At 70.6% G+C, this 46,182-nt stretch carries 35 protein-coding genes (1 of these 35 cut by a window edge); 25 read left to right on the forward strand and 10 right to left on the reverse strand.

Translation table 11 applies throughout. The features are described from left to right. On the reverse strand, positions 1 to 864 hold the 5' portion of the coding sequence (gene gabT / locus AB0I98_RS29205; protein ID WP_362947139.1) for a 4-aminobutyrate--2-oxoglutarate transaminase. Its footprint begins 471 nt before the window's first position; only the first 864 of its 1,335 coding nucleotides appear in the window; its start codon is at positions 862 to 864; the stop codon falls past the left edge of the window. Between the two features lie 125 nt (positions 865 to 989). Next, on the reverse strand, positions 990 to 1,259 hold the full coding sequence (locus AB0I98_RS29210) for a hypothetical protein (protein WP_362947142.1): 270 nt from the start codon (positions 1,257 to 1,259) through the stop codon (positions 990 to 992). 206 nt (positions 1,260 to 1,465) lie between these two features. Here AB0I98_RS29210 and AB0I98_RS29215 point away from each other — a divergent pair, with 206 nt between their 5' ends. The 3 genes from AB0I98_RS29215 (at position 1,466) to AB0I98_RS29225 (ending at position 7,277) form a co-directional block, all read left to right on the forward strand. Further along, positions 1,466 to 3,862: an ATP/GTP-binding protein gene (locus AB0I98_RS29215; protein WP_362947145.1), complete on the forward strand. Its 2,397-nt coding sequence runs from the start codon at positions 1,466 to 1,468 to the stop codon at positions 3,860 to 3,862. 118 nt (positions 3,863 to 3,980) lie between these two features. Further along, positions 3,981 to 5,558 carry a PucR family transcriptional regulator gene (locus AB0I98_RS29220; RefSeq protein ID WP_362947148.1) on the forward strand — a complete coding sequence of 526 codons (1,578 nt, stop codon included), beginning with the start codon at positions 3,981 to 3,983 and terminating at the stop codon, positions 5,556 to 5,558. 273 nt (positions 5,559 to 5,831) lie between these two features. Beyond that, positions 5,832 to 7,277 (forward strand): aldehyde dehydrogenase family protein, encoded by a 1,446-nt coding sequence (locus tag AB0I98_RS29225; protein WP_362947150.1) that lies wholly within the window; start codon positions 5,832 to 5,834, stop codon positions 7,275 to 7,277. A 97-nt stretch (positions 7,278 to 7,374) separates the two neighbouring features. On the opposite strand, the gene AB0I98_RS29230 is transcribed toward AB0I98_RS29225, so the two are convergent. Beyond that, the gene (locus AB0I98_RS29230) at positions 7,375 to 10,194 is read right to left on the reverse strand and encodes a glycoside hydrolase family 3 C-terminal domain-containing protein (RefSeq protein WP_362947153.1); all 2,820 of its coding nucleotides are present in this window, start codon (positions 10,192 to 10,194) and stop codon (positions 7,375 to 7,377) included. 288 nt (positions 10,195 to 10,482) lie between these two features. Here AB0I98_RS29230 and AB0I98_RS29235 point away from each other — a divergent pair, with 288 nt between their 5' ends. The 6 genes from AB0I98_RS29235 to AB0I98_RS29260 all read left to right on the forward strand — a co-directional run bounded on the left by AB0I98_RS29235 (position 10,483) and on the right by AB0I98_RS29260 (position 19,401). Next, positions 10,483 to 12,168, forward strand: a complete 1,686-nt coding sequence (locus AB0I98_RS29235) for an extracellular solute-binding protein (RefSeq protein WP_362947155.1) — start codon at positions 10,483 to 10,485, stop codon at positions 12,166 to 12,168. Positions 12,169 to 12,195: 27 nt separating this feature from the next. After that, positions 12,196 to 13,239, forward strand: coding sequence for an ABC transporter permease subunit (locus AB0I98_RS29240; RefSeq protein ID WP_362947158.1), 1,044 nt, complete (start codon positions 12,196 to 12,198; stop codon positions 13,237 to 13,239). Further along, entirely contained in the window at positions 13,236 to 14,171 is a 936-nt protein-coding gene (locus AB0I98_RS29245; RefSeq protein ID WP_362947159.1) for a carbohydrate ABC transporter permease, read from the forward strand. Before AB0I98_RS29240 ends, AB0I98_RS29245 begins: the two co-directional genes overlap by 4 nt. 151 nt (positions 14,172 to 14,322) lie before the next feature. Next, positions 14,323 to 16,287 carry a beta-galactosidase gene (locus AB0I98_RS29250; protein WP_362947162.1) on the forward strand — a complete coding sequence of 655 codons (1,965 nt, stop codon included), beginning with the start codon at positions 14,323 to 14,325 and terminating at the stop codon, positions 16,285 to 16,287. Beyond that, entirely contained in the window at positions 16,284 to 18,623 is a 2,340-nt protein-coding gene (locus tag AB0I98_RS29255; RefSeq protein WP_362947164.1) for a glycoside hydrolase N-terminal domain-containing protein, read from the forward strand. The genes AB0I98_RS29250 and AB0I98_RS29255 overlap by 4 nt, the downstream gene beginning before the upstream one ends. A gap of 58 nt (positions 18,624 to 18,681) precedes the next feature. Further along, positions 18,682 to 19,401: a hypothetical protein gene (locus AB0I98_RS29260; RefSeq protein ID WP_362947167.1), complete on the forward strand. Its 720-nt coding sequence runs from the start codon at positions 18,682 to 18,684 to the stop codon at positions 19,399 to 19,401. 30 nt (positions 19,402 to 19,431) lie between these two features. On the opposite strand, the gene AB0I98_RS29265 is transcribed toward AB0I98_RS29260, so the two are convergent. The 3 genes from AB0I98_RS29265 to AB0I98_RS29275 form a co-directional block, all read right to left on the reverse strand. Then, positions 19,432 to 20,619 carry a sulfotransferase gene (locus AB0I98_RS29265; RefSeq protein WP_362947170.1) on the reverse strand — a complete coding sequence of 396 codons (1,188 nt, stop codon included), beginning with the start codon at positions 20,617 to 20,619 and terminating at the stop codon, positions 19,432 to 19,434. Positions 20,620 to 20,764: 145 nt separating this feature from the next. Beyond that, positions 20,765 to 22,816, reverse strand: a complete 2,052-nt coding sequence (locus tag AB0I98_RS29270) for a TIM-barrel domain-containing protein (RefSeq protein WP_362947172.1) — start codon at positions 22,814 to 22,816, stop codon at positions 20,765 to 20,767. Positions 22,817 to 22,878: 62 nt separating this feature from the next. After that, positions 22,879 to 23,892, reverse strand: coding sequence for a LacI family DNA-binding transcriptional regulator (locus AB0I98_RS29275; RefSeq protein ID WP_362947175.1), 1,014 nt, complete (start codon positions 23,890 to 23,892; stop codon positions 22,879 to 22,881). A gap of 209 nt (positions 23,893 to 24,101) precedes the next feature. On the opposite strand from AB0I98_RS29275, the gene AB0I98_RS29280 reads away from it, so the two are divergent. The 8 genes from AB0I98_RS29280 to ispG all read left to right on the forward strand — a co-directional run bounded on the left by AB0I98_RS29280 (position 24,102) and on the right by ispG (position 35,230). Next, on the forward strand, positions 24,102 to 26,627 hold the full coding sequence (locus tag AB0I98_RS29280; protein ID WP_362947177.1) for a PQQ-binding-like beta-propeller repeat protein: 2,526 nt from the start codon (positions 24,102 to 24,104) through the stop codon (positions 26,625 to 26,627). A 5-nt stretch (positions 26,628 to 26,632) separates the two neighbouring features. After that, on the forward strand, positions 26,633 to 27,688 hold the full coding sequence (locus AB0I98_RS29285; RefSeq protein WP_362947180.1) for a serine/threonine-protein kinase: 1,056 nt from the start codon (positions 26,633 to 26,635) through the stop codon (positions 27,686 to 27,688). A 49-nt stretch (positions 27,689 to 27,737) separates the two neighbouring features. Beyond that, positions 27,738 to 28,808 (forward strand): PQQ-binding-like beta-propeller repeat protein, encoded by a 1,071-nt coding sequence (locus AB0I98_RS29290; protein WP_362947183.1) that lies wholly within the window; start codon positions 27,738 to 27,740, stop codon positions 28,806 to 28,808. 119 nt (positions 28,809 to 28,927) lie between these two features. Next, positions 28,928 to 30,895: an acyl-CoA dehydrogenase family protein gene (locus AB0I98_RS29295; protein WP_362947185.1), complete on the forward strand. Its 1,968-nt coding sequence runs from the start codon at positions 28,928 to 28,930 to the stop codon at positions 30,893 to 30,895. A 104-nt stretch (positions 30,896 to 30,999) separates the two neighbouring features. Then, a complete protein-coding gene (locus tag AB0I98_RS29300) occupies positions 31,000 to 31,236 on the forward strand; it encodes a helix-turn-helix transcriptional regulator (RefSeq protein ID WP_362947187.1) in 237 nt (78 codons plus the stop codon). Positions 31,237 to 31,346: 110 nt separating this feature from the next. Next, entirely contained in the window at positions 31,347 to 32,603 is a 1,257-nt protein-coding gene (gene dxr, locus AB0I98_RS29305; RefSeq protein WP_362947190.1) for a 1-deoxy-D-xylulose-5-phosphate reductoisomerase, read from the forward strand. An 8-nt stretch (positions 32,604 to 32,611) separates the two neighbouring features. Then, positions 32,612 to 33,904, forward strand: a complete 1,293-nt coding sequence (locus AB0I98_RS29310) for a site-2 protease family protein (protein WP_362947231.1) — start codon at positions 32,612 to 32,614, stop codon at positions 33,902 to 33,904. 168 nt (positions 33,905 to 34,072) lie between these two features. Then, positions 34,073 to 35,230, forward strand: coding sequence for a flavodoxin-dependent (E)-4-hydroxy-3-methylbut-2-enyl-diphosphate synthase (ispG, locus tag AB0I98_RS29315; RefSeq protein ID WP_328355757.1), 1,158 nt, complete (start codon positions 34,073 to 34,075; stop codon positions 35,228 to 35,230). 65 nt (positions 35,231 to 35,295) lie between these two features. Here ispG and AB0I98_RS29320 read toward each other — a convergent pair whose 3' ends face one another. Further along, positions 35,296 to 35,916: a TetR/AcrR family transcriptional regulator gene (locus AB0I98_RS29320; RefSeq protein WP_362947192.1), complete on the reverse strand. Its 621-nt coding sequence runs from the start codon at positions 35,914 to 35,916 to the stop codon at positions 35,296 to 35,298. 112 nt (positions 35,917 to 36,028) lie between these two features. Between AB0I98_RS29320 and AB0I98_RS29325 the strand changes: the two genes are divergently transcribed. The 4 genes from AB0I98_RS29325 to AB0I98_RS29340 all read left to right on the forward strand — a co-directional run bounded on the left by AB0I98_RS29325 (position 36,029) and on the right by AB0I98_RS29340 (position 41,521). Further along, a complete protein-coding gene (locus tag AB0I98_RS29325) occupies positions 36,029 to 38,185 on the forward strand; it encodes a 2Fe-2S iron-sulfur cluster-binding protein (protein WP_362947234.1) in 2,157 nt (718 codons plus the stop codon). Positions 38,186 to 38,293: 108 nt separating this feature from the next. Then, positions 38,294 to 39,142 carry a GNAT family N-acetyltransferase gene (locus tag AB0I98_RS29330; RefSeq protein WP_362947195.1) on the forward strand — a complete coding sequence of 283 codons (849 nt, stop codon included), beginning with the start codon at positions 38,294 to 38,296 and terminating at the stop codon, positions 39,140 to 39,142. Positions 39,143 to 39,178: 36 nt separating this feature from the next. Next, positions 39,179 to 39,745 carry a GNAT family N-acetyltransferase gene (locus AB0I98_RS29335; RefSeq protein WP_362947197.1) on the forward strand — a complete coding sequence of 189 codons (567 nt, stop codon included), beginning with the start codon at positions 39,179 to 39,181 and terminating at the stop codon, positions 39,743 to 39,745. 72 nt (positions 39,746 to 39,817) lie between these two features. Then, a complete protein-coding gene (locus AB0I98_RS29340; protein ID WP_362947200.1) occupies positions 39,818 to 41,521 on the forward strand; it encodes a proline--tRNA ligase in 1,704 nt (567 codons plus the stop codon). 183 nt (positions 41,522 to 41,704) lie between these two features. Here AB0I98_RS29340 and AB0I98_RS29345 read toward each other — a convergent pair whose 3' ends face one another. The 3 genes from AB0I98_RS29345 to AB0I98_RS29355 are packed head-to-tail and all read right to left on the reverse strand — an operon-like array spanning position 41,705 to position 43,592. Continuing rightward, a complete protein-coding gene (locus AB0I98_RS29345; protein ID WP_362947203.1) occupies positions 41,705 to 42,595 on the reverse strand; it encodes an aminoglycoside phosphotransferase family protein in 891 nt (296 codons plus the stop codon). A 29-nt stretch (positions 42,596 to 42,624) separates the two neighbouring features. Then, positions 42,625 to 43,086 carry a ferritin-like domain-containing protein gene (locus AB0I98_RS29350; protein ID WP_362947205.1) on the reverse strand — a complete coding sequence of 154 codons (462 nt, stop codon included), beginning with the start codon at positions 43,084 to 43,086 and terminating at the stop codon, positions 42,625 to 42,627. Continuing rightward, entirely contained in the window at positions 43,083 to 43,592 is a 510-nt protein-coding gene (locus tag AB0I98_RS29355) for a hypothetical protein (RefSeq protein WP_362947207.1), read from the reverse strand. The genes AB0I98_RS29350 and AB0I98_RS29355 overlap by 4 nt, the downstream gene beginning before the upstream one ends. 195 nt (positions 43,593 to 43,787) lie before the next feature. Between AB0I98_RS29355 and rimP the strand changes: the two genes are divergently transcribed. The 4 genes from rimP to AB0I98_RS29375 form a co-directional block, all read left to right on the forward strand. Further along, positions 43,788 to 44,297 (forward strand): ribosome maturation factor RimP, encoded by a 510-nt coding sequence (gene rimP, locus AB0I98_RS29360; RefSeq protein ID WP_362947210.1) that lies wholly within the window; start codon positions 43,788 to 43,790, stop codon positions 44,295 to 44,297. Positions 44,298 to 44,299: 2 nt separating this feature from the next. Beyond that, entirely contained in the window at positions 44,300 to 45,298 is a 999-nt protein-coding gene (gene nusA / locus AB0I98_RS29365; RefSeq protein WP_362947213.1) for a transcription termination factor NusA, read from the forward strand. Between the two features lie 101 nt (positions 45,299 to 45,399). Beyond that, a complete protein-coding gene (locus AB0I98_RS29370; protein ID WP_362947216.1) occupies positions 45,400 to 45,696 on the forward strand; it encodes a YlxR family protein in 297 nt (98 codons plus the stop codon). Between the two features lie 163 nt (positions 45,697 to 45,859). Then, positions 45,860 to 46,182, forward strand: a 323-nt coding sequence (locus AB0I98_RS29375) for a translation initiation factor IF-2 N-terminal domain-containing protein (protein ID WP_362947219.1), incomplete at its 3' end; no start/stop codon positions are given.

Consider the following 46,182-nt stretch of genomic DNA (forward strand, 5'->3'; position numbering starts at 1 on the left):
CTTCGCCGTCGTGATCAGGTCCGGAACGATGCCCTCGTCCTCGCAGGCGAACCACTGGCCGGTACGGCAGAAGCCGGACTGGATCTCGTCGGCGACGAAGACGATGCCGTTGTCGGCGGCGAACTTCCGAACGGCCGGCAGGAAGCCCTTCGCCGGCTCGATGAAGCCGCCCTCGCCGAGCACCGGCTCGATGATGATCGCGGCGATGTTCTCCGCGCCGACCTGCTTGGACATCTGGTCGATGGCCTGCGCGGCGGCCTCGGGGCCCGCGTTCTCCGGCCCGGTCGGCCAGCGGTAGCCGTACGCCACCGGCACCCGGTACACCTCGGGCGCGAACGGCCCGAAGCCGTGCTTGTACGGCATGTTCTTGGCGGTCAGCGCCATCGTGAGGTTCGTACGGCCGTGGTAGCCGTGGTCGAAGACGACGACGGCCTGCCGCTTGGTGTACGCACGGGCGATCTTGACGGCGTTCTCGACGGCCTCGGCGCCGCTGTTGAACAGCGCGGACTTCTTGGCGTGGTCGCCCGGCGTCAGCTCCGCCAGCGCCTCCGCGACCTCGACGTACCCCTCGTACGGCGTGACCATGAAACAGGTGTGGGTGAAGTCGGCGAGCTGCGCGGACGCCCGGCGTACGACGGCTTCGGCGGACGCGCCGACGGACGTCACGGCGATGCCCGACCCGAAGTCGATCAGCCGGTTGCCGTCGACGTCCTCGATGATCCCGCCGCCCGCCCGCGCGGTGAACACCGGCAGCACGGAGCCCACGCCCTGCGCGACCGCGGCGATTCGGCGGGCCTGCAGCTCCTGCGACTTCGGACCGGGGATGGCGGTGACGACGCGGCGCTCCTGCGGGATTGCGGTCATGAGGGGCTCCTGGGGTGGTGCGGACGGGGTGTTGCGGACGACGCTTTGGCGTTCTCTTCTTTTCTGGTCCTTTCTCGCAGGCTAGGACCGGGAGCGGGGGGCGGGCATGCTCCATGTGGGCGTTGTCAGGGGTTCCGGTTGTCCGCGGTGGACATAGCGACGCCGAGCGGACGGGCACCGCCGGGTACGGAGACGACGCGGCGGGGGTGCGGATCGCCCGCCATCCACAGTCTGGTGGCGGTCGAGTCGACGTACACCCGGAACGGGTCACCCGCTCGCGCACCGGGCTGCCGACGCCGGAGTACCAGACCCACCAGGCGGCGCAGCAGCCGACGAGCAGAAGGCTGCGCCCCACCTGCCACCGCCACGCCCGTCGCGTCGCGGGGTCGTCCCACGCGAAGTCCCCCTCGCCGACGGCCACTTGATCGGTCACCTGCGCCTCCCCGTTTCGCCCACCGCGTCCGATATGAAGGGACGACGATATCCGGAGCCCCTTGGTCCGCTCCGCGCGCCGGACGGCACTAGCGGTGAACTCCCGTTGTCGGGGCGTTAGATTGACTCGCGGACGGTGGAAGGAACGGCTGCTCAGGGGGCAAGCGCGATGGACAGCGACGGGACGCAGGACGCGCGGGGTACGCATGCGAATCCTGTACCGCGTCCGGCGGGACCGCCGGATGTGTCGAACGCGCCGCCGCGGCCGGCACAGACACCGGGCGCGTCCGTGGCCCACTGGCTCAACGAAGCCCGGCCCGAAGCCAGGCCTGGCATCTGGCGCTTCGGATACCGGATGCCGAAGGCCGGGCTGAACACGGAGCGGCTCAAACCGGTGACCGTCGCCGGCATGTTGATTCCGCTCGCCCTGGCGCTCGTGGTGTGGTCCTTCTGGCGGCGCGGCGCGATCCCGTACCAGTTCACGATCCTGCGGCTTTTCACCCCGGACGACTGGTGGTGGGGTGGCACGCTCGCCTCTCCCAAGCGGTTGGAGGGCCAGGCTCTGGAGTACCCGGGCGTCGAGGCCTTGGAGGTGTACAGCGGAGTCTTCTTCGCTGTACTCGTCTACACAGTGGGCCGGCTCGGCAGCTGGCCTGCTGTCGTCCGTCACTACGTGAGCCGCAAGCCCCAGCCCGCCCGCGCTCTGCTGGCTGCCCTGGGCGCCCTGGTCATCCTCAGCTTTGTCTTCCCGGACGCCTTCCCCGGCGTCGGCTGGGACGCCCTGCCCGTCGTGGACCCGTTGTTCTCCTTGATCGTGCTGATCAGCGGCGGGTACGAGGTCTTCGCTTCGTCGTGGCTCACCGACGTGCTCTACACACTCATCACCGTCCTCGTCCTGTGGCCCTTCGCCCGGATCGGTGCCTGGTGGCCTCTGGCCCGGACCTGGATCGCTGCCCGTGGCCGCGCCACGCAGGGGCAGGGCCCGGCGCCCGTCGCAGAGCAGCCCCGTGCCCGCTGGCCCGAGTTGCGGGAGGCGGGGCAGCATGAGGTCGCCGACGTGCTCACCGCTGAAGTGCTCGCCGGGCGGATGAACGACGTGGACTGCGCCCGTATCGAGAACGGCTGGATTCGTGCCCGAGGCCAGGGTCGGCCGGCCGCCTTCACGGATGCCGTGCTGCGTCAGGGCGCCGCCGCGCTCACCCACCCCTCCGGCGCCCGGGACCTGCCGGGCCGCGCGGCCCGGCACGACCTGCTCACTCGGCAGGTGCGCATCGGACAGTGGGCCACCGCCGAGCGCACCCCGAGGGCGTACGGGGGCACGAGCGCGGCCCTCGGGCCGGAGACGCTGGGCACCTCGCTGCTGGTCGTCGGGCCGTCGGGTGCCGGCAAGACTCGGCACGTGATCGCCCCGGTGGTCGAGTCCCTCACACTCCAGGCCCTCACCGGCAGTTGCGCCGTCGTCGTGGTGTGCGGCGCGGGCACGGCGCTCGGGGCGGACTCGGCGTACGACGTCGTGGTGCGTATCGGCGACCCCGCCTCCGTGCATGACCTCGACCCGTACGCAGACACCGATGACCCCGACGAGGCGGCCGGGTTCCTCGCCGAGGCACTGGCTGGGGACCTCGACAGCGTGGGCGCCGAGCGCGCGGCGATGGCACTCGCTCAGCTCCTCGGCCCCTACCGGGCCGCGTACGGTCGTTTCCCGGCCATGCCCGTCCTGCGGGAACTGCTGGAAGGGGACCCGGCGGCCCTCTCCGGCCTGCGCGAGCGGCTGGCCGGCGACGGGCACACGGCGATGTGCCGCGAACTCGATGCCCGCGCCCGGCAGACCGGCACATCCGGCGACCCCGGTCCCGCGCTCGCCGACCGGCTCGCCCTGCTGGACCGGCCCGCCTTCGCGGACTTCTTCGGCTCGGGTGGCGACAGTATCCGTCCGTTCTCGCTGCGCGCCGTCGCCCACCACCCCCTGCGCGTTCGCATCGACCTGCCCGACAGTGGCCACGAGGAGGCCTCGCGCCTGATCGCCCGGCTGGTGCTGGCCCAGTTCGCCGGGGTCGTACGGGAAGGCTCACGCGACCACTTCGTCAGCCTCGTCCTCGACGACGCCACCGGCACCATCACCTCAGAGTCGGTACGGCGGATCCAGCGGCTGCGCTCGCAGAACGCCGGTGTTGTGCTCACGCTGCGCACAGTGTCCGACGTCCCGGAGGCCCTGCACGGACCGTTGTTCGGGGCGGTCGGCTGCCGGATGGCCCTGTCCGGGGTGACAACCTGGGACGGCAGTCGCTTCGCCGACACTTGGGGCACGGAGTGGGTCGAGACCACGGAAGTCGCCCAGCACACCGTCTTCGCCGATCAGCCCATGACCCGGGTCATGCACGCCCTGCGCAAGCTGGTGACCGGCAAGGCGGTCACGACGGAAGCCGTCACCGTACGGCAGGTCGAGCGGGAGCGTTGGTCTGCGTCTGAGTTGGCGCATGGTGTGCCGGCGGGGCATGCGGTGTTGTCGTTGACGACTGTGCAGGGGGAGCATGCGCCGCCGTTGCTGGTGGATCTGCGGGAGTGACAGCCGGATAAGGGGGAGAGCGGGGACCGTACGGTGAGGCAGAATCGGCATAGGTCGTTCATACGTGGCGGCCAAAGGATCACAATGATCACGTAACCCTCACCGACCTGAAGGCTCCATGCCCCCCACGCTCGCCTCCCTCGTCCACCACTCCGCGCTCAAGCTCACCGTGCGCGCGGGCGAGGACCGGCTGGACGTGCCCGTCCGCTGGGCGCACGTCAGTGAGCTGGCCGATCCCGTGCCGTATATGGAGGGCGGGGAGTTGTTGCTGGTCACCGCGTTGAAGTTGGACGCGGAGGATCCGGAGGCGATGCGGCGGTATGTGAAGCGACTGGTGGGGGCGGGGGTCGTCGGGCTCGGTTTCGCCGTCGGGGTCAACTACGAGGAGACCCCCAAGGCCCTCGTCGACGCGGCCGAGGAAGCGGGCCTGCCGCTGCTGGAGGTGCCGCGCCGTACACCGTTTCTCGCCATCAGCAAGGCCGTCTCGGCGGCGATCGCGGCCGACCAGTACCGGGCGGTGACGGCGGGGTTCGCGGCACAACGCGAGCTGACCAAGCAGGCGTTGACGGACGGGCCCGAGGGGCTGCTCGGCTCGCTCGCCTCGCAGGTCGACGGGTGGGCGGCGCTGTACGACGCCTCGGGCGCCGTCGTCGCCACCGCACCGGAGTGGGCGAGCCGCCGGGCCGCCCGGCTGACGGCGGACGTGGAACGCCTGCGGGAGCGGCCCGCGCCGGCCTCCTCGGTCGTCGGCGGGCCCGAGAACGAGGACCGGGTCGAGCTGCACTCCCTGGGCACGGGCCGGCGGCCACGGGCGGCGCTCGCGGTGGGTACGGCGGCGGCGCTCGGGACGGCCGAGCGGTACGCCGTCCATTCGGCCATCGCCCTGCTGACACTGGCGACGGAACGGTCCCGGTCCCTGCATGCCGCCGAGCAGCGGCTCGGGGCGGCGGTGCTGCGGATGCTGCTCGCCGGGGAGCCGGACCATGCCCGTGCGGTGGCCGGGGATCTCTACGGCGGGCTCCTCGACGCGCCCTTCCGCGTGATCGTCGCCGAGCCTGCCGCCGCGGACGGGGAGGCGCTGGCCGGGCTTGCCGAGGTCATGGAGTCGGCGGGTGCGCGGGCGGGTGAAGTCGTACTGGTGGTGCCGGAGGGCGAGCGGCTGGTGGCGCTCGCCGCGGACGGCGGGGCCGCGGTGGCGGCGTGCGGGGAGTTCGCGGCGGCCTTGGAGGCGGCGCGGGGGGCGGGGGCGGAGCAGCCGTTGTCCGACGAGGACGAACTCGTCGTGGGTCTGTCGGCCCCCGTCGGGCCGATCGCCGCCGCGGCTGCCTACAAGCAGGCCGAGCAGGCGTTGTCCGTGGCTCGGCGGCGGGGGCGGGTGGCTGTTGAGCATGAGCAGTTGGCGGCGGGGTCTGTGGTGCCGTTGCTGGCGGATGATGCGGTGAAGGCGTTTGCGGACGGGTTGCTGCGGCCGTTGTACGAGCATGACGCGAAGGGGCGGGGGGATCTGGTCGCCTCGTTGCGGGCGTGGTTGTCGCGGCATGGGCAGTGGGATGCGGCGGCTGCTGATCTGGGGGTTCATCGGCATACGCTGCGGTATCGGATGCGGCGGGTGGAGGAGATCATCGGGCGGTCGCTGGATGATCCGGATGCGCGGATGGAGCTTTGGCTGGCGCTGAAGGCGACGTCGGCCGAGTAGGTCCGCGGGGTGGGTGTGGGCGGGGGTGGGTTGCGCAGCCGCCGCGCCGTCGTGGCTGGGGTGGGGTGGGTCGCGCAGCCCGGCGCTGACGGGGTGCCGCCTGCGCCCACCCGTGCCGCCCCAGGCGGCACGACTGCCCGCAGCTTGTGCCTGCCAATTCGGCGCACCTCAGCCCCCGACCACTACACCCCGGACAAACCCCAGCCCCCCTCTCCACGCCTACCGTGGACCCCGAACACCAAGAACCATCCCCCAACGCGGAAGGGCCGGGACATGACTTCCACCCACGCCTTCTGGCTTGCCGGCCGCCAGGTCACCGGCGAGGCCAGTTTTGATGTCACCTCGCCGTGGGACGGCCGGACCGTAGGCAAGGTTGGCGTGCCGAGTGACGCGCAGGTCGAGGAGGCCGTCGCTGCCGCGTATGCCGTGCGGGACGAGTTCGCCGCCACGCCCGCGCACGTGCGTGCCGCCGCCCTCGATCACGTCAGTCGGCGTCTCGTCGAGCGGACCGAGGAGATCGCGCGGCTGATCTCCGCGGAGAACGGCAAGCCGATCAAGTGGGCCCGGGGTGAGGTGGGCCGGGCGGTGTCGGTGTTCCGGTTCGCTGCTGAGGAGGCCCGGCGATTCAACGGCGGCGAGGCGCAGCGTCTCGACACCGACCTCGGCGGGCAGGGTCGGCTCGCCCTCACGCGCCGGTTCCCGAAGGGCGTCGTGCTGGGCATCGCGCCCTTCAACTTCCCGCTGAACCTCTGCGCCCACAAGATCGCCCCGGCGATCGCGGCGGGCGTGCCGATCATCCTGAAGCCGGCCCCGGCGACCCCGCTGTCCGGCCTGGTCATCGGCGATCTGCTCGCCGAGACGGAGCTGCCCGCCGGTTCCTGGTCGATCCTCCCGGTCTCCAACGACCGTATGCCCGCCCTCGTCCAGGACGAGCGGCTGCCGGTGATCTCCTTCACGGGTTCCGAGAAGGTCGGTTACGCGATCATGGACTCGGTGCCGCGCAAGCACTGCACGCTGGAGCTGGGCGGAAACGGTGCGGCCGTGGTGCTCGGTGACTACGCCTCCGACGCCGACCTCGACTGGGCGGCCACCCGTATCGCCACGTTCTCGAACTACCAGGGCGGCCAGTCCTGCATCTCCGTGCAGCGGGTCATCGCCGACGCGTCCGTCTACGACCGCCTGCTGCCGCGTATCGTCGCCGCCGTCGAGGCCCAGGTCACCGGCGACCCGAGCGACGACGCGACCGACGTCGGCCCGCTGGTCAGCGAGGATGCCGCCAAGCGGGTGGAGGCCTGGGTGCAGGAGGCCGTCGACGCCGGTGCCACGCTCCTCACCGGTGGCAAGCGCGACGGCGCCTCGTACGCGCCGACCGTCCTCACCGACGTACTGGCCGACACGACGATCTCCTGCGAGGAGGTCTTCGGGCCGGTCCTCACCGTGCAGAAGGTCGAGGGGGAGGCCGAGGCCTTCGCCGCCGCCAACGACTCCAAGTACGGCCTCCAGGCGGGCGTGTTTACCCATGACTTGCAGGTCGCCTTCCGGGCCCATCGCGCCCTGGAGGTCGGCGGTGTCGTCATCGGCGACGTGCCGTCCTACCGCGCCGACCAGATGCCGTACGGCGGAGCCAAGCAGTCCGGTGTGGGCCGTGAGGGCGTGAAGTTCGCGATGGACGACTACACCTACGAGCGGGTGCTGGTTCTCACGGGCCTCGCCCTCTAGCTCATGGGAACCATTTTCATATAGAGTTCTCGAAGGGGTCCGGCACCGATGCCTTCCGGTGCCGGGCCCCTTCTCTGTGCCGGCCTGTTCCGGACCCTCAACCGGAGAAGCCGACATGCGCGAGCCGCAGCGGGCCGCGCAGTCTGAGGTACACGTCGTGCACGCCTGAGGCGGTCAGGTCGGTGCCGAGGGTGGTGTAGTCGTACGGGTCCGATCCCGCGACCGATTCCAGGACCGCCAGTGCGGGGCCGCCGTCCAGTGACACCTCCACCGCGCCCACGCCCGCCACCGTCGCACTCACCTGCGTGACACCCGTCCCGAAGTCGCAGGCGCGGTAGACGAGTTCGGCCGCTGTGCTGCCCGCAGGCGTCACCGCGTCGCCCGCCACCTTCGTAAGGTCGACGATCATCGATCCGCTCTGCTCGTCGAAGTCGGCGGCGTCCAGGCCGCGTCGGGCGACCGGGCGGGGCGCGGCCGGCTCGCCGTCGAGGACGAGGGTCGTCCGCAGGCGGATGTCCTCGCTGGACGCGCCGACGAGTACGTCGTACGGGCCCGGCTCGTGCCGCCACTTCCCGTGCGCCACGTCCCAGAACTCGAAGGCGGGCAGCGGGAGTTCGAAGATCAGCTGCTCGGTGGACCCCGGGGTGAGCGTGATGCGGCGGTGGGCCACCAGCTCGCGGCGCGGGCGCGGGACCGACGGGTCCGCGGCGCGGGTGTAGAGCTGGGCGACCTCGTCGGCGGTCACATCACCGGTGTTGGTGACGCTGAAGGAGACGTGCAGTGTCTCGCCCTCCACCCGGACCGACAGATCGGCGTACGCGAAGGACGCGTACGACAGGCCGTGGCCGAAGGGGAACAGGGGTGTGCCCTCGAAGTAGAGGTAGGTCTGGCGGGTGCCGATGACGTCGTAGTCGAGCAGGTCGGGGAGGTCGGCGTCGTCGGCGTACCAGGTCTGCGGGAGGCGGCCCGCGGGGGAGACGTCGCCGGCGAGGACGCGGGCCAGGGCGGTGCCGGCCGCCTGGCCGCCGTGTGCGGTCCACAGCAGGGCGGGGAGGGCGGCCGTCTCCACCGCGTACGGGTAGGCGGAGACCAGCGTCAGCACCGTGGCGGGGTTCGCGGTACGGGCCGCGCGCAGCAGGCGCTCCTGGTGGTCGGGCAGGCGCAGCGTCGTACGGTCCTCGGTCTCGCGGCCGTTGATGTGCGGGTCGTTGCCCGCGACGACCAGGACCACGTCCGCCTGGGCGGCGACGCGCGCCACCGCGTCCTCGCCGCGCTCGACGATCTCCAGCTCGAAGATGCCCGGATTCTCCTCGGCAACCTTCACGCCGTCGGCGGCGACAGAGACGTGGCGACCCGTACCGACGTGCCTGAGGAGGTGTCCGTTCTCGTGCGGTTCCAGACGGAACGTCTCCTGGACGACCCAGCCTCCGGGCTGGTCGGCGGAGGCCCGTACGCAGCCGTCGTCGGCGACCGAGAGGTAGCGGCCGTCGGGAGCGCGCAGCGTCAAGAGGCCCTCGCCCCAGTCGACGAGGGCGAGTTCGGTGCCGGTGGCGTCGGTGGTGAGCGGCGGGAGGTCCGTACGGCCCGCGAGCAGTGCGGGGTCCAGCGCGCCCTCGGCGCCGCGGACTTCGTCGACGCCGTCCGCGGGGGGGACGTACAGGTAGGAGCCGTCGGACGTCCGCAGCCGTACGCGGTCCACCCCCTCCGCGAACTCCACCCGCTCGGCGCCGAACCGCTCGTAGAGGCCCTCCAGCGGTGTCGAGCGGTGCAGGAGCGTGCCGCTGTACCAGTCGAGCTTGCACTCGTCGGCGAGGAGGCCGACGACGGCGAGGCGGGTGTCGGGGGCGAGGGGGAGCAGGCCGTCGTTCTTGAGCAGGACGATCGCCTGCTCGGCCGCCTCCTGCGCGAGCGCCCGGTGCTCCGGGGTGTCGAAGGCGCCGGTCTCGTCGTACGAGTCGAACTCGCCGAGCCGGAAACGGACCGAGAGCTGGCGGCGGACCGCCGCGTCGAGGTCGGCCTCCGTCAACAGGCCCTGGTCCAGGGCGCCTTGGACGCGCGCGACGATCTGCGAGCTGTCCGTGCCGTGGTCGGTGAAGCTGTCGACGCCGGCGAGGAGCGCGGCGGCGGTCGCCTCCTCGTGGGTGTCGAAGTAGTGCTCGTGGTCGACCAGGTTGGAGGGTGCGCCCGCGTCCGAGCAGACGAACAGGTCGTCGTCGGTCCAGGCGCGCAGATGCTCGCGCAGGTACGGCGAGACGTGGTTCGGACGGCCGTTGACCAGGTTGTACGCCGGCATCACCCCGGCGACCGCGCCCGCCTCCACCGCTTCGCGGAAGGCGCGCAGGTCGTACTCGTGCAGGACGCGCGGGCGGACGGAGGACGAGGCGACGGCGCGGTCCGTCTCGTTGTTGTGGGCGAGCCAGTGCTTGAGGATCGGGGCCGTGCGCCAGTACGTCGGGTGGTCGCCGCGCAGGCCGTGCGTGTACGCGGTGGCGATGGCGGAGGTGAGCTTCGGGTCCTCGGAGTAGCCCTCCTCGTTGCGGCCCCACAGGGGGTGGCGGAGGAGATTGACGGTCGGGGACCAGACGTTCAGGCCCACGCGGTCGTCGCGGACGCGCATCGCCCGGATCTCCTTGGAGACGGCGTCGCCGACGCGTCGTACGAGATCCGGGTTCCAGGTCGCGCCCAGGCCCACCGCCTGCGGGAACACCGTCGCGGGGCCCATCCACGCCACGCCGTGCAGCGCCTCCTGGCCGGTGCGGAAGGCCGCGACGCCGAGCCGTTCCACGGCCGGGGCGAACTGGTGCAGGAATCCGGTCTTCTCGTCCCGGGTCAGCCGCGACAGCAGATCGTCGATGCGCTTCGCGATGGGCAGCCGCGGATCGCGAAAAGGCGGCGTGTGCGGCGTGTGTGCGGTCACGTGGGGAACCCCTTGCGATCGATCGGCTCGGCTCTTTCGAAGCGCTTCGATGCTGGTTCGACGCAAGGCCGGGTGTCAAGACATCAACACTGTCAGTTCAAGCGGTGCATAACAAAAGGTCGGTCATAAAGCGTCGGAGGAATCTTGGAAGCGACCCTTGTGCACCCCTGGGGGTTCACTTAACCTCACAGCAACATCGAAGCGCTTCGACTACAGCCAGTTCCACTCAAGACACCGCAGCCGACGGCCCCCGCCGGGTGTCCTGGTGCGCCATGAAGGGTTGACGCAATGACGCCGAACGCCGCTTCCGCCTCCCCGAGCCGGAGAACCTTCCTCGCCAACACGGCGATCGCCGCTGTGGCGGTGGGTGGAGGGATGCCGCTGCTTGCCGCTTGCGGCGGCTCGGAGAGCGGGTCCCGCGAGGGGACCACGTCCGGGAAGGACGCCAAGAAGCTGCTGCCGGCGTATGTCACCAACAACGTGGTGACGCCCGACATCGCCGCCAAGAACGGTTCCTCGGTCGGCTTCACGAGCAAGCTGGACCTCGCCGACCTGAAGACCTCGGTGCCCAAGAAGCTCGGCAAGGGCTCCAAGGTCACCATCATGTCGCCGTTCTGGGGCTCCCCGCCGAAGGGCAACAACCCCTACTACAAGGGGATGAACGACCTGATCGGCGTCGATGTCGTCTGGCAGAACCAGGACGGCAACACCTACGACCAGAAGCTCGGCGCGGTGCTCGCCTCCAGCGACATCCCTGACGTCGTGGTGGTCCCCGGCTGGAACATGGGCGGCAAGATACCCAGCGCCATCATCAGCAAGTTCGCCGACCTCGGCCCCTACCTCTCCGGCGACGCGGTCAAGGACTACCCGAACCTCGCGGCGATCCCCACGGACGCCTGGCGGCGCTCCATCTTCGGCGGCAAGCTGCTCGGTCTGCCGATGCCGGCCCCGTGGGCGCCCAGCATCGTGCCCCTCTACCGCCAGGACATCTTCGACAAAGAGGGTTACGAAGTCCCCAAGTCCTGCGACGAGTTCATGGCCCTGGCCAAGGACATCACCAACGCCAAGGCCAAGCGCTGGGCGTGCCTGGACATGAAGTGGACCGCCTTCCAGGCCTTCGGCGTGCTCTCCGGCAGCGAGAAGCCGCTCGGCTGGAACCTGGTCGACGGCAAGCTGGTCTACCGCATCGAGACCGAGGAGTACCTCGAAGCGCTGGAGTGGTCCCGCAAGCTCTTCGAGGCGGGCGTCGTCCACCCCGACTCCAAGCTGGGCAAGAACGCCCCCGACCCGGGGCCCAAGTTCGCGGCGGGCGAGTTCCTCATCTACCCCAACAACATCTCGCAGTGGTACGGCCGCACCGCCGAACAGGCCGCTCAGAACCCGGAGTTCAAGGTCTGGGGCATGGACGTCTGGGGCCACGACGGCGGCAACCCCACGATGTGGGCCGAACAGCCCGCCGGCATCTTCGCCTTCGTCAACAAGAAGGCCTCCGAGTCGGTCATCCGCGACGTGCTCGCCGTCGCGAACGTCACCGCGGCGCCGTACGGCACCAAGGAGTACATGATGACCAACTACGGCGTGGAGGGCACCCACTACACCGTCAAGGACGGCGTCCCCACCAAGACCGACCAGGGCAACATCGAGGTGATGAACGCCTACGTCATGGTGGCGAGCCCCGCCGCGACCACCGCGCACCCCGACTTCCCCGAGGTCGCCAAGGGCCAGGTCGAGTGGCAGCAGCGGATGGGCGCCTTCACCAAGAAGTCCTCCTTCTGGGGCATGCAGATCACCGAGCCCAACCGCTTCACCAACCTCACCAACGACATGGAGCAGATGGAGGACGACGTCGTCCGCGGCCGCAAGAAGATCAGCGACCTGCAGCAGTGGGTCTCCGACTGGAAGAGCAAGGGCGGCGACCGGCTGCGCGACTGGTACCAGCAGATCCTCGACGAGAACGGCTCCGCGGCCAACTGACCGGGCACCGAGGCAAGGAGAACGGCCGTGTCCCACAGCACGGTGCCTCGGAGCAGGGCCGAGGCCGACACGACGGCGAAGACCCAGGTGACGTCCGGTGACGCCACCGGATCCACCGGCTCACCGGGGAAACGCCCCCCGGACAAGCTGAGCCTGCGACTGAGGTTCCGGCGCGATCGCGTCCTGCTGCTGATGACGCTGCCGGCCGTCGTCCTGGTCCTGCTCTTCAACTACGTGCCGATCCTCGGCAACGTGGTCGCCTTCCAGGACTACGACCCCTACATCAGCGAGAACGGCATCGTCTCCATCCTGAACAGCCCATGGGTGGGAGTGGAGAACTTCCAGCGGATCTTCGAGGACTCCGCCTTCTGGCAGGCGCTCGAGAACACCCTGGTGCTGTTCTTCCTCCAGCTCGTGCTGTTCTTCCCGATCCCGGTCCTGCTCGCGCTGCTCATCAACAGCGTGGTCAGGCCCCGAGTGCGGGCGATCGCGCAGGCCGTTCTCTATCTGCCGCACTTCTTCTCCTGGGTGCTGGTCATCGCCGTCTTCCAGCAGCTGCTCGGCGGCGCCGGGCTGCTCTCGACACTGCTGCGCGACCACGGCTACGACGGCCTGAGCGTCATGACCGACCCGGAGACCTTCAAGTTCCTGGTCACCGCGCAGACCGTGTGGAAGGACGCCGGCTGGGGGATCATCGTCTTCCTCGCCGCGCTGGCCGCCGTCAGCCCCGATCTGTACGAGGCCGCCGCGATGGACGGCGCGAACCGCTGGCGTCGCATGTGGCATGTCACCCTGCCCGCGCTGCGGCCGGTGATCGCGCTGCTGCTGGTGCTGCGCGTCGGCGACGCCCTCACCGTCGGCTTCGAGCAGATCCTGCTGCAACGCGACGCGGTGGGACCGGGCGCCGCGGAAGTCCTCGACACCTTCGTGTGGTGGAACGGCGTCCGCAACCAGGACTTCGGCTACGCGGCCGCCGCCGGACTCGTCAAGGGCGTCGTCAGCATCGGACTGGTCCTCGCCGCGAACAAGGTGGCCCATCTCATGGGCGAGCAGGGGGTGTACAAGAAGTGACCGCCGTCATCGACAAACCCGCGCGGATGCCCGGGCGTTGGGCCGCACCTCCCCGGCCCGTCTGGGAGGAGGAGCCCACCAAGGTGGGGCTGGCGGGCAAGGGGCTGGTCCTGGGGCTTGCCTGCTTCGCGATTCTCTTTCCGCTGTGGATCGTGGTGGTCACCAGTCTGTCCACGCGCAAGACCATCGACGAGGCCGGCGGACTGGTGATGATCCCCAAGGACATCACCTTCATCGCCTACACGGAACTGCTCAGCGGCGGTCAGGTCACGCGGGCCGCGATCATCAGTGTGCTGGTCACGCTGGTCGGTACGGCCTTCTCGATGACCGTGTCCGTGCTGTGCGCGTACGGGTTGTCCCGGTCCGGGTCGCTGGCGCACCGGTGGATTCTGATGACGCTGCTGGCGACGATGTTCTTCAGTGCCGGGCTGATTCCCACGTATCTGCTCGTGCAGACGCTCGGGCTGACCGACACGTATCTCGCGTTGATCCTGCCGAGCGCGATCAGTGTCTTCAACATCCTGGTGCTGCGCGGGTTCTTCATGGGGATCTCGCAGGAACTGACCGACAGTGCGCGGATCGATGGGGCGGGGGATTTCCGGATTCTCTGGCAGATCGTCATGCCGTTGTCGCGGGCCGTCATCGCGGTGATCACGTTGTTCTATGCGGTGGGGTACTGGAGTGCTTGGTTCAATGCGTCGCTGTATCTGAACGAGCAGGACATGATGCCGTTGCAGAACGTCATGATTCAGCTGGTGCAGAAGCAGGAGGCGCCGGTGGGGTTGGGGCAGGCGATCAAGACGGGGCAGTTGTCCGGGCTTGCTGTGCAGATGGCTGTGATGGTGATGGCTTTGTTGCCGGTGGCTGTGCTTTCGCCGTTTGTGCAGCGGCATTTCAAGAAGGGGATGTTGACGGGGGCGGTTAAGGGGTGACGGGGGGGGAGCTCGGGGGTGCGCGTTGTCCCCTGGCTGCGGGTGGTTTGTGGCTGGTCGCGCAGTTCCCCGCGCCCCTTAGGTTTCTCCATGTCCCCTGAATTCGCAGAACGAGGTCTGTCATGCAAATCCAGCACGGGGAGCCCATCTGATGCCCGCCCTCAGTGATGTCACCCGCGGTCGCATCGTCTACGGCGGTGACTACAACCCCGAGCAGTGGCCGGAGGAGGTGTGGCTTGATGACGTGCGGCTGATGAAAGAGGCCTGCGTCAACTCTGTCACCCTTGGGGTCTTCTCCTGGGCGAAGCTTGAACCCCGGCCGGGGGCGCGGGAGTTCGGGTGGCTGGATCGGCTGATGGATCTGATGCATGACCATGGCATCGGCGTGGTTCTTTCCACGCCCACCGCCTCGCCGCCGCCGTGGCTCGGTCGGCTTCACCCCGAGAGCCTGCCTCGCGACGAGGACGGCCGGGTGGAATGGTGGGGCGGGCGTCAGCATTTCTCGCATTCCAGTGAGGCGTATCGACGGTATGCCGCCGCCATTACCGAGGATCTCGCCGCTCGATACGGCGGCCACCCCGCCCTCACTCTGTGGCACATCAACAACGAGTACTGCACCTTCGACTGGGGTGACGAGGCCGCCGCCCGTTTCCGGCGGTGGCTTCAGGGCAAGTACGGCACTCTTGACGCCTTGAACACCGCCTGGGGCACCGCCTTCTGGAGCCAGGGATACGGTGAGTGGGCCGAGGTGCTTCCGCCGCGTCACGCCCACTACCTCAAGAACCCCACTCAGGTACTGGACTTCAAACGGTTCACCTCCGACATGCTCCTGGAGTGTTATGTCGCCGAGCGGGACATCGTTCGGCGGCACACCCCGCATATCCCGGTGACCAGCAACTTCATGCCGCTGTGGGTGGGGCAGGACGCCTGGCGCTGGGCGGACGAGGAGGACGTCGTCTCCGTCGACATCTATCCCGACCCGTGTGATCCGTACGGCGCACAGAGCGGTGCCCTCGTCCAGGACATGACCCGTTCGCAGGCCCGTGGCCCCTGGATGCTGATGGAGCAGGCGGCCGGGCCGGTCAACTGGCGGGGCGTCAACCACCCCAAGCCGCGCGGAATGAATCGCCTCTGGTCGCTCCAGGCGGTGGCCCGCGGTGCCGACGCCGTCTGCTACTTCCAGTGGCGGCAGTCCCGGCAGGGTGCGGAGAAGTTCCACTCCGGGATGGTCAGCCACGCGGGGGAGGAGGGCCGTACCTATCAGGAGGTCAAGCAGCTGGGGGCCGAGCTGCACAGGATCAGTGGCGAGGTGACGGGCGGTCGGATCACGTCCGACATCGCCATCCTCCACGACTGGCACTCCTGGTGGGCCGGCGCCCAGGACGGCCGCCTCTCCACCCACGTCGACCATCCCGACGTCCTCCGCGCCTGGCATCGCGCCCTCTGGGAGGCCCACCTCACCACCGACTTCGCCCACCCCGAGCACGACCTCACCGGGTACAAGGTCGTCGTCGCCCCGCAGCTCTACCTCCTCACGGACGCGGCGATCGAGAACCTCCTCGCGTACGTCCACGGCGGCGGCACCCTCGTCTGCGGCTTCCTTACCGGTATCGCCGACGAGGACGACCGGGTACGACCCGGCGGCATGGACGCCCGGCTGCGCGAGCTGTTCGGCATCCGCACCCTGCACGAGTGGTGGCCGCTGGACGCGGGGGAGACGGTCGAGTGCGACGGGTTCCGCGGGACGCTGTGGTCGGAGGAGATCGAGGCCGGAGGCGGGGCGACGACCGTCTCGTACAAGGGCGGCGAACTCGACGGCCTGCCCGCCGTGCTCCACAAGGATCGCGCCTGGTACGTCTCCACCCTTCCCGAGCCGGACGCCCTGCGCGACCTGCTCTCCCGGATCGCCGCCGACGCGGGCGCCCGGCCCGTGCTCGACGGACTGCCCGCGCGCGTGGAAGCCGTCCGCCGCGGTGACCTGCTGTTCGTCCTCAACCACGGACGCGAGCCGGTGACCGTCGACGTTCCCGGCACCCACCACGACCTGCTCACGGGGGAGCCGTGCACGGACCAACTCACCCTCGGCCGCTACGGAGTGGCGGTGCTGCGCCCATGACGACCCATGCCGGCCCCGTCCACGGCACCTGGGAGGCCGCCCCCGCCACCCGCTGGGAGGACGGCTACCTCAGCGGCAACGGCCACCACGGCGCCCTTGTGTTCGGTGATCCGAACGACGAGCGGGTCGTCGTCACCCATCACACCCTTGTCCGCCCCAACAGCGGCGAGCGCGGCCGCCCGCCCGAGCTGGCCTCTCAACTCCCCCAACTCCAGGACCGGTTGCTCGCCGGGGACGTGCGGGCGGCGGAGGACTTCACGGACGGGCGCGACCTCCAGTGGGTGCAGCCCTTCCATCCGGCCTTTCAGATACGGCTGCGGAGGGCGTCCGGCACGGGCACGTACTACCGTCGCTCGGTCGACTTCACCACCGGCGTCACCCGAGCCGAAGGCGACGGCTGGGACAGCCGCGTCTTCGTCTCCCGCGCCGATGACGTCATCGTCCAGCAGGTCACCGGCGCCGATCTCACCATCGACCTCGACCACCGCCTCCCCGGCGCCCCGCACGACCTCGCCGTCGGCCATGGCGCCGTCCTCACCTCCGACGGCGCCCTGCTCAACCTGCGCGCCCGCTACCCCGGCAGCGACCGCGCGTACACGGGCATCACGCTGGTTATCGTCACCGGCGGCCGTACGACGCTCACGCCCCTCGGTCTCCAGGTGACCGGCGCCGCCTCGGCCCTGCTGCTGACCCGCGTACTGCGCCACACCGGCGAGATCGACGTACCCACTGTCTCCCGGGCCCTACGAGACCTGGTCCCGCAAGCCACCTGCGGTTCGGCAGCGCCCCAAAGGGGCGCGGGGCTGTATCGAAAAGCGGCTCCGCCGCGGGGCGCGGCAAGCCACAACGAGCCCGCAGACGAGCACCAACCGACCGCCGCACATCCCGCGGAGCGCCCCCTGCCGGACGCCGACCCCTACACCCACCTCCTCGACCGCCACACCGCCCTCCACCGCACCGCCTACACGCGCGTGACGCTCGACCTGGGCGCCGACCCTGCCGAACGCGCCCTGCCCGGCTCGGAGTTGCTCAAGGATCCCGACAGCCCGGCCTTCCTGGAACGCCTCTTCGCCGCCGGCCGCTACCACCTGCTGTCCGCCGCCGGCCTGCTCCCGCCCCGTCTCACCGGCCTGTGGACCGGCGACTGGAACACGGCATGGTCGGGGGCGTTCACCAACGACGCCAACGTCAACCTCCAGACCGCGTCGGCCGCAGCCGCCGCGCTCCCCGAAGTCACCGACGCCCTGGCCACCCTGATCGGCCGTCAGCTTCCGGACTGGCGTGAGAACGCCCGCGCGATCTTCGGTGCCCGGGGCGCCGTCGCCCCGGCCCACAGCGACGGCGAGTCCGGGCTGACGTACCACTTCAGCCGCCCCTACCCGCTGCACCTGTGGACCGCCGGCGCCGACTGGCTGCTCAAGCCGCTCGTCGACCACGACGAGACCCGCGGTGAACGTGACCCGCGCACCGGCGACACGCTCGCCGAAGTAGCCCTGTTCTACGAGGACTTCCTCACCCGCACCGACGACGAGGGACACATCGTCGTCGTCCCCTCCTACTCACCCGAGAACCGGCCCGCGAACGCGAGCTGGGGCGCGATCAACGCGGCGATGGACCTCTCCGCGGCCCGGCACGCCCTGCGCACGGCCGCCGAGTACCACCCGGAGAAGGCGGAAGCGTGGCGTGCCCTCGCCGACCGGCTTCCGCCGCACCGGATCAATGACGACGGCGCGCTCGCGGAATGGGCCTGGCCCGGTCTCGACGACACCTACGACCACCGGCACCTCAGCCACCTCTACGGCGTCTGGCCGCTCGACGAGATCAACCCCTACGACACCCCGGACCTCGCCACCGCCGCACACCGCGCCCTCGAACTCCGCGGCGCCGAGAACGACTCCGCGCACGGCCACCTCCACCACGCCCTCGTCGCGGCCCGGCTGCGCGACGGCGACCGGGTGGCCCATGCCCTCGGCCAGGTCCTCAAGGGCGACTTCTTCCATGCCTCGCTGATGAGTTCGCACTACCCGAACCTCAACGTCTACAACGCGGACGCCGCGCACACCCTGCCCGCGGTCCTGATCGAGATGCTCGTGCAGTCGACCCCGGACCGGCTGGTGCTGCTGCCCGCGCTTCCGGCGGCGTATCCGAAGGGTGAACTCACCGGCATCCGCACGAGGTTCGGCGCGGAAGTCGACCTCCGCTGGAGCCCCAACCAAGCGACCGCAGTCGTACGTCCCACCCGCACCCACCGCGTCGAACTCCGGACTTCCTCCGGTGCACGGCCGCTCGACCTCGTCGCCGGAGAAGACCACGTCCTCACCCTGGAGACGTGGTGAATCACCGCTAGTCCCTTGCTAGTCCCGTGCTCATCCCCCCATCCATGGAAGGGACACCATGGCAACAACCCGCACGCTCGGCAGAATCACCAAGGCCCTGCTGGCCCCGGCCCTCGCGCTCGGCGCCACCGTCGGCCTCGCCTCCGCCCCCGCCCAGGCCGCCGTCTGGAACTCCTGCGACCAGTGGGGCAACACGAACCTCAACGGCTACACGCTGTACAACAACATCTGGGGCTCCGGCGCCGGCAGCCAGTGCATCTGGGCCAACTCCGGCACCAACTGGGGGGTTTGGGCCAACCACCCCAACACCGGCGGCATCAAGTCGTACCCCAACTCCAAGAAGGTGATCAACAAGACGATCGCCTCCATCGGCTCGCTCACCAGCAACTACAACGTCACGGTCCCGTCGTCCGGCGCGTACAACACGTCGTACGACATCTGGGACACGGACTACGACTACGAGATCATGCTCTGGGTCAACTACAACGGAGCCGTCGGCCCGCTGGGCACCTCGCAGGGCAGCGTCACCCTCGGCGGCCACACGTGGAACGTCTACAAGGGCAGCAACGGCGTCAACGAGGTGTTCTCGTTCCTGCGGACGTCCGACTCCAGCTCCGGCAGCGTGAACATCAAGCCGATCCTCAGCTGGATCTCCGGCACCAAGGGCTGGATGTCCAGCAACGAGACCATCGGCGACGTCCAGTTCGGCTACGAGATCACCTCGTCGTCCGGCGGGCTCGACTTCCGCACCAACAACCTGACGGTCAGCAGTAGTTGACCGGCGGCGGGCCGGGGCCGGTCCGTGCCGTCAGGCGCGGTCGACCTCGGCCCGCAGTGCGTTGTAGCCGGTGAAGGCGGCCTCGATGTCGGCGCGGGTCAGGCCGTAGCGGGACAGGTCGTAGGTGTGGCGGCGGGTGCCCTTGGGGCGGGCGGTGACGCCGGGGAGCCGGGCGGAGTCGGCTTCGGTCCAGCGGGCGCCGATGGCCGCGAAGAGTTTGGGGGCGCCGGCGGCCGGGTCGGTGCCGAGCCAGGAGTAGGGCACGTCGACCAGGGAGTCGCGGGGGATGGCGGCCCGGGCGGCGACACCGCGCGCGGCGGAGCGGCTCAGCAGTTCCAGCCAGGTCGCGCCGATGCCGTGCAGGTCGAGGGGGCGGTTGCTGACGGACATGCCGTGCTCGACCAGACTGCAGAAGGACGCCACGGCGGTGGCCGGGTCACGGTGCGTCCAGACGATCGTCGCGTCGGGGAAGGCCGTGCGCAGCGCGTCGAGGTTCTCCAGGTGCATGGGCGACTTCAGGATCCAGCGGCGGCGGAGGCGGCCGTACTGCAGGACCTGGAGGACCTGCCTGAGGTAGCGGTAGTCGGGGACGAAGTCGTGCGCGTAGTGCCAGGCCTGGTACGCGGGAATGCGGGCTTGGGTGAGCGGTGCCTGGGCGTGCGGCAGGACGAAGGTGCACTCCTCGGGGCCGTCGGCGACCATGGGGTGGATGTCACGGAAGCGCGGCGAGAAGAGGTTCGTGCCCGTGACCAGCCACCGGGCCGGTGCCGTCGCCTTGCGTCGTCGTTCCGCGGGTATCTCCAGGCCCGGCCTGAGCAGTTCCCACAGCAGGGGACATCGGTGCTCGGCCGAGAGGGACAGCACGCCGTGGGTGAGCGTGGTGGCGGTGCGCGGCAGGCCGACCACGAACACCGGCCTGTCGAGGGGCTCCCGCTCGATCCCGGGGTGCTCGGCGATCAGCTGCCGGATCGTGGCCCGGTTGAGGAGATGCCGGCGCACATGGGCCTGCGCGGCCGCCCAGCCGACCGGGGTGAGGTTCTCGGCCTCGGCCCACCACCCCAGCAACTTCCGGAAGCCGTCGACGAACTCCCGGTCGCCCTCCGCCTGTCCGGTCCCGGCGAGGAGCCGGTCGAAGACCCGGTCCGGCCGGTGACGGGAGCGGAACGCCGGCCGGAGCAGCAGATTGGCCAGGGTGAGCGGGAGGGGGGACGAGGACACGGGGCACCCTTCGGCAGACGGGACGGTGTGGAACGGAGGGGACCCTACCCAACCCAACTCACCTGCCACTCAGAGGAGTTGAGACGGCAACCCCGGTGAAACAGAGATGGCCGGAACCGTCAGGCTCCGGCCACCTCCCGCCCGGCTACTCCCCTATCGGTAGCCGCGCCCCGTCCCGCAGAAACAGCGGGATGCGGTCCAGTGGGGCGTCGACCGTCACGGTCGTACCGCCCTGGTACGTCGTCCCCGTCCACGCGTCCGTCCAGGTCGCGCCCGCGGGGAGATACGCGGTGCGGGCCGTGGCGCCCGCCGTGAGGACCGGGGCGACCAGCAGATCCCGGCCGAAGAGGTAGGAGTCGTCGACCGACCACGTCGCCTGATCCTCGGGGAACTCCAGGAACAGCGGGCGCATGACGGGCAGGCCCTCCTCGTGGGCCTCGCGCATGACCTCGAGGACGTAAGGCTTCAGGCGCTCGCGCAGCCGCAGGTACCGCTCCAGGATCGCGCCGGCCTGCTCGCCGTAGGACCAGACCTCGTTCGGGCCGCCGGTCATCGCAGGGCCCAGCGGCATGCCCGGGTCGCGGAAGCCGTGCAGACGCATCAGCGGGGACAGCGTGCCGAACTGGAACCAGCGGACCATGACTTCCTGGTACGCGGGGTCGGTCGGGTCGCCGCCGTGGAAGCCGCCGATGTCGGTGTTCCACCAGGGGATGCCGGACAGGGCCGTGTTGAGGCCCGCCGCGATCTGGCGGCGCAGGGTAGGGAAGTCGGTGCCGATGTCGCCGGACCACAGGGCGGCGCCGTAGCGCTGACTGCCCGCCCAGGCCGAGCGGTTGAGGGTGACGATCTCGGACTCGCCCTCCGCGACCAGCCCTTCGTGGAAGGCGCGGGAGTTCTCGGCCGGGTACATGTTCCCGACCTCCAGGCCCGGACCCGCCCAGTAGCGCAGGTTCTCCTGGAAGCCCGGCTTCAGCTCCGGCTCGCAGGCGTCCAGCCAGAAGGCGGTGATGCCGTACGGGTCCAGGTAGTTCGCCTTCACCTTCGACCACATGAAGTCCCGCGCCTCGGGGTTCGTGGCGTCGTAGAAGGCGACCTGGACAGTGGAGGCGACCTCCTTGTCCGGCCAGTCGGCGTGCGCCATGGGGCCGTACTGGGTGCCGATGAAGTAGCCGCGCTGCTCCATGACCGGGTGGTTCTCGCTCAGCGGGGACACCGACGGCCAGACCGACACGACGAGCTTGATGCCGAGTTCCTCCAGCTCCCGCACCATCGCCGCCGGGTCGGGCCACTCCTTCGGGTCGAACTTCCACTCGCCCAGATGGGTCCAGTGGAAGAAGTCGCAGACGATGGCGGAGATGGGCAGGCCCCTGCGCTTGTACTCCCGGGCCACGGCCATCAGTTCGTCCTGCGTGCGGTAGCGCAGCTTGCACTGCCAGAAGCCCGCCGCCCACTTAGGCAGCATCGGGGTGCGGCCGGTCACCGCGCTGTAGCGGCGCTGGGCGTCGGCCGGGGCGCCCGCGGTGATCCAGTAGTCGATCTGGCGGGCCGAGTCCGCGACCCAGCGGGTGCCGTTGCCCGCCAGCTCGACGCGGCCGATCGCCGGGTTGTTCCACAGCAGGGTGTAGCCGCGGCTGGAGGTGAGGACCGGGATGCCGACCTCGGCGTTGCGCTGGACCAGGTCCACGACCAGGCCCTTCTGGTCCAGACGCCCGTGCTGGTGCTGGCCGAGGCCGTACAGCTTCTCGTCGTCGTAGGCGGCGAAGCGCTGTTCCAGGCGGTGATGGCCGTTGCCGACGAACGTGTAGAGACGGGGGCCCGGCCACCAGAAGTGGGCGCGTTCCTCGGCGAGGATCTCGGTGAGGTCGTCCGTCCGCAGGAACCGGATCATCCCCTCGGCGTTGACCTCGACGGTCAGCGCGCCGACCGTCAGCCGGCCCTCTCCGTCCCCGACCTTGACCGTGGACTCGGTCGCCGGAGCCTCGCCCAGGAGAGCGCCGGGCAGCCCCTCCAGGACGGGACCGCCGAGCCGGGCGCGCACCCGCACCGCGTCCGGGCCCCACGGCTCGATGCGTACGGTCTCCTGGCGTCCGCTCCACTCCAGCGCGCCGCCCCGCTCACGGAACGTGCCGACGGTGGGGGAGGACTGGGCGAGGCTGACCGCGCCGGTCGGGGTCTGGCTTTCGGCAGGCTGGTTCACGAGGCGTACTCCTCAGGACATGGGGAGCCCCGGTGGGGGCCGACACGTGGAAGGGGTGGTGGTCAGGACGCGGCCGGAGCCGGACCCGTGCTCGCCCGGACCGTCAACTCGGGTGCGATCAGCAGGACTTCGTCGGTGCCGCGCCCCTCGAGCTTGGCGACCAGGTGCTCCACCGCGTGCCGGCCCATCTCCTGGGCGGGGATGGCGACCGAGGTGAGCCGCACCGAGGCCTGGGTGGCGACCTGGTCGGGGCAGATCGCGACCACCGACACGTCCTCGGGGATGGCACGGCCCTGCTGGCGCAGCAGACCGAGGAGCGGCTCGACCGCCGACTCGTTCTGTACGACGAACCCCGTGGTGCCGGGGCGCTCGTCGAGGATGCGGGCGAGGGTCACGGCCATCGCGTCGTATCCGCCGTCGCAGGGGCGGTGCAGCAGTCGTACGCCCAACTCCTGGGAGCGGCCGCGGAGTCCGTCGAGGGTGCGCTCGGCGAAGCCGGTGTGCCGTTCGTAGACCGCGGGGGCCTCGCCGATGACAGCGATGTCGCGGTGCCCCAGCATCGCCAGATGTTCCAGGCACAGGGCCCCCGTCGCCCTGAAGTCCAGGTCGACGCAGGTCAGTCCGGTGGTGTCGGCGGGCAGTCCGATCAGCACGGACGGCTGGTCGGTGCCACGCAGCAACGGCAGCCGCTCGTCGTCGAGTTCGACGTCCATCAGGATCATCCCGTCGGCGAGCCCGCTGCCGGTGACCCGGCGGACGGCGTCCGGGCCCTCCTCGCCGGTGAGCAGCAGGACGTCGTATCCGTGTGTACGGGCCGTGGTGGCCACCGCGATGGCGATCTCCATCATCACCGGCACGTACATGTCCGTGCGCAGCGGGACCATCAGCGCGATGATGTTCGACCTGCTGCTGGCCAGGGCGCGGGCCCCCGCGTTCGGGTGGTAGCCGAGATCGCGGATGCTCTGCTCGACCCGCTGCCGGGTGGTCGTGGAGATGGACCGCTTGCCACTGAGGACATAGCTCACCGTGCTCGCCGAGACTCCGGCGTGCTGGGCGACCTCGGCGAGGGTGACCATCCAGCTCTCCAAGTTGTGTGAAGCGCTTCGACAGTGCGCAGTGTGAATATGGGCGGGTGGGGGTGGTTCGACAGTAGCCCTACCGGGGGTAGGTGTCCATAGGTTGTCGAAGCGCTTCGACGCAGCCTTGGGGGACGGGGCCGCGGCTGGGGCGGTTCGTCCCGGAACGGCCTTCCCGAGGTGCGGCTTCCTGCCTACCATGACCGGCCGTGGGGGGCCATGGAACGGGGGCGGGGGAGCCGGTCCGGCGGATAGGGCCGTACCGGATCGTCGCACTGCTCGGCGAGGGCGGGATGGGCGCCGTCCATCTGGGCCGGGACCGGCGCGGGCGGCCGGCTGCCGTGAAGGTGCTGCGCGCCGAGCTGTCGCGGGACACGGAGATGGTGCGGAGGTTCCGGCGCGAGGCCGACGCGGCCTCGGCGGTACGCGGTCCGGGGGTGGCGCGGGTCCTGGGGTACGACCTCGACGGGCCCGTGCCGTGGATCGCCGCCGCCTATCTCGCGGGGCCCACGCTCCAGGAGGCGGTGGCGGCATGCGGGCCGTTCACCGAGGACGCGGCACGGGCGCTGGTGGCCGAACTCGCCCGGACCGTCGCCGTGATCCATGACGCCGGGCTCGTCCACCGCGACCTCAAGCCGTCCAACATCGTGCTGACCCGCTCCGGCGCGCGGATCATCGACTTCGGCATCGCCCGCCCCGAGTACGGCCTGACCCTCACCCAGCCCGGCGTTGCCCCCGCCACCCCCGGCTACGCGCCCCCGGAGCAGATCACCGGCCGCCGCGCCGGACCGCCCGCCGACGTCTTCGCCCTCGGCGCCGTGCTCGCCTTCGCGTGCACGGGGGAGGGCCCCTTCGGCGCGGGGCATCCGGCGGCGGTCGGGTACCGGGTGGTCCACGAGGAGCCGTCGCTGGACGGGGTGCCCGAGGCGCTGCTGCCGGTGGCACGGGCGTGTCTGCAGAAGGAGGCGACGCGGCGGCCTACGCCCGGTGTGGTGGCGGGGTGGGTGGCGAGGGACACGGATACGGAAGGGCCCCCGACCGGCCCCGCCTGGCTCACCGCCCCCCTCGCCACCGAGATCACCCGCCGAGCCGAAGAAGCCGACCGTCTCCTCCGCGAGGCCGCCCCTTCCCGCCGCCGTGTGCTGACCGCCGCAGCCGCCACCGTCCCTGTCGCCGCAATCGCGACCGGCACCTGGTGGCTCACCCGCGACCCGTCCACCCCCGCCGAAGGCCGCCGCACCGAGAACGGCGTCCCCGTAGCCGCCCCACTCACCGCCCCCACCGCGGACACCGTCCCCGCCCCTCTCTGGCGCACCGAAGGCCTGCACCCGGACGGCCCCGGCCCGGTCACCGTCGGCCGAGTCGTCGCCGCGGGCACCGCCGAAGGTGTCGCCGCCTGGACCCAGCACACCGGCCGACGGGCCTGGACGTGGGCGGGCCGGACGGCTCCCGACCGGCACGGCGACCTCCTCGTCAGCGGCACCGCGCTCCTCGTCGTCACCGCCGACGGCCGCCTCACCGCCCTCGACTCCCGTACCGGCGCCGCGCGTTGGCGGACCGGCGACATCGGCGCCGCACAGACACTCGCCGTCGACGACGACTCGGCGTACGTCCTCGACGGCGAACGGCGTGTGAAGGCAGTGGACTTGACGGCGCACCGGTCACGCTGGACATCGCCCCGCCCGCTCGGCGGCACCGGTACCGCGCGCGCCGCCGTGACCCGGCAGCGGCTCATGGTCAGCACCGACGACGGAACCGCCCAGGTCTTCGACACCCGTGACGGAACGCCGAGTTGGCGCTGGACCATCGGCAGGCCGGTCCTCTTCCGCGAGGACAGTTTCCAGGCTGTCTCCGCCGAGGACGGCACCACGCTGTGGACGGAGCCGATCGACCTGCGCGGCCTCGACTTCGGCCGGTTCCTCGGCTACGAGCGGAAGCACCGCCTGATGTACTACAGCGGCACCGGCTCCGAGGACGCCGTCCCGGGCGCCACCGGGCGGACGCAGCTCATCTCCTTCGACGTGCGCTACCGCACCGAGGCCTGGCGGCTGGCGGTGCCCGCGGAGACAGCGGGGGAGTTCCTGCCCGTGTTCGACGAGAAGGACGCGTTGCATGTGCTGTACGCGGCCGACGGCGCGCTCAACCTCGTCGAGGTCGACCGGCGCACGGGCAGGGCGGGCCGCCCCTTCCGGCACACCTGGCGGCCGGCCAACCGGAAGGTGGGCGTCAGCTCGGTCTCCCAGCAGGTCTACACGTTCGGCGAGGGCCGCATCGAGGCGGCGCCATTGCGCGAGAACAAGCCCCTGTGGCGACTCGACCTCAGCGCCGACCCCGTCTCCGGCGAACCCCCGGAGCTCAACAGGCCGAGCGTGGCGAAAGTCCCCGGCCTGGGCACCGTCCTCTACACCAGCGACACCACCCGCACGGTGTACGCCATCGACCCGGCCCGCGGACGCGAGCTGTGGCGCCGCACCCTGCTGCCCGATCCGCCCTCGTCCGGCATCCTGGACGGACCGATCGCGCCGGGCCTGTCCATGCCCACCTCGGCGCGCACGCTGCTGGCGTACGGGCGCGGCGCCGGAGTGGTGGCACTGGACCCGAGTACGGGCGCGGTGAAGTGGACCTTCCAGTCGAACCAGACGGCCAACTCGCTGTACCAGGCCTACATCGTGGACGACAGGGATCTGGCCCTGATCGCCAACGGCCCCTCCCTCTTCGCCTTCCCGGTCGGGTGACCGCGATGCCGCTTCACCCCCTCACCGACGACGACCCCGAACTCATCGGCGGCCACCGCCTGTTGGCGCGGCTCGGTTCCGGTGGCATGGGCACCGTCTACCTGGCCCGCATGCCGTCCGGCCGCGCGGTCGCCCTCAAGGCCGCGCACCCGGCACTCGCCGCCGACCTGGAGTTCGTGACGCGGTTCAGCCGGGAGACCGAGACGGTACGGGCGCTCGGCGCACTGCCCCACACCCCGCCCTTCGCGGGAGCGGGCACGGACGACGACGGACGGCCTTGGCTTGCGACCGCGTACGTCGTGGGTCCCTCACTCGCCGAGGCCGTCACCGCGCACGGCCCCTGGCCCGAGGCGTCCCTGCGCTCCCTGGGCGCCCGGCTCGCCACCGGACTGGCCGCGCTGCACCGGGCGGGCGTCGTCCACCGCGACCTCAAGCCGTCCAACATCCTGCTCATGCCCGCCGGCCCGCTCCTCGTCGACTTCGGCATCGCCCAGGCCATCGGCACCGACGACCGCACCGGGTCCGCGCCCGGCACCCCCGCCTACATGGCACCCGAACAGCTCATCCCCGACCGCGAAGTGGGCCCGCCCTGCGACGTGTTCGCCCTCGCCTGCGTGCTGACGTACACCGCCTGCGGCCTCCCGCCGTTCGGCGAGGGCGCCCCCGGCGAGGTGCTCTACCGCGTCACTCACCAGGAGCCCGAACTCACCGCCGTACCCGACGCGTTACGTCCGCTGCTCGCCGACTGCCTCGCCAAGGAACCCGAGCGACGGCCCACCGCGGGCCGCCGTCGCCCAACGCATCGGCGGCGAGGGCTGGTTCGGGGACCGGCTGCCCGGCGCCGTCCTCGCCGACATCGCCGCCCGCACCGCGCGCATCGGACACGCCCCGCCGCCCCGCACACGCCCGCCGCAGCCCCGCCCGACGCGCCGACGGCTGCTCACCGGCGCCGCCGCCGTGGCCCTCGCGGGAGGGGGCGGTGCGGCGGGGGCGACGCGGCCGGAAGAGGAGCGGCCCACCGGCGCCACGCCCGTGCGGTCCCCTTCCCCGTCCCCGAGTGAATCCGGCGGCGCTCCCACCGCTCGCTGGGAACACCGCCGCGACTTCGCCGTGAACCGGGGCGTCGGCGAGCGGGCCGCCCTCATCGGCGGCACCCTCCTCGTCCCGGCGAGCGACCACCGCACCCACGGCATCGACGCCCGCCGGGGCACCCTGCGCTGGACCGCCGAGCGGGTCGCCGGCGCCTGTCTCACCGCTTGCGGTACGGCGGCCGTCATCCGCAGCGTTGCCCGCCGCGGACGGCTGGCCGGGGTGGAGGCCGCCGACGGCCGCGTCTGGTACTCGGCCCCGCTCGGCGTCAGCTTCGACCTGTACCTCGACCCGGTCTTCGCGACCGACGGCCGGACCGTCTACGTCATCGCCCACGAGCCCCGCGCCACCTTCGGCGACGACCGCGCGAAGCTCGACCGCAGGCTCCTCGCCTACGACGTCACCGACCGCCGGCTGCGCTGGCGCCGCCGCCTGCCGCCCAGCCCCGCAGAGCGGGCCGTCGGAGCGGTCGCCGACGGAGTGCTGGTCTTCCTGGAGAACGACGCCGTCACCGGCTACCGAGCCGACACCGGAGCCCCGCTGTGGCGCCGCGCCCTGTCCACCACCGCCCTGAAGGCCGACTGGACCGACAAGCTGACCGACCGCACCGTCACCGCCGGGCACGGCATCGCCTTCGTCGCCGGACGCGGCTGCCTCAGCCTCGACCTGCGCACCGGCCGCACCCGCTGGAGCCTCGACCCCGAGGACACCGGGACCGAGCTGGCCGGGGACATCCTGTACGGCGGGGCGACGATCGACGGCAGGACGATCTACCTGACCCTCGTCGGCCAGGACCTGATGGCCGTCCGCAGCGACCGCCGCAAGCCCCTGTGGAGCTGGGAGCGCCCCGGCACCATCGGCTCCGGCGCGGCCCCGCCCCCGCTGCTCGCCGGCGGCTACGTCTTCCCCCAGAGCGCCGTCAATCTCACCTCCCCCGAGGAGGACGCGGTCGCCGTCGACCTGCGCACCCACCGCACGGCCTGGACACTCAAGTCCATCGACAACGCCGCCACCGAGCCCCAACTCCTCGCCGACGACCGGACCCTCTACGTCCTGCGCGGCGACCGCCTCAAGGCATACCCGCTGACCTGACGGCGACCTTCAACCGCGCGAGGGGTGGTGGGGTCGTCCCGTATCGGGTACTAACGATCCAGTAGCACCAGTCAGTAACGTGCGGCCCCAAGATCCCTATTCGCGGCGAGGTGAGCCTCATGTCCGCAGCACCCACGAAGCCCTCAGTCACTGAGCGCGAGGCACGCCAGGTGGCCGAGGCCGCCCGGGAACAGGACTGGCGCAAGCCCAGCTTCGCCAAGGAACTGTTCCTGGGCCGCTTCCGGCTCGATCTGGTCCACCCGCACCCCACCCCGCCGGCCGAGGACGTGCAGCGTGGCGAGGAGTTCCTGGCCAAGCTGCGCGACTTCTGCGAGACCAAGGTGGACGCGGCCCGGATCGAGCGCGAGGCCCAGATCCCCGACGAGGTCATCGACGGGCTCAAGGAGCTCGGCGCCCTCGGCATGAAGATCGACACCAAGTACGGCGGGCTCGGCCTCACCCAGGTGTACTACAACAAGGCGCTGGCCCTGGCGGGCTCGGCCTCCCCGGCGATCGGGGTGCTGCTCTCGGCGCATCAGTCGATCGGCGTACCGCAGCCGCTGAAGTTGTTCGGCACGCAGGAGCAGAAGGAGCGGTTCCTGCCGCGCTGCGCCCGCACGGACATCAGCGCGTTCCTCCTCACCGAGCCGGACGTCGGCTCCGACCCGGCACGGCTCGCGACCAGCGCGATCCCCGACGATGGGGGCACCTCCCGCTCGAGCGAATTCGAGAGTGGGGGAGAGTACGTCCTCGACGGCGTCAAGCTGTGGACCACCAACGGCGTCGTCGCCGACCTGCTCGTGGTGATGGCCCGGGTGCCGAAGAGCGAGGGCCACAAGGGCGGCATCACCGCCTTCGTCGTGGAGACCAACTCGCCCGGTGTCACCGTCGAGAACCGCAACGCCTTCATGGGCCTGCGCGGCATCGAGAACGGCGTCACCCGCTTCCACCAGGTCCGGGTCCCTGCCGCCCACCGCATCGGCCCCGAAGGCGCGGGCCTGAAGATCGCGCTCACGACGCTGAACACCGGCCGCCTCTCGCTGCCCGCGTCCTGCGTCGCGGCCGGCAAGTGGTGCCTGAAGATCGCCCGCGAGTGGTCGGCCGCGCGTGAGCAGTGGGGCAAGCCGATCGCTCACCACGAGGCGGTCGGGTCGAAGATCAGCTTCATCGCGGCGACGACCTTCGCCATGGAGGCGGTGCTCGACCTGTCGTCGCAGATGGCCGACGAGGACCGCAACGACATCCGTATCGAGGGCGCGCTGGCCAAGCTCTTCGCCTCCGAGCAGGCCTGGCTCGTCGCCGACGAACTGGTCCAGATCCGCGGCGGCCGCGGCTTCGAGACGGCCGCGTCTCTCGCCGCCCGCGGCGAACGCGCGGTCCCCGCCGAACAGGTCCTGCGCGACCTGCGCATCAACCGGATCTTCGAGGGCTCCACCGAGATCATGCACCTGCTGATCGCCCGAGAGGCGGTCGACGCCCACCTCTCGGTCGCCGGCGACCTGATCGACCCCGACAAGTCCCTCCAGGACAAGGCGAAGGCGGCCGGGAACGCCGGTGTCTTCTACGCGAAGTGGCTGCCGAAGCTGGTCGCGGGACCGGGCCAGAACCCGCGCGCGTACGCCGAGTTCAACCGCGGCGTCGACCTCTCGCCGCATCTGCGGTACATCGAGCGGACCTCGCGCAAGCTCGCCCGCTCCACCTTCTACGCCATGTCCCGCTGGCAGGGCCGGATGGAGACCAAGCAGGGCTTCCTGGGCCGGATCGTCGACATCGGCGCGGAGCTGTTCGCGATGAGCGCGGCCTGCGTCCGGGCCGAACTCCTGCGCAGCCAGGGCGATCACGGCCGCGAGGCCTACCAACTCGCCGACGTCTTCTGCCGCCAGGCCCGCATCCGCATCGACGAACTCTTCGGCCGCCTGTGGACCAACACCGACGACCTGGACCGCAAGGTCGTCAAGGGAGTTCTTGGCGGCGCCTACACCTGGCTCGAGGAAGGCATCGTCGACCCCTCGGGCGAGGGCCCATGGATCGCGGACGCAACCCCCGGGCCCTCACAGAAGGAGAACGTGCACCGACCGATCCGGTGAGACACCCAAGGGTGTCCCCTCGTGAAGGGGACACCCTGTCCGGCGGCTGGGGGCGTCTCGCCCCGGCGACCCTCGTGCAACGGGGCATGCGGCAGAGTGAACCCATGCGATCCGATACCCGGCCCGATTGGGTTCTTGACCGCCTCCGCGCGCTTGGAGAGCGTGTCCGCGCCGTGCGGGAAGCCCAGAGACTCAGCCAGGAGGATCTGGGCAGGGCGACAAAGCTTGGCCGCAACCGGATCGACCAAGTCGAACGCGGTGCCTACGACACGAGCCTCGACGACCTGCTGCTGATCGCATACGTCCTTGATGTGTCGCCCGCGGACCTGGTTGTCGACTGAGCGGCAGCTTGCCCGGGCCTACGGCATGGGAGTCGTTCACGCGACGGCCGACATCGCCGTGACGGGGACGCGCTGTCCTCACACACCGTCCTTACGGCCACAATGGAGGGATGAGCGACAGCCCAGCCCCCCTCGCCGATCCGCACCTCGTCTATGACCCGGTGACGGGCGACGGTCCGAAGGACGTGGTCATCCTCGGCTCCACCGGGTCGATCGGCACGCAGGCCATCGACCTCGTCCTGCGCAACCCGGACCGGTTCCGGGTCACCGGACTCTCCGCCGCCGGCGGACGGGTCGCCCTCCTCGCCGAGCAGGCGCACCGGCTGCGCGTCCGTACCGTCGCGGTCGCCCGCGAGGACGTCGTACCGGCGCTGCGCGAGGCCCTCACCGTCGAGTACGGCGCGGGGGAGCCGCTCCCCGAGATCCTCGCCGGACCGGACGCGGCCACCCAACTCGCCGCCGCCGACTGCCACACCGTGCTGAACGGCATCACCGGCTCGATCGGCCTCGCCCCGACCCTCGCCGCCCTGGAGGCGGGCCGCACCCTCGCGCTCGCCAACAAGGAGTCGCTCATCGTGGGCGGCCCGCTGGTCAAGGCGGTCGCCAAGCCCGGCCAGATCATCCCGGTCGACTCCGAGCACGCGGCCCTGTTCCAGGCGCTGGCGTCCGGTTCGCGGGCCGACGTACGCAAACTGGTCGTCACGGCGTCCGGCGGCCCCTTCCGCGGCCGTACGAAGGCCGACCTGGACCGCGTGACCGTCGAGGACGCCCTCGCCCACCCCACCTGGGCGATGGGCCCGGTGATCACGATCAACTCCGCGACCCTGGTCAACAAGGGGCTGGAAGTCATCGAGGCACACCTCCTCTACGACATTCCCTTCGACCGCATTGAGGTGGTCGTGCATCCCCAGTCGTATGTCCACTCGATGGTTGAGTTCACCGACGGATCCACGATCGCCCAGGCGACGCCCCCCGACATGCGCGGGCCCATCGCCATCGGCCTCGGCTGGCCGGAACGCGTCCCCGACGCCGCGCCCACGTTCGACTGGAGCAAGGCGTCCACCTGGGAGTTCTTCCCGCTCGACACCGACGCGTTTCCGTCGGTCGGACTCGCCCGGCATGTGGGGCAGCTCGCGGGCACGGCCCCGGCGGTGTTCAATGCCGCCAACGAGGAGTGCGTGGAGGCCTTCCGGGCCGGCGCACTGCCGTTCAACGGGATCATGGAGACTGTGACGCGCGTGGTCGAGGAGCACGGCACACCGCGTACGGGAACTTCACTCACCGTCGCGGACGTCCTCGAGGCGGAGGCCTGGGCGCGGACCCGGGCGAGCGAACTGGCGGCACTGACGGCGGAGGCCCGTGCATGACGACCTTGATGTTCATCCTCGGCATAGTGGTCTTCGCGTTCGGACTCCTGGTCTCGATCGCGTGGCACGAGCTGGGGCACCTGTCCACGGCCAAGCTCTTCGGCATCCGCGTGCCGCAGTACATGGTCGGCTTCGGCCCGACGATCTTCTCGCGCAAGAAGGGCGAGACCGAGTACGGCATCAAGGCCATCCCGTTCGGCGGCTACATCCGCATGATCGGCATGTTCCCGCCCGGCCCCGACGGCCGCCTCGAAGCCCGCTCCACCTCACCGTGGCGCGGCATGATCGAGGACGCCCGCTCGGCGGCCTTCGAGGAACTGCGGCCCGGCGACGAGACCCGCCTCTTCTACACGCGCAAGCCGTGGAAGCGGGTCATCGTGATGTTCGCGGGCCCCTTCATGAACCTGATCCTGGCGGTGGCGCTCTTCCTCACCGTCCTGATGGGCTTCGGCATCTCCCAGCAGACCACCACCGTCAGCTCGGTCTCCCAGTGCGTCATCGCACAGACCGAGAACCGCGACACCTGCGAGAAGTCCGACCCCGCCTCCCCGGCCGCGGCCGCTGGTCTGAAGGCGGGCGACAAGATCGTCTCCTTCGGCGGAGTGCGCACCGACGAATGGAACCAGCTCTCCGACCTCATCCGCGCCAACCCCGGCAAGGACGTCCCGATCGTCGTGGACCGCGACGGCGAGGAAGTCACCCTGCACGCGAAGATCGTCGCCAACCAGGTCGCCAAGAAGGACTCCAGCGGCCAGATCGTCCAGGGCGAGTTCGTCTCGGCGGGCTTCCTCGGCTTCAGCGCCGCCACCGGCATCGTCAAACAGGACTTCGGTGACTCCCTGACCTGGATGGGAGAGCGGGTGGGCGACGCCGTCGACTCCCTCGCCGCCATCCCCAGCAAGGTCCCCGCCCTGTGGGACGCCGCCTTCGGTGACGGCGAGCGCGAGGCGGACTCCCCGATGGGCGTGGTGGGCGCGGCCCGCGTCGGCGGCGAGATCTTCACCCTGGACATCCCGCCGACGCAACAACTCGCCATGGCGTTGATGCTGGTCGCGGGCTTCAACCTCTCCCTGTTCCTCTTCAACATGCTCCCGCTGCTGCCGCTGGACGGCGGCCATATCGCGGGCGCCCTGTGGGAGTCCCTGCGCCGCAACCTGGCGAAGGTGCTGCGCCGCCCCGACCCCGGCCCGTTCGATGTGGCGAAGCTGATGCCGGTGGCCTATGTGGTGGCCGGGATCTTCATCTGCTTCACCCTGCTCGTGCTGGTGGCGGACGTGGTTAACCCGGTGAGAATCTCCTAGTCATACGGAGTTCGCGGCGGCCCAGCACGATCTGCGCTGGGCCGTTCTCCATCGAGTGGGTTTACGAGCGCGATGTGCCCGGGCCCAGGCCGGTGCCGTAATCTCGAAGCCTGGAGCCCGCCCTCGACGGGACCCGGACTTGATCCACGACTTGGGGTTGCACTGCAGATGACTGCGATTTCTCTCGGTATGCCGTCCGTTCCGACCAAGCTCGCCGAGCGCCGGAAGAGCCGGCAGATCCAGGTCGGATCCGTGGCGGTCGGCGGAGACGCTCCCGTGTCGGTCCAGTCGATGACCACGACCCGTACGTCGGACATCGGCGCCACGCTCCAGCAGATCGCCGAACTCACGGCGTCCGGCTGCCAGATCGTCCGCGTCGCCTGCCCCACGCAGGACGACGCCGACGCCCTCGCGACCATCGCCCGCAAGTCGCAGATCCCGGTGATCGCGGACATCCACTTCCAGCCGAAGTACGTCTTCGCCGCCATCGAGGCGGGCTGCGCCGCGGTCCGCGTCAACCCCGGCAACATCAAGCAGTTCGACGACAAGGTCAAGGAGATCGCGCGCGCCGCCAAGGACCACGGCACGCCGATCCGCATCGGCGTGAACGCGGGCTCGCTGGACCGCCGCCTGCTCCAGAAGTACGGCAAGGCGACCCCCGAAGCGCTCGCGGAGTCCGCCCTCTGGGAGGCGTCCCTCTTCGAGGAGCACGACTTCCGGGACATCAAGATCTCGGTCAAGCACAACGACCCGGTGATCATGGTCGAGGCGTACCGCCAGCTCGCCGCCCAGTGCGACTACCCCCTCCACCTCGGTGTGACGGAGGCGGGCCCGGCCTTCCAGGGCACGATCAAGTCGGCGGTGGCCTTCGGCGCCCTCCTCTCCCAGGGCATCGGCGACACGATCCGCGTCTCGCTGTCCGCGCCTCCGGTGGAGGAGGTCAAGGTCGGCAACCAGATCCTGGAGTCCCTGAACCTCAGGCAGCGCGGCCTCGAAATCGTCTCCTGCCCGTCCTGCGGCCGCGCCCAGGTCGACGTCTACAAGCTCGCCGAGGAAGTCACCGCGGGCCTCACCGGCATGGAGGTCCCCCTCCGCGTAGCAGTGATGGGCTGCGTGGTGAACGGCCCCGGCGAGGCCCGCGAAGCCGACCTCGGCGTCGCCTCCGGCAACGGCAAGGGCCAGATCTTCGTCAAGGGCGAGGTCATCAAGACCGTCCCGGAATCCAAGATCGTAGAAACCCTCATCGAAGAGGCCATGAAGCTGGCCGAACAGATGGAGGCAGACGGAACCGAGTCGGGCGAGCCGTCGGTATCGGTGGCGGGCTGACGGGGCGGGCGGCCCCTCGCCTATGACACCGGGCTCTACCGCGACCGCGCCCTGTTGGTGAGCGGCTACTGATCGCCGCGCAGATAGCGGGTGACCATGTCCACCAGTTCGTTCTCGAGCGTCTCGACCGGGATGGTCCGAGGGTCGGCCATGAGCTTGTGCGTGTTCGTCTCCACTGTGAACACGATGAGCTCGGCCGCGGTGTCGAGGTCCCGCACGCGGACATCCGGGTGCCGGGCCAGGAGATCACGCACCTGACCGACGCGCTTCTTACCGTGCCGGTTGATCGTATCGAGCACGTCCTGCGAGAGCGGCGCCTCCTCAAGCATGATCCGCAACAGCTGCGGATCGTCGCGGTGGTTGTTGATCGCGTCGCGGACCAGTGCCCGCACCGTTGCCTCCAGGCTCCCGGCGGACAGATCGAGCTGCTCGGCCTCGGTCCACGTGCCTCGGTCGAGGTGCCGCACCATCAGCTCGGCAAGGATGGCGTCCTTGTTCGGGAAGTACTGGTACAGCGAGCCGATGGAGATGCGGGCGCGTTCGGCGATGCGGTTGGTGGTGCCGGCGGCGTAGCCGAACTCGGTGAAAACGTGAGCAGCGGCGGTGAGGATGCGCTCGCGGGTGAGTTCGGCGCGCACCTGGCGGGGCTTGCGACGTGGCTGAAGGCGGCGGTCGGCCGACGGCATCCGGAGGCCTCCTCAAGGCATGAAAAGCGAGTAGCCAGAGAGCTGAGCTATTGCTCACAATAGTGCCATGAGCTGGGAAAACAAGGCGCAGCAAGCAAACCGGTTGAGCAGCATGCGCCGTGTGACGACGGTGGACGAGGTCGAGACGACCGTCGGCCGTCCGGCGTCGGTGGTCATGCTCAAGCAGATCAGCGCCCTCGACGAGGGCTGCCGGACCGTCCTCGCCCGGTGTCCGATCGCGGCCTTCGGCTACCGGGACGCCGACGGCACCAGCAGGACGACCTTCATCGGCGGCACTCCGGGGTTCGCACGCGTCCACTCGCCCACGCGGATCTCGTTCTCCCTGGCCGAGTCCGGCGACCCGCACGGTCCGGTCTCGCTTTTCTTCCTCCTGCCGGGTGTCGGCGAGATCCTGCGCGTCAACGGCTCGGTGGCCGCACGCAAGGGCGCGGAGACGACCGTCGACGTCGAGGAGGCGTACGTGCACTGCGCACAGGCCGTCCTCCGGTCCCGGCTGTGGCAGCCGCCCGCCCCTGCCGAGCCGGCCACCGAACCCGCGGGTGACGGGCCCCTGCGTGGACCCGGCGTCGCCGAATTCCTGGCCGCGGCACCGTTTCTCGCACTGTCCACGTGGGACTCCTCCGGTGGCAGCGACACGAGCCCGCGCGGAGACCGGCATGCGGTGGCGCGGATCCTGGACGGCCGCACGCTCGTCATCCCGGACCGCAAGGGCAACAAACGCGCCGACACGCTCCACAACCTGCTGCAGGACGACAGGCTCTCGTTCGCCGCGCTCGTTCCGGGGCGAAGCGGTGCGCTGCACGTCCGCGGCCGCGGCGCGATCACCGACGATCCCGCGCTGCTGGAGACGATGGCGCTGCGCGGGATGCCCCCGCACCTGGCGCTGCTCATCGACGTCGAGCACGCCGAGGTGACCGGCAACGACGCCGTGGCGCGCTCGCGGCTGTGGACCCCCGGCGCGCACCTCGACCGCGGCGCGATGCCGGACCTGATGGCGCTGGCAGGAGAACATCTCACCGCCAACGCGGCCGACGCCGACGGTGGTCCACCCGCGTTCCTGCTCAAGGTCGTCGGGGCGATCCCGGGAGTGAACTGGTTGCTGCGGCTGGTGGGGAACCGTGTCTACCGCTCCGGGCTGCGGAAAGAGGGCTACGAGGACGTCGAGCCCGGCACGGGCGGCCGGCGCCGTGGCTTCCCGCGCCGGCGGCCCGCCGACGACGGTGGGACGGAGCACCTCCTGCGGGAGGTGCGCATCGTCGAGGTGCGCGGGGAGACACCGAGCGCGGTCACCCTCGTGCTGGAGGACGCCGCCGAGAACCCGGGACCGTTCGACTTCCGGCCCGGCCAGTTCTTCACGCTCGTCGCCGACATCGACGGCCGCCCGGTGCGACGGGCCTACTCGGCCTCGTCGGCGCCCGGGTCGTCCCGGCTGGAGGTCACCGTCAAGCACGTCGAGGGCGGCCGGTTCTCCACCCACGTGCACCGGAATCTGCGCGCCGGGGACCGCCTCGCGGTGCGTGGCCCGTCGGGGTCCTTCCACGTCGGGCCGCAGCCTCCGGACGAGATCGTGCTCGTCGCGGCGGGCAGCGGCGTGACGCCGATGATGAGCATGATCCGCACGCGGCTCGCCGTCCGGCCGGGCCGGGACAGGATCGCGCTGCTCTACAGCAGCCGCAGCGCGGAGGAGATCATCTTCGCCGAGGAGCTGACCCGGCTGGCCAGGGACAATCCCGACAGGCTCTCGGTCACCCACGTCCTGACCCGCACAGACGGGCGGCTCGACGCGGACGGCGTGCGTCGTTGGGTCACCGGCCGGTCGCCCTCCCGGGACGCCCACTACTACGTCTGTGGTCCCGAACCGCTGATGGACACCGTCCAGGGCGTTCTGGCCGGGCTCGGGGTCCCGGACGAGATGGTGCACCACGAGCGCTACACGAGCAGTGCGGACCCCGGGACCGCGACGACGGTGCCGCAGGAGATGACCGTCGAGCAGGACGGGCACCCCATCGGCGCGGTGGTGGTCGAGCCCGGCCAGACGCTCCTCGACGCGGGACTCGCCGCGGGGCTGCCGATGCCGTACTCCTGCACGGTCGGAAACTGCGGCGACTGCATGGTGCGGCTCCGCAGCGGAGAGGTCACACAGAACGAGCCGAACTGCCTCACGCCACGGCAGAAAGCCGACGGCTATGTCCTGGCGTGCGTGGGCTGCCCCCTGTCCAAGGTCACCCTCGACATCCCGGACGAGTGATCGTCGGCCGATTTTCGGCCCGGGCGCCCACCTCCACGGGGGCGGCGCCGCTCAGCTTCCGCAGGTACAGTGCGGAGATCAGCAGACCTTAGGGTGAGGGCCCCGCACGTGTTGACCCAGACCACCTCCCGGGTTCTCGAACCGAGCGACCTGGACGCCGCGCTCGCCGTTCTCGACCGCGAGCCGGTCGCGAACGCCTTCGTGGCATCCCGGGTGCAGATCGCGGGCCTGGACCCGTGGCGGCTCGGCGGCGAGATGTGGGGCTGGTACGAGGACGGCATGCTGACGTCCCTCTGCTACGCGGGCGCCAACCTCGTCCCGATCTGCGCGACACCGAGGGCCGTACGGGCCTTCGCGGACCGGGCGCGCAGGGCCGGCCGCCGCTGCTCCTCCATCGTCGGCCCCGCCGAGGCCACCGCCCAGCTGTGGCGCCTGCTCGAACCGAGCTGGGGCCCGGCCCGCGAGGTCCGCTCCCACCAGCCCCTCATGGTCACCGACCACCTCTCCGCCGACATCCCCCCGGATCCGTACGTCCGCCGCATCCGCAAGGACGAGATGGAGACGATCATGCCGGCGTGCGTGGCGATGTTCACCGAGGAGGTCGGCATCTCACCCATGGCCGGCGACGGCGGCCTCCTCTACCAGGCCCGGGTCGCCGAACTCGTCGGCTCCGGCCGCTCCTTCGCCCGCCTCGGCCCCGACGGCAAGGTCGTCTTCAAGGCGGAGATCGGCGCCGCGACGGACCGCGCCTGCCAGATCCAGGGCGTATGGGTGGCCCCCGAGTACCGGGGGAGGGGCATCGCGGCCCCGGGCATGGCGGCGGTACTGCGCTACGCCCTGGCGGACGTGGCCCCGGTCGTCAGCCTCTACGTCAACGACTTCAACACGGCGGCGAGAAGGACGTACAGGCGCGTCGGCTTCCGGGAAGTCGGGGCGTTCATGAGCGTGCTCTTCTGAAACCGACGGCCCGAACCCCCCTGTAGTCTCCCCGACATGCTGCGTTTTCCCGGTCACGGCCACCGCCACCCCGAAGACATCGTGATCGGCCCCCTTGATCTCCCCGCCAGGATCGACGAGGCACTCGCAGTCCAAGCAGTCGCGTTCGGACTCGGTTCCGACGAGGTCGCCGTACGCCGCCAGATCGTCCTGCGGCACATGACCTACCCAGGGGCAAGGGCGTTCGGCGCCACCGCGGCGAATCGTCTCGTCGGGTTCGTCTACGGCATGCCCAACGACCGCTCCCACTGGTGGTCCACGGTCGTGGAGCCGTACCTCCGCGCCCAGGGCCACGCCGACTGGCTCGACGACTCCTTCGTGATCACCGAGCTGCATGTCCACCCGCGCTACCAGAACCGCGGCATCGGGCGCTCCCTGATCACCACGATCACGGACACCGCCGACGAACCCCGCTCGATCCTCTCCGCGATCGACACCGACAGCCCGGCCCGCGGCCTCTACCACTCCCTCGGCTACCAGGACCTGGCCCGCCAGGTCCTCTTCCCCAGCGCCCCGAAGCCGTACGCCGTGATGGGCGCCCAGCTCCCCCTCCGCCGCCGCTAACCGATTTCCACCGCCCCGCACCGCCCGGCTAACCTCCTGCCATCACCCTTACGCAGCAGGAGTACGAGACACATGGCGAACGCACCGGTCCAGCGCATGTCCCAGTTGATGGCGAAGACGCTGCGCGACGACCCGGCGGACGCCGAGGTCCTCAGCCACAAGCTGCTCGTCCGCGCGGGCTATGTCCGCCGTACCGCCGCCGGCATCTGGTCCTGGCTGCCCCTCGGCAAGAAGGTCCTCGCCAACGTCGAGCGCATCGTCCGCGAGGAGATGGACGCGATCGGCGCCCAGGAGGTACTGCTCCCCGCCCTGCTGCCGCGTGAGCCGTACGACGCGACGGGCCGCTGGGACGAGTACGGCCCCGAGCTGTTCCGCCTCCAGGACCGCAAGGGCGGCGACTACCTCCTCGGCCCGACCCACGAGGAGATCTTCACCCTGCTGGTGAAGGACCAGGCGTCCTCCTACAAGGACCTGCCGGTGATCCTCTACCAGATCCAGCACAAGTACCGTGACGAGGCCCGCCCCCGCGCCGGCATCCTGCGCGGCCGTGAGTTCCTGATGAAGGACTCGTACTCCTTCGACACCGACGACGAGGGCCTCGCCCAGTCGTACGCCCTGCACCGCGAGGCGTATCAGAAGGTGTTCACGCGTCTCGGCCTCGACTACCGCATCTGCGCCGCCACCGCCGGCGCGATGGGCGGCTCGAAGTCGGAGGAGTTCCTCGCTCCCGCCGAAGCCGGCGAGGACACCTTCGCGGACTGTCCGAACTGTGACTTCGCGGCCAACACCGAGGCGATCACGTACGAGCTGAAGCCGGTGGACGCCGACGGCGTGCCCGCTCTCGAAGAGATCCCCACCCCGGACACCCCCACCATCGAGACCCTCGCCGCCCACCTCGGCGTCCCGGCCTCCGCGACCCTGAAGAACCTGCTCGTGAAGGTCGGCGGCGAGATCGTCGCCGTCGGCGTCCCGGGTGACCGTGAGGTCGACATGGGCAAGGTCGGGGCACACTTCGCCCCGGCCGTCGTCGAGATGGTCACCGAGGCGGACTTCGCGGGCCGCTCCGACCTGGTCCGCGGGTACGTCGGCCCGCAGGGCCTGGGCGAGAAGATCACGTACCTCGCCGACCCGCGCGTGGCCCCCGGCACCTCCTGGATCACCGGCGCCAACAAGGAGGGCATGCACGCGAAGAACGTCGTCGCGGGCCGTGACTTCGAGGTCGACACGTACGTCGATGTCGTCGTCGTCCAGGAGGGCGACCCCTGCCCGAAGTGCGGCACCGGCCTCAAGCTCGACCGCGCGATCGAGATCGGCCACATCTTCCAGTTGGGCCGCAAGTACGCGGACGCGTTGAAGCTCGACGTCCTCGGCCAGAACGGCAAGCCGGTCCGCGTGACCATGGGCTCCTACGGCATCGGCGTCTCCCGCGCGGTCGCCGCCCTCGCCGAGCAGTCCGCCGACGACAAGGGCCTGTGCTGGCCGAAGGAGGTCGCCCCCGCCGACGTGCACGTGGTCGCCGCGGGCAAGGCCCTCCAGACCGAGCTGGCCCTCGACGTCTCGGCGAAGCTCGCCGCGGCCGGCCTGCGCGTCCTGGTCGACGACCGGGCAGGCGTGTCCCCGGGCGTCAAGTTCACGGACTCCGAGCTGATCGGCGTACCCCAGATCCTGGTCGCCGGCCGCCGGTCCGCCGAGGGCGTCCTCGAACTGAAGGACCGCAGGACCGGCGAGCGCGAGGAACTGACGGTCGACGAGGCGATCGCCCGACTGTCCGCGTAGCGCTATACGCAGCGGGCCGTTCCCCGACCGTAGGACGTGACGAAGCGTCACTACGCTACGGCGGGGAACGGTCATGACGGTCAGGGACAGCACGAGTTCGACTCAGGCCAAGGTGACGCGCCCCAAAGGGGCGCGGGGAACTGCGCGACCAGCCCCCACGCACCCGCAGACAACACGCAACCCCTAGAGCCACCCGGCAAATTCCAGCAACAGCTCCGCATCCTTCGGCCGCCCCACCCGAAGCGCCCGCACCCCAGACTCCACGGCCCGGAACAACGTCCACCCCCGAAGCCGCTCCTGATCCACCTCAAGAGACTCCGCAAGCCGCTTGACCCGCCGCCGAGTCGTCGCCGCCCCCGACGGTGAGGCGATCAGGTCCTCCACCCGATCCCGCACCAACCGCGCCAGATCGAACGCACACTCCCCGACCACCGGATCCGGCCCCACCGCCAACCACGGCATCCGCTCCCCGGCCAGCACCTTGCTCTGCCGGAACGTGCCATGCAGCAACCGCTCCTCGGGCGGCGCGGCCAGCAGTGACTCCCGCGCGTCGAGAGCCGCGCTCACCAGTGCCGAAAACTCCGCGGGCGCACCCCGCATCGCCACGGCCTGCCGCCCCGTCCGCTCGGCCACGGTCTCGAAGGAAGGCTCACCCGGCGGCTCCACCCACAGCCGCCGCAACGTCCCCGCCGCCTCCAGCAACGCCTTCGCCTCCGGCAACGACCGCACCGACATATCCGGATGCAGCCGCTCCAGCAGCAGCGCCCCCTCGGCGGTGAACGGCTCCAGGAGTTGTACGGCGCCCAGACCGCCCCAGTGGGCGAGTGCGGCCCGCTCGCTCTCCGGGCGCGCCCGGCGCGGGGCGAGCTTCAGCACCGCGGGCGTACCGTCCGGCAGCCGCACCAGCACGACCAGGCTGCTGCGCCCACCGGGCACCTGCACCCGCTCCACGGTCAACTCGCGTAGCGCGACGGCCTGTTGGGCCACCTGGGGCAGCTTCTCCAGCCAGTCGTCACCTTCCGGTGCCGTCTCACCGAACGCCCTGACCAGACGCCGCGGCGGTTCGAAAGCCATACGCGAGCCGTCCCCTTTCCTTCCAGGCGTCACGCCGTGGGCGTCGCCGACGCCGTCGCGGTGGTCCGCTCGGCGAGCCCAGGGAAGGCTACGCTCTCGCCGCGCCAGCGCACCGCCCGCACCGCCGCTTCCCGCAGGGCCTCCGCGGCCGTGCGCCGCCGCTCGCCCTCGGTGGCGCGCACCAGGTCGGAGTAGACCCCGGCCACCCGGTCCTCCAGCTCCGCGGCGAGCCGGACGGCCGCCGTGGAGTCCGGCACCGCGAAGGGCAGTGCGTAGCCCGCGGCAGCGGCCACCGGCGTCCCGCCCAGGTCCCGCACGGCGCGCGCCAGCGCGTCCCGCCGGGCCCGGTGGGCGTCGTACGCCGCCCTGGCCTCCGTACGACGTCCTTCGTCGATCCGTCCGCCGACGACGCCGTAGCCGTACACGGCGGCATGTTCGGCCGCCAGTGCCGCCTGGAGCGCCTTCAGGTCGCCGTCCTTGGACTCGCTCACTTCTCGCCCTCCGTCAGCAGATACGCGTGCGCCGCCCCGGCCGCCGCCACGGACGCCAGCAGCCGCGCCAGTTCGCCCGGCATGTCCAGCAGCGTCTGGGCCCGCCGGTCCGCGAGGGCCCGCTCGGCGGCGGCGAGTTCGGCGAGGGCGGCCTTCTCCTCGGTGGGGACGGCGGCCGGCGCGGACGCCGAAGCCGTCGGTGAGGGCGACTTGGCTCCCGTGGCCCCGAACGCCTCCGCATGCCGCACCGTCTCCGCCCGCAGCGGTCGCAGTCGCTCCGCCAGCGCCGGATGTGCGGTGATCACGGCGTCGTACCGCGCCACCAGCCCCTCGCTGTCGCGGGCCGCACGCGCGCGTGCCCGGTCGGCGGCCGACGGGCTGCCGCCGGTGCCGCCGGCGTCGGACTCGGCCGAGCAGCCCACGAGCAGGGCGGTCCCTGCGACCGAGATGAGCAGGCTCCTTCTGCGCGGCCCGGATGGGGTGCGCGGCAGCGGGGGGTACGGCACGGCAGACGTCCTCGGGGGGCTCGTACGAAGGGGAGGGCAGCACGCCCGTGATCACGGTACCCGCGCATACGTCCGATACCACTCACCGGCACCCGCCCGAGTTCCGGTGGACGGCAACACCCCCTGTGACCGGATACCCTTTGACCAGACACGCGACCTAACCACAACAGCACACGCGGCCGAGGAGTCACCCGGATGAGCACCACCCAGAGCGAGAGGCTGCGAGAACTGCTCGAACCGCTCGTCACCTCCCAGGGGCTGGATCTCGAAGAGATCGCAGTGGACTCGGTCGGACGCAAGCGGGTGCTGCGCGTGGTCGTCGACTCCGACGAAGGCGCCGATCTGGACGCCGTCGCCGATGTGAGCCGTGTGCTCTCGGCGAAGCTCGACGAGACGGACGCGATGGGCCAGGGGGAGTACACCCTCGAGGTCGGAACCCCCGGTGCCGAGCGCGAGCTCACGGAACACCGCCACTATCTGCGTGCCACAGACCGCCTCGTGAAGTTCCAGCTCGCCGAGGACGGGGAGCTGGTCGCCAGACTCCTGACCGTGGACGACGAGGGCGTGGACGTCGAAGTACCCGGTGTGAAGGGCCGCAAGGCCACCACACGCAGGCTCGCCTTTGCCGACATCGTCAAGGCCCGGGTGCAGGTGGAGTTCAACCGCAAGGACAAGAAGGACATGAAGGAAGAGGAGGAGGCGTAGCCGTGGACATCGACATGAGTGCCCTGCGGGGCTTGGTACGGGAGAAGGAGATCTCCTTCGACCTGCTGGTCGAGGCGATCGAGTCCGCCCTCCTCATCGCCTACCACCGCACCGAGGGAAGCCGCCGCCACGCGCGTGTGGAGCTCAACCGGGAGACCGGGCATGTGACCGTGTGGGCGAAGGAGGACCCGGAGGACCTCGAGGAGGGCCAGGAGCCCCGCGAGTTCGACGACACCCCGTCCGGCTTCGGCCGTATCGCCGCCACCACCGCCAAGCAGGTCATCCTGCAGCGGCTGCGCGACGCCGAGGACGACGCCACGCTCGGCGAATACGCGGGCCGCGAGGGCGACATCGTCACCGGTGTCGTCCAGCAGGGCCGCGACCCGAAGAACGTCCTCGTCGACATCGGCAGGCTGGAGGCCATCCTGCCGGTGCAGGAGCAGGTCCCCGGCGAGACGTATCCACACGGGATGCGGCTTCGGTCGTACGTCGTACGAGTGGCCAAGGGCGTCCGCGGTCCCTCCGTCACGCTCTCCCGCACGCACCCCAATCTGGTGAAGAAGCTCTTCGCCATGGAGGTGCCGGAAATCGCCGACGGTTCGGTGGAGATCGCGGCCATCGCGCGTGAGGCCGGTCACCGCACCAAGATCGCCGTCCGTTCCACCCGGAGCGGTCTGAACCCCAAGGGTGCCTGCATCGGGCCCATGGGGGGCCGGGTGCGCGCGGTGATGGGCGAGCTGAACGGTGAGAAGATCGACATCGTCGACTGGTCGGACGACCCGGCCGAGATGGTGGCGAACGCGCTCTCGCCGGCCCGGGTCTCCAAGGTGGAGGTCGTCGACCTCGCCGCCCGCTCCGCGCGCGTGACGGTGCCCGACTACCAGCTCTCCCTGGCGATCGGCAAGGAAGGGCAGAACGCCCGCCTCGCGGCCCGGCTCACCGGCTGGCGGATCGACATCCGTCCGGACACCGAGCAGCCGTCCGAGCAGGGCCGGGAATAGATCCAAGCCGCCGGTCGCTTAGATCACGACAGATCCATGTGAAGAACCGTTCGATTCTTGCCCCAAAGGGGTGAGGTCGGCACGGGGAGGTAGACTTAAGAGTGTCTGGCCGGACGCGAGCCCGCGCGTGCCCTGAACGCACCTGTGTGGGGTGCCGGAAGCGAGCGGCCAAGACTGATCTGCTGCGCATCGTGGCGATCAAGGATGCATGCGTCCCTGATCCACGCGGTACGCTGCCCGGCCGGGGTGCCTATGTACACCCCGCCCTGGTCTGTCTCGACCTGGCGGTACGCCGCCGGGCGTTCACGCGGGCGCTGCGCGCCCCGGGAGCGCTCGACACAAAGGCGTTGCGCCACTACGTCGAGCAGACAGAAGGTTTGCCAGCAGCACCTTGCTGAGCAGGCAACACCGTAAGAAGCGTCGTGCGGAACCCCCGCGCGGCCCAGGTACCCCGCGAGTTGGAAGTAGGTCGAGATTGCGATGAGCACTCGATGAGCACGCGATGAGTACGCCCATGAAGTAGCGACGGTCCGGACGCAACCCGGACCTAAAAGGAGCGAAGTGGCTAAGGTCCGGGTATACGAACTCGCCAAGGAGTTCGGGGTGGAGAGCAAGGTCGTCATGGCCAAGCTCCAAGAACTCGGTGAATTTGTCCGATCTGCGTCCTCGACGATCGAGGCGCCCGTAGTACGCAAACTGACTGACGCCTTCCAGGCGGGCGGTGGCAACGGCAAGTCCGCCGCCAAGCCCGGTGCCCCCAGGAAGGCCGCCCCCAGGCCCCCCGCGCCCTCTCCGGCGCAGGCGGCACGTCCGGCTGCTCCCAAGCCGCCGGCTCCCAAGCCCGCAGCGGCCGAGCAGCCCGCTGCCCAGGCTCCGTCGGCGCC

Origin of the sequence: Streptomyces sp. NPDC050211, from assembly GCF_040656035.1 — a bacterium.
Lineage (GTDB): Bacteria > Actinomycetota > Actinomycetes > Streptomycetales > Streptomycetaceae > Streptomyces.

Coding starts and splice junctions, on each gene's coding strand:
- AB0I98_RS29215 (WP_362947145.1), top strand. CDS start 1,466: ATGGACAGCGACGGGACGCAGGACGCGCGGGGTACGCATGCGAATCCT.
- AB0I98_RS29220 (WP_362947148.1), top strand. CDS start 3,981: ATGCCCCCCACGCTCGCCTCCCTCGTCCACCACTCCGCGCTCAAGCTC.
- AB0I98_RS29225 (WP_362947150.1), top strand. CDS start 5,832: ATGACTTCCACCCACGCCTTCTGGCTTGCCGGCCGCCAGGTCACCGGC.
- AB0I98_RS29235 (WP_362947155.1), top strand. CDS start 10,483: ATGACGCCGAACGCCGCTTCCGCCTCCCCGAGCCGGAGAACCTTCCTC.
- AB0I98_RS29250 (WP_362947162.1), top strand. CDS start 14,323: ATGCCCGCCCTCAGTGATGTCACCCGCGGTCGCATCGTCTACGGCGGT.
- AB0I98_RS29255 (WP_362947164.1), top strand. CDS start 16,284: ATGACGACCCATGCCGGCCCCGTCCACGGCACCTGGGAGGCCGCCCCC.
- AB0I98_RS29260 (WP_362947167.1), top strand. CDS start 18,682: ATGGCAACAACCCGCACGCTCGGCAGAATCACCAAGGCCCTGCTGGCC.
- AB0I98_RS29275 (WP_362947175.1), bottom strand. CDS start 23,892: ATGGTCACCCTCGCCGAGGTCGCCCAGCACGCCGGAGTCTCGGCGAGC.
- AB0I98_RS29285 (WP_362947180.1), top strand. CDS start 26,633: ATGCCGCTTCACCCCCTCACCGACGACGACCCCGAACTCATCGGCGGC.
- AB0I98_RS29295 (WP_362947185.1), top strand. CDS start 28,928: ATGTCCGCAGCACCCACGAAGCCCTCAGTCACTGAGCGCGAGGCACGC.
- AB0I98_RS29300 (WP_362947187.1), top strand. CDS start 31,000: ATGCGATCCGATACCCGGCCCGATTGGGTTCTTGACCGCCTCCGCGCG.
- dxr (WP_362947190.1), top strand. CDS start 31,347: ATGAGCGACAGCCCAGCCCCCCTCGCCGATCCGCACCTCGTCTATGAC.
- AB0I98_RS29310 (WP_362947231.1), top strand. CDS start 32,612: ATGTTCATCCTCGGCATAGTGGTCTTCGCGTTCGGACTCCTGGTCTCG.
- ispG (WP_328355757.1), top strand. CDS start 34,073: ATGACTGCGATTTCTCTCGGTATGCCGTCCGTTCCGACCAAGCTCGCC.
- AB0I98_RS29320 (WP_362947192.1), bottom strand. CDS start 35,916: ATGCCGTCGGCCGACCGCCGCCTTCAGCCACGTCGCAAGCCCCGCCAG.
- AB0I98_RS29325 (WP_362947234.1), top strand. CDS start 36,029: ATGCGCCGTGTGACGACGGTGGACGAGGTCGAGACGACCGTCGGCCGT.
- AB0I98_RS29335 (WP_362947197.1), top strand. CDS start 39,179: ATGCTGCGTTTTCCCGGTCACGGCCACCGCCACCCCGAAGACATCGTG.
- AB0I98_RS29340 (WP_362947200.1), top strand. CDS start 39,818: ATGGCGAACGCACCGGTCCAGCGCATGTCCCAGTTGATGGCGAAGACG.
- AB0I98_RS29345 (WP_362947203.1), bottom strand. CDS start 42,595: ATGGCTTTCGAACCGCCGCGGCGTCTGGTCAGGGCGTTCGGTGAGACG.
- rimP (WP_362947210.1), top strand. CDS start 43,788: ATGAGCACCACCCAGAGCGAGAGGCTGCGAGAACTGCTCGAACCGCTC.